Annotated in this window: 54 protein-coding genes, 3 tRNA genes, 2 rRNA genes and 4 pseudogenes (1 of these 63 running past the window's edge); 12 read left to right on the top strand and 51 right to left on the bottom strand. The window is 36.2% G+C overall.

From position 1 onward, the window contains the following. Both KQI49_RS08585 and KQI49_RS08590 read right to left on the bottom strand, forming a co-directional pair. Positions 1–116 carry the 5' portion of a hypothetical protein gene (locus tag KQI49_RS08585; RefSeq protein ID WP_216488045.1) on the bottom strand. 109 nt of this gene lie to the left of the window's left edge, so 116 of the gene's 225 nt are visible here — the first part of the coding sequence; it begins with the start codon at positions 114–116; its stop codon lies beyond the left edge, outside the window. After that, entirely contained in the window at positions 113–448 is a 336-nt protein-coding gene (locus tag KQI49_RS08590; protein ID WP_216488047.1) for a hypothetical protein, read from the bottom strand. Before KQI49_RS08590 ends, KQI49_RS08585 begins: the two co-directional genes overlap by 4 nt. 142 nt (positions 449–590) lie before the next feature. On the opposite strand from KQI49_RS08590, the gene KQI49_RS08595 reads away from it, so the two are divergent. Beyond that, complete coding sequence (locus KQI49_RS08595) at positions 591–1415, top strand: aldo/keto reductase (protein WP_216488049.1); 825 nt, start codon at positions 591–593, stop codon at positions 1413–1415. Between the two features lie 369 nt (positions 1416–1784). Here KQI49_RS08595 and KQI49_RS08600 read toward each other — a convergent pair whose 3' ends face one another. The 3 genes from KQI49_RS08600 to KQI49_RS08610 form a co-directional block, all read right to left on the bottom strand. Further along, positions 1785–1931, bottom strand: a complete 147-nt coding sequence (locus tag KQI49_RS08600) for a YjcZ family sporulation protein (RefSeq protein ID WP_216488050.1) — start codon at positions 1929–1931, stop codon at positions 1785–1787. A 59-nt stretch (positions 1932–1990) separates the two neighbouring features. Then, complete coding sequence (locus KQI49_RS08605; RefSeq protein WP_216488052.1) at positions 1991–2104, bottom strand: YjcZ family sporulation protein; 114 nt, start codon at positions 2102–2104, stop codon at positions 1991–1993. Between the two features lie 119 nt (positions 2105–2223). Then, positions 2224–3003, bottom strand: a complete 780-nt coding sequence (locus tag KQI49_RS08610) for a DUF2268 domain-containing putative Zn-dependent protease (RefSeq protein ID WP_216488054.1) — start codon at positions 3001–3003, stop codon at positions 2224–2226. Between the two features lie 170 nt (positions 3004–3173). Between KQI49_RS08610 and KQI49_RS08615 the strand changes: the two genes are divergently transcribed. From KQI49_RS08615 to kynA, 4 genes are all read left to right on the top strand, one after another. Further along, positions 3174–3434, top strand: a complete 261-nt coding sequence (locus KQI49_RS08615) for a YppG family protein (protein WP_216488056.1) — start codon at positions 3174–3176, stop codon at positions 3432–3434. A gap of 267 nt (positions 3435–3701) precedes the next feature. Next, complete coding sequence (gene kynU, locus KQI49_RS08620; RefSeq protein ID WP_371817539.1) at positions 3702–4976, top strand: kynureninase; 1275 nt, start codon at positions 3702–3704, stop codon at positions 4974–4976. Then, positions 4976–5614: an arylformamidase gene (gene kynB / locus KQI49_RS08625; RefSeq protein WP_216488057.1), complete on the top strand. Its 639-nt coding sequence runs from the start codon at positions 4976–4978 to the stop codon at positions 5612–5614. The genes kynU and kynB overlap by 1 nt, the downstream gene beginning before the upstream one ends. Then, entirely contained in the window at positions 5611–6459 is an 849-nt protein-coding gene (kynA, locus tag KQI49_RS08630) for a tryptophan 2,3-dioxygenase (RefSeq protein ID WP_216488059.1), read from the top strand. The genes kynB and kynA overlap by 4 nt, the downstream gene beginning before the upstream one ends. 107 nt (positions 6460–6566) lie before the next feature. Here the strand turns inward: kynA and KQI49_RS08635 are convergent, their stop codons facing one another. The 9 genes and pseudogenes from KQI49_RS08635 to selB all read right to left on the bottom strand — a co-directional run bounded on the left by KQI49_RS08635 (position 6567) and on the right by selB (position 16843). After that, positions 6567–7367: a transposase gene (locus tag KQI49_RS08635; RefSeq protein WP_216488060.1), complete on the bottom strand. Its 801-nt coding sequence runs from the start codon at positions 7365–7367 to the stop codon at positions 6567–6569. A 205-nt stretch (positions 7368–7572) separates the two neighbouring features. Continuing rightward, complete coding sequence (motB, locus tag KQI49_RS08640) at positions 7573–8343, bottom strand: flagellar motor protein MotB (RefSeq protein WP_216488062.1); 771 nt, start codon at positions 8341–8343, stop codon at positions 7573–7575. Then, entirely contained in the window at positions 8324–9121 is a 798-nt protein-coding gene (gene motA, locus KQI49_RS08645) for a flagellar motor stator protein MotA (RefSeq protein WP_216488064.1), read from the bottom strand. Before motA ends, motB begins: the two co-directional genes overlap by 20 nt. Positions 9122–9253: 132 nt before the next feature. Next, entirely contained in the window at positions 9254–11290 is a 2037-nt protein-coding gene (locus KQI49_RS18565) for a methyl-accepting chemotaxis protein (protein ID WP_253286735.1), read from the bottom strand. 34 nt (positions 11291–11324) lie between these two features. Continuing rightward, positions 11325–11682, bottom strand: a pseudogene (locus KQI49_RS08655) (response regulator). 18 nt (positions 11683–11700) lie between these two features. Next, entirely contained in the window at positions 11701–12162 is a 462-nt protein-coding gene (locus tag KQI49_RS08660) for a chemotaxis protein CheW (protein ID WP_216488066.1), read from the bottom strand. A 17-nt stretch (positions 12163–12179) separates the two neighbouring features. After that, entirely contained in the window at positions 12180–14162 is a 1983-nt protein-coding gene (locus tag KQI49_RS08665; protein ID WP_216488067.1) for a chemotaxis protein CheW, read from the bottom strand. 26 nt (positions 14163–14188) lie between these two features. Then, positions 14189–14650 carry a chemotaxis protein CheX gene (locus tag KQI49_RS08670; RefSeq protein ID WP_216488069.1) on the bottom strand — a complete coding sequence of 154 codons (462 nt, stop codon included), beginning with the start codon at positions 14648–14650 and terminating at the stop codon, positions 14189–14191. 291 nt (positions 14651–14941) lie between these two features. After that, positions 14942–16843 carry a selenocysteine-specific translation elongation factor gene (selB, locus tag KQI49_RS08675; protein ID WP_216488071.1) on the bottom strand — a complete coding sequence of 634 codons (1902 nt, stop codon included), beginning with the start codon at positions 16841–16843 and terminating at the stop codon, positions 14942–14944. Positions 16844–16926: 83 nt separating this feature from the next. On the opposite strand from selB, the gene KQI49_RS08680 reads away from it, so the two are divergent. Next, a tRNA-Sec gene (locus KQI49_RS08680) sits at positions 16927–17023 on the top strand. Positions 17024–17031: 8 nt separating this feature from the next. Here KQI49_RS08680 and selA read toward each other — a convergent pair. Beyond that, the gene (gene selA, locus KQI49_RS08685; protein ID WP_216488076.1) at positions 17032–18441 is read right to left on the bottom strand and encodes an L-seryl-tRNA(Sec) selenium transferase; all 1410 of its coding nucleotides are present in this window, start codon (positions 18439–18441) and stop codon (positions 17032–17034) included. Between the two features lie 68 nt (positions 18442–18509). On the opposite strand from selA, the gene selD reads away from it, so the two are divergent. After that, positions 18510–19595 (top strand): selenide, water dikinase SelD, encoded by a 1086-nt coding sequence (gene selD / locus KQI49_RS08690; protein WP_216488078.1) that lies wholly within the window; start codon positions 18510–18512, stop codon positions 19593–19595. Between the two features lie 1205 nt (positions 19596–20800). Further along, positions 20801–21307: a DoxX family protein gene (locus KQI49_RS08695; RefSeq protein WP_216488079.1), complete on the top strand. Its 507-nt coding sequence runs from the start codon at positions 20801–20803 to the stop codon at positions 21305–21307. A gap of 790 nt (positions 21308–22097) precedes the next feature. On the opposite strand, the gene tatA (KQI49_RS08700) is transcribed toward KQI49_RS08695, so the two are convergent. From tatA (KQI49_RS08700) to KQI49_RS08750, 11 genes are all read right to left on the bottom strand, one after another. Next, on the bottom strand, positions 22098–22286 hold the full coding sequence (tatA, locus tag KQI49_RS08700) for a twin-arginine translocase TatA/TatE family subunit (protein ID WP_216488081.1): 189 nt from the start codon (positions 22284–22286) through the stop codon (positions 22098–22100). Positions 22287–22358: 72 nt separating this feature from the next. Continuing rightward, positions 22359–23042: a formate dehydrogenase subunit gamma gene (locus tag KQI49_RS08705; RefSeq protein ID WP_216488083.1), complete on the bottom strand. Its 684-nt coding sequence runs from the start codon at positions 23040–23042 to the stop codon at positions 22359–22361. After that, entirely contained in the window at positions 23035–23877 is an 843-nt protein-coding gene (locus tag KQI49_RS08710; RefSeq protein WP_216488085.1) for a 4Fe-4S dicluster domain-containing protein, read from the bottom strand. The genes KQI49_RS08705 and KQI49_RS08710 overlap by 8 nt, the downstream gene beginning before the upstream one ends. Before the next feature lie 2 nt (positions 23878–23879). After that, positions 23880–26321, bottom strand: coding sequence for a formate dehydrogenase subunit alpha (locus tag KQI49_RS08715; RefSeq protein ID WP_216488086.1), 2442 nt, complete (start codon positions 26319–26321; stop codon positions 23880–23882). A gap of 48 nt (positions 26322–26369) precedes the next feature. Continuing rightward, positions 26370–26954, bottom strand: a complete 585-nt coding sequence (locus KQI49_RS18980) for a molybdopterin-dependent oxidoreductase (protein ID WP_216488088.1) — start codon at positions 26952–26954, stop codon at positions 26370–26372. Between the two features lie 363 nt (positions 26955–27317). Next, on the bottom strand, positions 27318–27497 hold the full coding sequence (tatA, locus tag KQI49_RS08725; RefSeq protein ID WP_216488090.1) for a twin-arginine translocase TatA/TatE family subunit: 180 nt from the start codon (positions 27495–27497) through the stop codon (positions 27318–27320). Positions 27498–27511: 14 nt separating this feature from the next. Next, positions 27512–28423, bottom strand: coding sequence for a 4Fe-4S binding protein (locus KQI49_RS08730; protein WP_216488091.1), 912 nt, complete (start codon positions 28421–28423; stop codon positions 27512–27514). Between the two features lie 23 nt (positions 28424–28446). Continuing rightward, on the bottom strand, positions 28447–29292 hold the full coding sequence (locus KQI49_RS08735) for a dimethyl sulfoxide reductase anchor subunit family protein (protein ID WP_216488093.1): 846 nt from the start codon (positions 29290–29292) through the stop codon (positions 28447–28449). Between the two features lie 13 nt (positions 29293–29305). Next, the gene (locus KQI49_RS08740; RefSeq protein WP_216488095.1) at positions 29306–29884 is read right to left on the bottom strand and encodes a DMSO/selenate family reductase complex B subunit; all 579 of its coding nucleotides are present in this window, start codon (positions 29882–29884) and stop codon (positions 29306–29308) included. 15 nt (positions 29885–29899) lie between these two features. Further along, on the bottom strand, positions 29900–32287 hold the full coding sequence (locus KQI49_RS08745) for a DMSO/selenate family reductase complex A subunit (protein WP_216488096.1): 2388 nt from the start codon (positions 32285–32287) through the stop codon (positions 29900–29902). 39 nt (positions 32288–32326) lie between these two features. Continuing rightward, the gene (locus KQI49_RS08750) at positions 32327–32974 is read right to left on the bottom strand and encodes a TorD/DmsD family molecular chaperone (RefSeq protein WP_216488098.1); all 648 of its coding nucleotides are present in this window, start codon (positions 32972–32974) and stop codon (positions 32327–32329) included. A 1925-nt stretch (positions 32975–34899) separates the two neighbouring features. Here KQI49_RS08750 and KQI49_RS18570 point away from each other — a divergent pair. Then, a pseudogene (locus KQI49_RS18570) lies at positions 34900–35135 on the top strand (ATP-binding protein); the annotation flags it as partial. A gap of 359 nt (positions 35136–35494) precedes the next feature. Here KQI49_RS18570 and KQI49_RS08755 read toward each other — a convergent pair. From KQI49_RS08755 to KQI49_RS08855, 21 genes and pseudogenes are all read right to left on the bottom strand, one after another. Further along, a pseudogene (locus KQI49_RS08755) lies at positions 35495–35935 on the bottom strand (O-methyltransferase); the annotation flags it as partial. Positions 35936–35948: 13 nt separating this feature from the next. After that, positions 35949–36929 (bottom strand): alpha/beta fold hydrolase, encoded by a 981-nt coding sequence (locus KQI49_RS08760; RefSeq protein ID WP_216488102.1) that lies wholly within the window; start codon positions 36927–36929, stop codon positions 35949–35951. A 40-nt stretch (positions 36930–36969) separates the two neighbouring features. Beyond that, positions 36970–37599: a hypothetical protein gene (locus tag KQI49_RS08765; RefSeq protein ID WP_216488104.1), complete on the bottom strand. Its 630-nt coding sequence runs from the start codon at positions 37597–37599 to the stop codon at positions 36970–36972. A 49-nt stretch (positions 37600–37648) separates the two neighbouring features. Next, positions 37649–38278 carry a class I SAM-dependent methyltransferase gene (locus KQI49_RS08770; RefSeq protein WP_216488105.1) on the bottom strand — a complete coding sequence of 210 codons (630 nt, stop codon included), beginning with the start codon at positions 38276–38278 and terminating at the stop codon, positions 37649–37651. 32 nt (positions 38279–38310) lie between these two features. Continuing rightward, positions 38311–39273, bottom strand: a complete 963-nt coding sequence (locus KQI49_RS08775; protein WP_216488107.1) for an alpha/beta fold hydrolase — start codon at positions 39271–39273, stop codon at positions 38311–38313. A 54-nt stretch (positions 39274–39327) separates the two neighbouring features. Further along, positions 39328–39951: a TetR/AcrR family transcriptional regulator gene (locus KQI49_RS08780; RefSeq protein WP_216488108.1), complete on the bottom strand. Its 624-nt coding sequence runs from the start codon at positions 39949–39951 to the stop codon at positions 39328–39330. 173 nt (positions 39952–40124) lie between these two features. After that, positions 40125–40661 (bottom strand): class I SAM-dependent methyltransferase, encoded by a 537-nt coding sequence (locus KQI49_RS08785; protein WP_371817540.1) that lies wholly within the window; start codon positions 40659–40661, stop codon positions 40125–40127. Positions 40662–40758: 97 nt separating this feature from the next. After that, complete coding sequence (locus KQI49_RS08790; RefSeq protein WP_371817541.1) at positions 40759–41451, bottom strand: hypothetical protein; 693 nt, start codon at positions 41449–41451, stop codon at positions 40759–40761. A 94-nt stretch (positions 41452–41545) separates the two neighbouring features. Then, the gene (locus KQI49_RS08795) at positions 41546–42367 is read right to left on the bottom strand and encodes a CPBP family intramembrane glutamic endopeptidase (protein WP_216488112.1); all 822 of its coding nucleotides are present in this window, start codon (positions 42365–42367) and stop codon (positions 41546–41548) included. A gap of 645 nt (positions 42368–43012) precedes the next feature. Then, complete coding sequence (locus KQI49_RS08800) at positions 43013–43453, bottom strand: carboxymuconolactone decarboxylase family protein (RefSeq protein ID WP_216488139.1); 441 nt, start codon at positions 43451–43453, stop codon at positions 43013–43015. Positions 43454–43670: 217 nt separating this feature from the next. Then, positions 43671–44534 carry a CPBP family intramembrane glutamic endopeptidase gene (locus tag KQI49_RS08805; protein ID WP_216488114.1) on the bottom strand — a complete coding sequence of 288 codons (864 nt, stop codon included), beginning with the start codon at positions 44532–44534 and terminating at the stop codon, positions 43671–43673. 59 nt (positions 44535–44593) lie between these two features. Next, a complete protein-coding gene (locus KQI49_RS08810) occupies positions 44594–45127 on the bottom strand; it encodes a hypothetical protein (protein ID WP_216488115.1) in 534 nt (177 codons plus the stop codon). A 197-nt stretch (positions 45128–45324) separates the two neighbouring features. Then, the gene (locus KQI49_RS08815) at positions 45325–46152 is read right to left on the bottom strand and encodes a DUF2268 domain-containing putative Zn-dependent protease (protein ID WP_216488117.1); all 828 of its coding nucleotides are present in this window, start codon (positions 46150–46152) and stop codon (positions 45325–45327) included. Between the two features lie 157 nt (positions 46153–46309). Next, positions 46310–46432, bottom strand: a complete 123-nt coding sequence (locus KQI49_RS08820; protein ID WP_253286738.1) for an ATP-binding cassette domain-containing protein — start codon at positions 46430–46432, stop codon at positions 46310–46312. Between the two features lie 36 nt (positions 46433–46468). Beyond that, positions 46469–47206 carry a MerR family transcriptional regulator gene (locus KQI49_RS08825; RefSeq protein ID WP_216488121.1) on the bottom strand — a complete coding sequence of 246 codons (738 nt, stop codon included), beginning with the start codon at positions 47204–47206 and terminating at the stop codon, positions 46469–46471. 296 nt (positions 47207–47502) lie between these two features. Further along, positions 47503–47679: a VOC family protein gene (locus KQI49_RS08830; protein WP_216488123.1), complete on the bottom strand. Its 177-nt coding sequence runs from the start codon at positions 47677–47679 to the stop codon at positions 47503–47505. A gap of 254 nt (positions 47680–47933) precedes the next feature. Next, complete coding sequence (locus tag KQI49_RS08835) at positions 47934–48371, bottom strand: putative immunity protein (protein ID WP_216488124.1); 438 nt, start codon at positions 48369–48371, stop codon at positions 47934–47936. Between the two features lie 82 nt (positions 48372–48453). Next, positions 48454–49496: pseudogene (locus tag KQI49_RS08840) on the bottom strand (IS1595 family transposase). 177 nt (positions 49497–49673) lie between these two features. Continuing rightward, a complete protein-coding gene (locus KQI49_RS08845) occupies positions 49674–50975 on the bottom strand; it encodes a sensor histidine kinase (RefSeq protein WP_216488125.1) in 1302 nt (433 codons plus the stop codon). Beyond that, entirely contained in the window at positions 50972–51661 is a 690-nt protein-coding gene (locus KQI49_RS08850; protein ID WP_216488126.1) for a response regulator transcription factor, read from the bottom strand. The genes KQI49_RS08845 and KQI49_RS08850 overlap by 4 nt, the downstream gene beginning before the upstream one ends. A gap of 103 nt (positions 51662–51764) precedes the next feature. Then, positions 51765–52220: a sialidase family protein gene (locus tag KQI49_RS08855; RefSeq protein ID WP_216488127.1), complete on the bottom strand. Its 456-nt coding sequence runs from the start codon at positions 52218–52220 to the stop codon at positions 51765–51767. A gap of 1210 nt (positions 52221–53430) precedes the next feature. On the opposite strand from KQI49_RS08855, the gene KQI49_RS18750 reads away from it, so the two are divergent. The 3 genes from KQI49_RS18750 to KQI49_RS08865 all read left to right on the top strand — a co-directional run bounded on the left by KQI49_RS18750 (position 53431) and on the right by KQI49_RS08865 (position 55476). Continuing rightward, entirely contained in the window at positions 53431–53565 is a 135-nt protein-coding gene (locus tag KQI49_RS18750; RefSeq protein WP_256438999.1) for a hypothetical protein, read from the top strand. Positions 53566–54032: 467 nt separating this feature from the next. Then, positions 54033–54323 (top strand): hypothetical protein, encoded by a 291-nt coding sequence (locus KQI49_RS08860; RefSeq protein ID WP_216488128.1) that lies wholly within the window; start codon positions 54033–54035, stop codon positions 54321–54323. A gap of 85 nt (positions 54324–54408) precedes the next feature. Continuing rightward, the gene (locus KQI49_RS08865; RefSeq protein WP_216488129.1) at positions 54409–55476 is read left to right on the top strand and encodes a tyrosine-type recombinase/integrase; all 1068 of its coding nucleotides are present in this window, start codon (positions 54409–54411) and stop codon (positions 55474–55476) included. A 2-nt stretch (positions 55477–55478) separates the two neighbouring features. Here KQI49_RS08865 and KQI49_RS08870 read toward each other — a convergent pair. From KQI49_RS08870 to KQI49_RS08885, 4 genes are all read right to left on the bottom strand, one after another. Further along, positions 55479–55549: transfer RNA gene (locus KQI49_RS08870), tRNA-Thr, on the bottom strand. A gap of 159 nt (positions 55550–55708) precedes the next feature. Continuing rightward, a tRNA-Asn gene (locus KQI49_RS08875) sits at positions 55709–55783 on the bottom strand. A gap of 248 nt (positions 55784–56031) precedes the next feature. Then, positions 56032–56147 (bottom strand): 5S ribosomal RNA (gene rrf / locus KQI49_RS08880). Between the two features lie 128 nt (positions 56148–56275). Then, positions 56276–56389 (bottom strand): 23S ribosomal RNA (locus KQI49_RS08885); the annotation flags it as partial.

The following is a 56389-nucleotide window of genomic DNA, read 5'->3' on the forward strand; positions in this document are numbered from 1 at the left end:
TTAAAATAACGTTCCAAGTCCTTTTCCGACTTCACACCTTCATCTTTAAGTTCACTTAGTAATTCTTTTATATCATCTTGATTTAACTCAAAACCATCGATGATTAACTTTTTCATTCTTTCATGCCTCCTGCCTGCTTTTGCTTGGCTTGCCTGTATAACCGTTCATTTCCTTCAGCAAGCAGTCGTGCCGTCACTTCCCAATTTGCAGTACTTAGTTGAGTCATTTCATCTTTCGTTAGCTTTAGCGTGTAACCATACGGTACAGTTTTTCCATCGATACCTATTCTTGCAGCATTTTCAGCTATCTCGCTACTTACCTTTTCAAAATGACTGCCCGGTAATGTGTTTTGAAAATACTTCCGAGCTTGGTCACTTTTAAATACGAGAATAAATTTATTTTGTAAAAAATTCGTTTGATGACGAATGTAAAATTGCAACTCAGACAACGACAAGCACCTCCAAAAGTATTATAACAAATCAATAGATGCCTTTGTATAATAATGTGAACAAAAGATGCATTAATGTCTTTCTTCCATGCTTAAGATAAGCTATGATTATAATTAAATATCAAAGAAAGGAAGCGTTAATATGGTTTTCAAAACATTAAATAATAACTTACATATCCCTCAACTTGGTTATGGAGTTTGGAAGGTTCCTAATGAAGAAGCAACAGAAGCAGTTGAACATGCTTTAGATACTGGCTATCGCCTCATTGATACGGCAAAGGTATATGGAAATGAGCAAGGTGTTGGAGAAGCATTAGCGAATAGTAGTATTCCGCGTGAAGAACTTTTCATTACAACTAAAGTCTGGAATGCTGATCAAGGTTACGACAACACATTAAAAGCATTTAACAAAAGTATTGAAAAGTTAGGACTCGACTATGTAGATTTATACCTTATTCATTGGCCTACTCCGGAATACGATGAATATGTCGACACGTATAAAGCTTTGGAAAAGTTATATAAAGATGGCCGTACAAAATCAATTGGGGTTTGTAATTTTGATATTGAGCATCTAGAACGTCTAATGGATGAATGTGATATTGTTCCCGCAGTCAACCAAGTTGAATGTCACCCATATCTCCAACAAAAAGAACTTAAAGATTTTTGCCATAAACACGACATTGTACTTGAAGCGTACAGTCCACTTATGAATGGAACTAAAGTTCTCGAAGATCCTGTTATAAAACAGATTGCCAAACAATACGATAAAACACCCGCACAAGTGATATTGCGCTGGCATCTACAGTCAGATGTTGTCATTATACCGAAAACTGTTACTCCTTCACGCATGAAGGAGAATCTAGATGTGTTTGATTTTGAACTTACTGATTCAGATATGGAAAGAATTGCTGAACTGGATCGTGGCGAACGTCATAATTCTGTACCATCTGAAATGAATATACGTTAGTTCGTTTTCTTCTTTTATCAAGGAAAGTTAAAAATGAAAAACACCTCTCATCGTTAAATAGTATACTAATAACAATGAGAGGTGTTAAAAATATTAGCCATTTTATCGACTCCCTAAATTAATTAGATAGTAGCACTATTATGAATCGACAACAAGCGAACAAAATATGACACTTAATGTACTCGATACTTTAAAAATTATCGTTTATATTGTTGATTTTTATCTTTTCCATAGCCGTTCTTACCATAATTAGTATTTTTCTAGATTTAATGTACATAAAATAACACCTCCGCTTATTATTAGTTTCATAACAAAAGGTGTTGTTGCCGATCAACTAATTAGTTTTGAGAAGAAATAAAACTTATCATATTAACAAATTGCTGCACCGACGATAATGAGCAAAATGAACAATACAACAATCAAAGAAAAACCTCTGCCAAAACCAAACGCTGGTCTAGTAACTGGCTCTGCATAACTATACCCACCACAACAGCATCCAAATTGATTTCCAGACATACAGTAACCTCCCTTATATTACTAGATGTAAAAGCACCTTAAATATTTTACTTCACTGATTAATATCTGAATCCACCCACATAAGATGAACCTACAATAATTAGTAGAATAAACAGTACGACTACAAAAGCAAAACCTCCACTGTAACCCTCTTTCCCTTTTGTTTCACTCATGCAACATGGCACCTCCTTAGGTCCTTTACTCACTATCAATATATGTTAAATGCTCAACTTTGGGAGGATTATTAAACGTTAATTTAACAAATGGGTTGTCACCTATTGATTAACTCAAACTACTCCTTAATTTGAGCTATTTCCTCAGAAGAAATAGCAAGCAGCTCTTTTGATTTCAGATCATTTTTCTCCAGATATTTCTTGACCAAGTAATAACCAACAGCATAACCCGCCATTTTTGGGTAAAAAGACCTCCCATACAATATTATTTGATGTCTATGGTGGTGTTTTGGAAGTCGACTTCCTGGCAAAATAAACCGTTGCCACATTTTCTTGAGTTCATCATTAGAATAATATGTTGTCCATTTCGCTGTGCATTTTTCTCCTAATTGTTCTAGTACTGCAGTTTCAGCTAAGCCCTCAAGAATTATCGTATCTAACAACACATAGTCATCTTCATCTTTTTCATATTTCGTTAAGCGACACGTATGATTGTATTCATGCGTAAATAAAGCATGAATTTCACTTTCCGAGTTGTGTGGCGAAACAAATAGAAATAACTTATCAGCGAAAGCTAACCCCGATTTACCGTTAAAGTTTCGATGGAGACCGCGTTTTTTTGGGTCTGCTGGAAAAATGAAAATAGGTACGTCAGGTCCATCCCACTTTTTCTTTAACTCTAATTCACATTTTCTTACTGTTTTCCATATGTTATTCTCTCGCAATTTTTCTATTAACCTTTCCACTCCCTCTAATGGATTTTCGTACATGCCATGCATTGCTAAGTGTTGATAAATTTCATTTGAAGAAAAGCCCATAAAATTCTTTTCTAATTTCTTACATATTTTCAAAGGGCTATTCCAAGATTCCAGCCATTTATCTGTACGAATAACGCTCATGCCACCACCTCCATACACTCCTATCTATATTGTATGTTTTTTAAAAAGGAGTGGAACAATCCGTTTAAACTTATTTTCAATTAACCCTATTTATAGGGCACCTACCTTTTCATAGAATCAATGCGACGAATAATATATAACAGAGAATAAATGAAGGAGGTTTTATGCGTATGTTTTCTCTCGGTCCGCAGCGATCACCTGGTCTGCCTAAATCATCAAGACCATCCCGGTCATTTAGATCTCATTCTTTAATCCAACCACCAAAACAATTGAATCATCAACAAAAAAATGAAAGTCATCCAAGTTTGTTATCCATGTTCCAAACATCTGAAGGAAAGATTGATTTTGATAAAATTTCTGGCACAGTTGAACAAATACGTGGACTTTATGGAACATTCAGTCCTATGTTATCCAGATTTATAAAGAGATGACATTTAACAGTATGGATGAGTTTACTCAGTATTTTTAACAACTTTAGAGCCAGTAAGCGTAATTGTCATTGGCCTAGTGGCTTTTATTTGAATTGAGTTATTTAGAAATAACTCAATTCATCTTTCTTCACCTACAATATTAGAGGTAATCTTAAACTTGTCTCAACATTGACACACTTCTCCTCGCATATTATCATTTCAATAACTATTAAAAAGATATTTTGATTCAAAGAACTTAATCACATGCCTCCCGAAAGGATGGAAATCATGACATTTAATACTGAACTAAAATATGCACAACAATTAGATTCAGAGGATAAATTAAAAAATTTTAGAAATGAATTTTATCTTAAAGAAGATAGCATTTACATGGACGGGAATTCCCTCGGCCTCCTTAGTAAACGTGCTGAACAATCAACACTTGCTCTACTTGAATCATGGAAAGAACATACCATTGATGGCTGGACTGACGGGGAGCACCCCTGGTTTTTCTTATCAGAAACACTCGGGGGAAGTATGGCGACATTAATTGGAGGGAAGAAGGAAGAAGTTATTGTAACAGGATCCACTACCGTTAACTTACATCATCTTGTCTCAAGCTTTTACCAACCAGAAGGAAAGCGAACAAAAATTTTAGCGGATACACTTAATTTTCCGAGTGATATTTATGCATTAAAGGCACAGCTCAAGTTAAAAGGTTATGACGACAGCCATCTTATCCAAGTCGAAAGTAAGGATGGCCATTTGCTTGATGAAGAAGACATTATTAAAGCCATGACAGAAGACGTTGCACTCATTGTCTTACCAAGTGTCCTTTATCGCAGCGGGCAGATTCTAGATATGGAAAAGTTGACGTCGGCTGCACATGAACGGGGCATAAAAATTGGCTTCGATCTATGCCATTCGATTGGCGCATTACCTCATGATTTGCATGAGTGGGGTGTTGACTTTGCTTTTTGGTGTACATATAAACATTTAAATGGTGGACCTGGTAGTGTTGGGGCATTGTTTTTACATGAGAAACATTTTGGTGTTGAACCTGGTCTTGCGGGTTGGTTCAGTTCAAATAAAGAGGAGCAATTTGATATGGAACATACCTTAACCCATGCTGGAGATGCGGGTGCATTTCAAATTGGCACTCCACATGTTCTCAGTGCAGCACCACTTCTTGGGGCACTTGAGTTATTTAATGAAGCGGGGATTAAAAGTGTCCGGGAAAAGTCCTTGCAATTAACTGATTATATGATGAACTTAATCAAACATGAACTGAGTGAGTTTGATTTTGAAATTCGTAATCCAATTGATCCAAAACAGAGGGGCGGACATGTTTATCTAGAGCATGCTGAAGCTGCCCGAATTTGTAAAGCTCTAAAAATGCATGGCGTCATTCCTGACTTTCGTATGCCTAGTGGTATCCGCCTCGCCCCGGTCGCTTTATATAATTCTTTTGAAGATGTCTATCATTGTGTGCAAGTTTTAAAGACAATTATGGAAAATAAAGAATACGAGCAGTTCGAAAATGAAAGGAACATTGTATCATAATGACAAATTGGATTGATATTTCACAACCACTAAATAATACATTAGCACACTGGCCGGGCGATACTGCTTTCCATTACGATACACCACTTACGAAAGATAAAACTGGTTCGGTCAATATCGGTCGTATTCAGACTAGCACACATGTCGGTACACATGTTGATGCACCTTTTCATTATTTAAATGAAGGTGAAAGAATTATAGATTTAGAACTAGGACGGTTTGTCGGTAGGTGTCAGGTGGTTGATATGGGGCATGCGCAGGCAATCAATGAACAGGCACTTAAAGGCAAGGATATTTCACAAACTGAGCGTTTATTAATTCGCACGTCTTTACCTAATCGGCCGGATCGATTTCCTAGTGAGGTTACACCAATTACACCGGACGGTGCTGCGTATATGGCGTCTCTTGGTGTTAAGCTTGTCGGAATTGATTCACCATCAGTTGACCCTGTGACGAGCAAAGAGCTGCCTGGCCACCACGCACTCAATAGCCATAATATTTATATTTTGGAAAATGTGATGCTTGACGGTGTCACGGAAGGTCATTATGAACTCATCGCCCTGCCATTACCACTTGAAGAAGCAGATGGTAGTTTAGTTCGCGCCATTATTAAACCAATTGAGGGGGACAACAAATGACTGATGAATACGAATATAAAGCTTTTAAAAATGAAAAAACAATCCACACTGATTTCAAGGAGAAAATGACTTACAGTGATTATCTCGGACTCGATACATTACTAACGAGCCAACATCGTCTAAGCGACCATCACGATGAAATGTTATTTATTATCGTTCACCATGTCAGTGAATTATGGATGAAATTAATTTTACACGAGATCCAGTCAGCGATTCATGATATTCAAGGCGGTCACTTTTCTTCATCCTTTAAAAAATTAGCTCGTGTCTCACAAGTACAAACACAATTAAAAGATGTCTGGAACGTGCTTGCCACTTTAACACCGAGTGAGTACATTGAATTTCGTGATTTTCTAGGCCAAGCATCCGGATTTCAATCCTATCAAAATCGCTTGATTGAATTCGCTCTAGGTTATAAAACAAAACATGTCTTGAAAATCTATGAGAAGGATCATGAGCTACATAAGAGAATTGAAAAAGCCTACCACGCACCCAGTATCTATGACGTCTCCATACAAGCCTTGGCAAAAGCAGGACTACCCATTGACGATGCAGTCCTAAATCGTGATGTCACAACACCACATCACCCAAATGAAAGTGTGAAACAAGCTTGGATGACGGTCTATAAAAACGTAGATAAGTACTGGGAGCTATACGAACTAGCAGAAGAACTCGTCGACATTGAAGATTTATTCCAACAATGGCGCTTCAGACACATGAAAACCGTAGAACGAATTATCGGCTTCAAAAAAGGCACAGGAGGCTCAGGCGGCGTACGCTATCTAAAAAAAGTTCTCGACCAATACTTCTTCCCCGAACTCTGGGAACTAAGAACAGAACTATAGTGGGACGTGGGGACAGGCACGCTGTCCCAGTTTGCTCTATTTCTTTGGGGGAAATCAACATACTAGCCGAATTCCACCATTCAAGTTTATACAATCATTTTCTATACTTATCGGGATCGGGACGCCGTGCCTGTCCCTCCGTCCCTTCCTGCTCTTCCTATGACGCTTTTGGATATGCCTGTTACTCGGGCTAGTTGGCGGATGGATACTCCTTCTAGTTCTCTTAAGCTAGCTAGGATTTCGTCTCTTTTTTCTTTTTTCATTTGCTGAATGAGGCTCGCTCTGGGAAACCCTAATTTTGCTAAGTATTTCTTTATTTCCTGGTCGGACTTTTTTATTCGAGTAGTAATTTCTAGGCATTTATCGTTATTTTTCTGTTGCATATAATTGATATAAAGCTCTATAGCCTCTTCTTTAATAGAGGAAAATAATTGGAGACCAAACTCAATATCAACCAAGTCTCTTCCAAAAATATACTCTTGTGCACTTGTCCACTTACATTTAAACACATTACTTTCTATTTTTGCTTTTACCGGGTTCTGATGAATATATCTTAAGACAGTTAAAAAATACCGCTTATCTTCGACATTCTCACTTTTAAATCTCTCTTGAAACAAATGTCCTGTTCGTTCGTATTTTGCGTTGTACCAATGTACATAACTTGAACAAATTCTTTTCATTGACTCAGACACACTTTCCTCTTCAGATTCGCCCCATAGCAAATGAATATGATTATCCATCAAACAATAACTGTATATCTTATATTTGCTAATCTCCTTATACCTCGTTAGCGTATCTAAAAATCTTTGTCTATCATTATCTTCCTCGAATATGGTCTGTTGATTTACACCTCTCATAATAATATGGTATATTCCATTGCGGCTTTTCTTCCTTGCTTTTCTAACCATTGGTAAATACCACCTCAAAAGTATTTTCGCACCATAGAATGTAAGTAATCTAGTAAACAAAAAATACTGAATACTAATGAGGTTGTCAACATGTGAAAAAGCCATAAATGGAATCTAAACCGAGTAGATTTAACGTTTTCCACGCAGTCTTCGTCAATTTTTCAGCGATATTTGTAGTGAAGATTCTAAGAATGATAGTTTCTTATTAAGGGGACAGCGTGCCTGTCCCCTTGTCCCAGTTTGGTAAAATGAGTACTTCTACTCTTCTATTTTTTGCTCGGTTTTTCTTATTGTTATTTTTAGAGACTGGGCGATGTTCACCGAATCCTTTGGAGCTGAATTTGGTTGGGTCTAAATCATCGTTTGCTGCTAGAATAAGAGTCATGAAGTTTATTGCTCGCATGGCACTTAGCTCCCAGTTGGAGGAAAAGTCTGCATTATGAATTGGTTGGTCATCTGTATGCCCACTAACAACAATCTGGCGAGGCGGGTCTGCATAAAGTAGTGTTGACATTTCTTCAGCAATTTGTTTTCCGTTTTTATTCACACTGGCACTGCCGGAGTCAAATGAGATATCATTTAAAATTGTAACGAGTAACCCTTCATCTGTAAGTTTCGTATCCAAAACTTCAGATAGTTTGTTTTCTGTAATATAATTATTAATTTTTTCTTGAAGTGCCTGTAATTCGCTTACCTCAACAACTTCACTATCTACTTCTGATTCAGCCTCTCTTTGTTCACTTTTTATTTCTTCATCTGGGTTATCAATCATGCTGCCACTTTCTCCGGGTATCCCTTCATTATTCCTGAACTCACTCTTAAACACTTGTGACATTTCCTTGTACTTTTGGGCATCTATTTCACTCATGGCAAATAGTACTATAAAAAGAGCAGCTAATAATGTTAATAAATCTGAATAAGGTAGTAGCCATGATTCATTAATCTTTGAACTTTTATTACGCTTCTTTCTTTTCATTGGCCCCCTCCTGTTCCACTTTTAAAATAGAATTAGATGGAAGGTATGAATATAATTTATCTTTAACAACTTGCGGCGATTCTCCGTTCGCAATTGATAATAAACCTTCTGTCATAATCATTTTGACTAGCGCCTCATTCTCAGACTTTTCTTTTAGTTTATTCGCAAACGGATGCCAGAGGACGTAACCTGAAAAAATCCCTAGTAATGTCGCAACAAACGCAGCAGAAATAGCTTTTCCTAAGGCTTCCACATCTTCCATATTACCGAGAGCTGCAATCAATCCAATGACTGCTCCTAATACCCCTAGAGTTGGTGCATATGTACCGGCTTGTGTAAAAATTGAGACCCCTTTTTGATGCCTCTGTTCCATGGCATCAATTTTTTCTAACATGACTTCTTTAACAAAATCAGGTGATTGTCCGTCGACAATTAACTGTAATCCCGAAACTAAAAAAGGATCATTGATGTTATTCAACTGTCCTTCAAGCCATAACAGGCCTTCTTTACGCGTAACGTCAGCCCACTCTTCAAATTGTGTAATAACTTCTTTATAGTCTTGATTCTTTTCTTTCGTAAATATTATTTTAAATAGTGCCGGAATATTTTTAAGTGTGCTCATTGGAAAAGCAATACAAACTGAAGCAGCGGTTCCTAAAAAAATAATAACTAATGCTGCTGGATTAATTATGGCTACTGGGCTGACTCCTTTTAGAAACATCCCAAGACTAATTGTAATCAGTCCCAGTAGTAATCCAATACTTGATCCCTTGTCCATTTTCCAACCTCCAAATCAATAATAATTCATATGTGTCGAACGCTCATTTTTTCAACAACATGAAGAAACTGCAGAAGCTTATTCTTACCATCTGTGTTTCTGCAGTCTCTTCTTATATAAAATTTTTTTAGCTTACAATTTGAACTGATTGACCAACTCAGATAGTCCCTCGGCAAGTTTTGCAAGGTCTTTGGAGCTCGTTGAAACTTCCTCCATGGAAGCACTAATTTGCTGTGCAGAGGCTGATGTTTCTTCAACACCTGCTGCTGACTCTTCTGAAATAGCTGCTATTTCTTGGATAGAGCCATTCATCTGCTGACCGCTTGACGCAATATGGTTTAAACTAGAAGAAATTGACGTTACATTTTTAACCATGTATTTTACAGCTTGATTGATTCCCTCGAGTTTATCGCTTGTTGCTTCTATTTGACTTGTGCCTTGTTCAACTTGTTCGTATCCACTTTGAAGTGATTTTGCAACAATACTAGACTCGTTTTGAATGCTCGTGACGATATCTGTAATATCTGTAACTGAATTTGATACTTGTTCAGCAAGTTTTCTCACTTCATCAGCGACAACTGCAAATCCTTTGCCGTGTTCGCCGGCTCGAGCTGCCTCTATCGCTGCGTTGAGTGCCAGGAGATTTGTTTGATCGTTGATGTCTTGAATAACTGACACTAACTTGGTGATTTTTTGTGAATGATCATCAAGTCCCTGAACTTTTTCAACGGCGTCCTGAACGATGTGATCAATTTTCTTCATTTGTCCTTTGGAAGCATCCATTAATTCGCTGCCTTCATTGGTAATATCTAATACTTTATCCGTACTTTTTTGGATATCTACACCATTACTGTTGGCGTCATCAATATCTTTTGTGAATTGTTGCATGGTTGCTGATAAGTCACTAGCCGTGCTTGCTTCTGTTTCTGACCCTGAAGCAAGTTCTTCCATTGTGAAGGAGACTTGTTCGGCTCCTTCTTTCACTTCATTAGCTGATTGCGTTAGTTCTTCACTCTGGCTAGATACCGTTTCAGAAACGACGCTTATCTGACCGAGCAATTCTCGCATATTATTATTTAAGTTATTTGTTGCTGTAACGAGTTGACCTGTTTCATCTTTTGATGATGTTTCTAACGGTTCCTGACTCAAGTCACCATCTGCAATAGCTTTCATGCGATTCATAACAAATCTAATCGGTTTTGTTATATTCCGTGCAGTGACTACTGAAACAATGATGGCCAAGATTAAGACGATAACAAAAGCAATCAAGATCGGTACAAAAACACCACGCGCTTGTTTTTCAAAGTCTTTTAATTGGGCGGTTCCAGCGACAATCCAGTCTGTCGTCGGATTTTTGACAAATCCTGCGATTCTTTCATCACCGTCCAACTCGTAGTCGATCAGACCCTGTTCTCCTTTATTCATCATCATTTGGTAGAAATCCGCATCTGATTGATCTTCCCCAATTAACTTTTTATCGGGATGGGCAAGGAACTTACCAGTATTATCAATAACGACTGCGAAACCAGAATCACTAATTTTCACGTTGTCAATCATATCGGTCAGTGTATCCACCAGAATATCCGTAGCCACAACACCAGCTAATTTGTTACCTTTGTAATAGGCCTTTGAGGCAGTTACGATGAGATTTCCTGATGTTGCATCGGAATAAGGTTCAGTCCATACAATGTCTCCATCCGCTTCAACGGCATTTTGGTACCAAGTCCTATCCGTGGCATTGTAGTCATTATTCTTTTCAGTTACAGGATAATCAATCATATCTCCATCAACTGTGCCAATATATAGTGATATTGCAGATGGTGTGGTTTCCTGCGTCTCTTTAAAAGCTTGCAGCAATTCGTCTTTATCATCTGCTTCATAATTAATGAGAAGATCATTATTTGAAAAACGTTCCAATACGCCGCTTATATTTGAGAAAAACATTTCAAACGTATCGTTCATGCTAATCATTTGGCTTTCAACATTTTTTGTGAGTTCTTCTGTTGTGTTGCTCACACTAAACTTAAAGCTGACAACGGAAATAATTCCTCCTGTTAAAATAATCAAGATTAAAAAAGGAATTAATATTTTATTTTGCAACGAGTTTTTATAAATGTTGCCTAATTTGAATGATCTCTTTTCTTGTCGTTTTTTATCAGTACTTTTCATTTTATATTCACGCTTTCGTTTTAATGTGATTTCACTAGACTAATTTTCCAACAGCTTCTTTAATTCGCTCTCGTGTAAATGGTTTGACGATAAAGTCTTTTGCTCCTGCTTTAATGGCGTCCAACACCATGCTCTGTTGCCCCATTGCTGAGCACATCACAATATTTGCCTTTGGGTTTATTTCCATAATTCCTTTGACTGCTGCAACGCCGTCCATCTCAGGCATCGTAATATCCATGGTCACAAGGTCTGGTTTTAAATCTTTATATTTTTCTATCGCATCTAATCCATTTTTCTGCTTCTCCGACAATGTCATGTCCTAGTTCCTCAAGATTATGTTTAAGCTGCATACGCATAAATGCTGCATCATCAGTAATAAGTACTCTCGCCATTACCATATCCTCCTTGGATTAATTACCAATTATTTCTTTCACTTCATTTAATTCTTCAGTTTTTAAAATATAGTCTAAATCAAGCAGTATTAATAAACCTTCTTCTAGTTTTGCCAGCCCTTTGAGAAAGGATCGATCAAGTCCTCCTACTACATCTGGTGCGTCATCTACTATAGATGGATTAATATCAATCACGTCTGTAGCTGCGTCGACAATTAAACCGAACTGTGTCTGATGAATATTGACAATCAATAAACGTGTCGTTTCAGTATATGTCGAATTCCCAAGCTGCAACCGTTCCTTTAAATCAATAATTGGGATGACTTCACTATGATGATTCATAACCCCTTTGACTAACTTGGATGTTTTGGGTACTTCAGTAATCGATGACATCTTTTCAATTGACATCACTTGATGGACATCGACTCCGTATGATTGGTCATTTAATTGAAAGACAATATATTTTGATGAGTTTTCCATATTTCGACCTCCTCTAGTTATTTGATTAACTCATTCGGATCGATAATCAAAGCCACGTGACCGTTCCCGAGAATCGTGGCACCTGAAATCGCGTAGACATCCTGTAAATAATTACCTAATGATTTTAAGACGACTTCATGCTGTCCAATGAATGAATTTACGACCAACCCTGTTAATTTATCTCCTTTTTGCACTATAACAATTGAAAAATAATTCTCCTGCACATCAGACAAATCACATGGAACCTGAAATACTTCTTTCAAAAATACAAGTGGCACCACTTTCCCTCTAAAATCCATCACATATCTTCCGCGAGCATGCATAATCTGTTCTTTCGTGAGAATGGCTGTTTCAACAATCGATGAAAGAGGCACGCCATAGATCTCGTCGGCAACGTTAACCATTAACGTTGACAAAATAGATAGAGTTAAAGGTAATTCTATAATGAATTTGCTGCCTTCCCCTTCAGCCGAATGTATTAAAATTTTTCCACCGAGAGATTCGATTTTCGAGCGAACTACATCAAGTCCGACCCCGCGTCCGGAAACGTCGGATATGTGATCTGCCGTGCTAAATCCTGACGATAAGATTAATTGATGAATCTCATGATCTGACATATGTTCCGATTGCTCTGAATCTACCAATCCATTTTCAATAGCTTTATGCAAAACTTTGTCACGATTAATTCCCGCACCATCATCTTCTACTTCAATAAACACATGATTTCCACTATGATAAGCACGTAAAATCAACATACCTTCTCCTGGCTTACCACTATTCAACCGTTCTTCTGGTGATTCAATACCGTGATCTACAGAATTTCGAATTAAATGAACAAGTGGATCTCCAATTTCATCAATCACCGTTCGATCCAGTTCTGTTTCCGCACCAATTATTTCAAGTTTTACTTTTTTATCTAAATCTTTCGCAAGCCCTCTGACCATGCGAGGGAAACGATTGAATACTTGCTCGACCGGCACCATCCGCATCGATAAAATTAAATTTTGCATTTCTGAAGAAGCTCTTGATATTTCTTCAACCGTTTCTGTAAGCTCATGATTTTCTAGTTCGCTTGAAAGTTGTTCCAAACGGCCACGACTAATCACTATTTCTTCAAATAAGTTCATGAGTCCATCAATTCGCTCCATATTGACTCGAATTGTTTTTGAAGGAACACTTTTAGATTGATTACTTTCCGACTCATCACCGGCCTGATGTATTTCTTGACTTGATTTAGACTCAGGCTTTTCTTTAACAGAGTCCGTCACATCAAATGATGAAATAATGACTTGATTAATTTCAGAAATTCGGTTTACATCGGTATCAATTTTTTTCGCGGACTCTTTTGATAACACGATAAGTGAAAAACTTTGTTCGAAGTTTTCAGCCTCTAACTCTTCAACAGATGGGTCGGTTTGAATTATTTCTCCTAGACCTTCTAGAACTTCAAATATCATAAAAACACGAGCCGCTTTTAACATGCAATCTTCTATTAATTCAATTGTGATTTGATAGCTATTGTAACCTTGTTCATTACCTTGCTTAATAACCGTTAATTGGTATTCATCTAATTCTAAATGAACATCGGGTTTGTCTACAGTTTTCATCGTCTCAATGTTTTCCGAACTTCCTATTTGATCTAACCGGGCGACAAGACTCGATATGTCTCTTTCTCCAGCCCCACCCTCTGCTATCGACTTAACCATCTCTTCCAACAATTCAACCGCATCGAACGATATGTCAATCACATCTGTAGTCACATTTAATTCCTGATTACGAATATCATCCAGTACATTCTCCATATGATGAGTCAGTGTTGCAATATCACTATATTCCATTGTGGCAGCCATACCTTTTAGAGTATGAGCGGATCTGAATATCTCATTGACAATATCAAGGTTCGTAGGCTCCTCTTCTAGTTTTAAAAGATTATCATTCACTGCTTGTAAATGTTCATTGCTTTCATCGAGAAATAGCTCTAAATAAGGGTTTGTTTCCACTTAAAACACCTCTTCTAACCTTTTAGTTAATCCATCAATAAAAATAATTTCATTTCCTTATCAGCTTCAAATATAGTAGTTACTTCAACACCTTTTCTATAACCTGATAATGTCGTATCACCTGTCATGATTGTTGGTGCGGTAATATTTATATTGATATCTTTTTCCGCAATATTCGTTGAAAGACCGCCGGCTATCATATTACCTAGTTCACCACTAAAAGAATTCAGCATTTCCCCTTCTAAAGGCATGCCAAACATAAGTTCACCAATTGAACTAAAGAGTTCTGTAGAGCTTGATAAAACCAACTTTCCTTTAATATCACCTGTAATCCCTATAAAAACCCCAAAGGTTAGACGAAAATTCTTTTCAATTAGTTGAGGCTTCATAACTTCAAATCGCATTGGAACGACTGTTTTCAAAGACAATAACGTTCCATTTAAAAGATGTGTGATAGAACCACTTCTTTGTTTTGTTGAAATAACCATTCAAAAAACACTCCTCTAAAATTTATAATCATTCAAGCGTATCACTTTAAAATTTAGGGAAAACGCTGTTTATCGTCCTGATGTCATAGTTCTTATTTCCTACTTTTTTTATATATCGTCACTTTATTTCTTCTTTCAATAGATATATCCAGTCTGTAATAAAAATATCTATTATTAATTTTGCAAAAAATAATAATAGATATTAATAAACGCATTATAAAAACCCCACATCCTTATAACTACTTGGATGCAGGGTTGGGACAAAGGGGACAGGCACCGCGTCCCAATGCACTAATGGGACGCGGTGCCTGTCCCTCCGTCCCACTTCCTTTTGTTATCTACTCTTTTTGTGTAACCTAACCGATCAAAAAGTTCGAGTAGGGGGACTAGGTTTTTTCTTGTTAATTGTAGAGCGTCTCTCGCTATTTGAAGGGTGAAATCTTCTAAATTAGTATGTGCTTCGAGCTTGCTACAAGCCTCGTCAACCGCATATTTCGTGATTAATCTTCCATCATCCAAAATATATGCTCTATTTGTTTCAATTAAATAATTATAAAACTCACTCTGTAAGTCTTGTGGGATGTGGTGCTGTTTGATAAGCTCATTCCAATAACCTACTTCTAATCCCTGTTCTCGTAACTCTTTCACCACGTTTTCGAGTCTCACTTTATATTGAGGTGGTAATGAAGGCGTCTCATCAACTAAAGAAATATACTGGTCCATCACTTTGACCTCGTCAGCCTTATGTAATGATTTAATGGCATCTTCAAGCATGATAACTGGATATCTATGTTTTAACTCTGATATAATCTCAGCTTTATTGATTCCAATCCGCATTGGAAGTCGCAAATGAAAACCTTCCAGTAATTCAATAATGTCCTCTTTCGTTTGATTAAAAGTCGAAGGTAAGACAAAGAAACCATTCTCTATTTTCAGTAAATCAGCACTAACTTCATTCCATTCCTCCTCGGATATAGATGCTTGTTTTAAAATGTCCTCGCGAGTTAACGCTAATTTTTCTTTTAAAAGCGACTCGACTCGGTCTGTTGACGACCCTTCTTTTTTCAACATTAATTCATCAATCGTTGCTTGTCCAAATCGATGTTTATTCGCTTCAGGTTCAATTACCCAGCCTCCTCCCATCGTTTCAATCGGAGTCGGCTTTCTCAAAATATATCGATCACCACGAGTGACCACAACTTCTTCTTCCAATTGAATTTGACAAAGAATTTCTTGCCCATCATTTACTTTAACTTCATTTCGATCATAGAAGATTAACTTCCCCATAACTTCAGAAGTACCAATAAAAAGCTTAATTGGTTGGCGTTGCTTAATTTTATACTTTACGTCTTTTAATGGATAAAACGCGACATCAATTCGATTTGACACGGAATAAAAATCATCAGCTACTAAAACTTCCCCTCTGGATACGCTGTTATGCGACACACCGCTAATATTGATGGCCGTACGCTGTCCTGCTGAGACGAAAGTTTTTTGTTCATGATGACGTTGAATTTGCCGCACGCGTACCTCTTTATCAAGTGGTAATATCTTCAGGCTTTCACCTTGCTTTAACGCTCCATCGTAGACAGTCCCCCGTACGACAACACCTTGGCCTTTCACTGTGAATACTTGATCAATCGGAAGACGGAATGAGCTTTTTTGATCTTTTTTAATTAACTGATGCAACGTGTTTATTAAAGCTTCTCGCAACTCAGAAACACCCTTATTTGACAGGCTATCCACCATATAAATTGGAGCATCTTCAAGAAAGGTTCCTTTCATTGTTTCTTTTGTATCGTCGATAACTATATCTCGTAATTCTTCGTCCGTTCGATCTATTTTTGTCATTACAATGAATCCATCTTCTATTCCTAATAAAGATAAAATATCAAGATGTTCTTTTGTCTGCGGCATGACACCTTCATCCGCCGCAATCACGAGAATAACCATATCAATCCCAGCTACACCTGCTATCATCTGCCTGATGAATCGTTCATGGCCTGGCACATCAATAATAGAGACTTCCATATGTTCATTATTAATAAACGGTGCAAACCCTGGTTCGATTGAGATATTTCTTTCTTTTTCCTCTTTGAGTCGATCTGTGTCTACTCCGGTTAACGCTTTTGTTAAAGTCGTTTTTCCATGATCAATATGTCCTGCCATACCAATTGTAAAATACTGACTCATTTCGTTCACCTGGCCTTTTCAGTAAGTATTTTCTTGGCTTAGAAATTAAAATAGATATATAATAGATATATATAAATCTTCACGGGGTCGGATGAGGTACTGGTGTTCTCCTTGGTCTTCAAAACCATTTGGGAGGCGCGTGACGTCTCCGGTGGGTTCGATTCCCACACGATCCCGCCAAAGAAATATTATAGATTCTCCATATCAATTTGCAAAAATGCCTTAATCACCTGCTCCAATTCTTCATCGTTAACTGTCCTGAAATCCAAAAGTACTGCTTCACTTTTTACTCTCACAATAATTGGATTCTTAAAACAACGGAGCTTTACTGATAACTCCTCACTGCTATAAAAATCATGTTTCACATAAACGACATACGTATCAATTTTTTCGTCAGGCATTGTTCCACCACCGACTTTTGACTTGCCGGGTTTGATATCACAAATAAAAGAAGTACTCGCTCTGTTTAACTTTTCCACAAACTTCGTCGCCTTTTCCCAAACGGATTGGCTTGATGCTATAATGTCATGAATGGTCGGAATGTCGTTTCTTTCCTGTCCCCTTATATAGGATTTCAAAGTTGCTTCCAGACCCGCTAAAGTGAATTTATCAACTCGTAAAACTCTGGCCAGTTGGTGCCTTTTCAATTTATCAATAAACATCTTTTTGCCTACAATGATGCCTGCTTGTGGCCCTCCTAACAATTTATCGCCACTAAACGACAAAAGATCAATCCCTGATTTCACCTTAGCTTGGACAGTTGGTTCTGCACCTACATTTTCTTTTTGAAAATCAAACAAAGTTCCACTGCCCAGGTCTTCATATATTGGAATATCGTGTTGCCTTGATACGTGGACAAGATCATCCGTGTCAACTTCTTCAGTAAATCCAATGACTTTAAAATTGCTTTTATGTACTTTCATGAGTAATGCAGTCTGTTCTGTAATAGCTTTTTCGTAGTCGCTGACATGTGTTTTATTCGTTGTCCCAACATCGATTAACGTAGCTTGGCTTTCTTCCATAATTTCAGAAATCCTAAACGAACCACCGATCTCGACAAGTTCACCACGAGATACAATGACCTCTCCCCCTGAAGCGATCGCTTTTAATACTAAATAGACTGCTGCAGCGTTATTATTCACGACCATAGCACTTTCAGCATGAGTTAATTGTTTAAAATATTCCTCAACAATATCATGCCTAGAACCGCGTGTGCCTGTTTGTATATTATACTCTAGGGTTGAGTAAGAGGAAGCTGTCTTGTGAATATGCTCAATAGCTTGCTTACTCAACCTAGCCCTGCCTAAATTTGTATGCAACACAACGCCAGTCGCATTGATGACTCCTTGTAGATTATTTCGATAAAATGAATGTATTTTTTCATTAAGTTGATCAAAAATAAGCACGATTAGCTTCTCTCGATTTAGAGCTTCATGATTTAGTTCATTGTTAATCACTCTGTTTCGAACCACATCAATTTGTTCAGACAGCCAATCTGTCAATACTTGTTCTGAAACATCTAAGACCGTGATGAGTTCCAAAAAACGGTCGTGCTTTTTTAATTGATGAACAGCGGGTATTTGAGAAAGTACATTCATTTTTAACACCTTCTATTGTTTTATATAGTTTGTTCGCTTTTTTTAAGTATTCGATTTATACTCTTATTATGACACATCTATTTCATTATCAAAAGGAGGATGAAACTGTGGACAATCAACTAAAACTCACATCTTTATCAACAAAAGCTGGATGAGGATGTAAAATCGGTCCCAAAGACCTGACGCAAGTTTTGCGTCATTTACCAACTGAAAATGATGATCCTAACCTCCTAGTTGGCCTAGAACATTCAGATGATGGTGGTGTGTACAAGCTAACGGATGATATTGCACTCATTCAATCACTTGACTTTTTCACTCCAATAGTGGACGACCCTTATATGTTTGGGCAAATTGCCGCCGCGAATGCTTTAAGTGACATATATGCCATGGGAGGTTCACCTAAAACAGCCTTAAATATTGTCGCCTATCCGATTAAGGACCTTGGCCCAGAGATTCTAGCAAAGATATTACAAGGATCCGGGGATAAAGTAAAAGAAGCAGGGGCCCATATTATCGGTGGACATTCCATTGATGATCGTGAACCTAAATTCGGTTTGTCTGTGACAGGAACGGTCCATCCTGATGAATTCTATAAAAACATCGGTGCTCGTCCCGGTGATGTGCTCGTGTTGACTAAGCCAATTGGAATCGGCATCCAAACGACAGCAATAAAGAAAGACCGCTTACCACAAGAGGAAATTGCTTATGTTTCAAATATTATGGCCACGCTGAACAAGTATGCTGCTGAAACGGTGAAGAACTTTAACCCACATGCCGTAACTGATATTACAGGGTTCGGCTTACTGGGACACGCTTATGAAATGGCTAATGGAAGTGATGTCAGTTTTGTCATAAACAATAAAGATGTGCCGCTTTTACCGGAAACTAAAGAACTGGCTGAAGAAAATATTATTCCAGGTGGCTCAAAAGCGAATCATCGTTGGTTAGAACAAGCTGTTGAATATTCACAGAACATCCAGACGTATGAGCAGTATATTTTATGCGACGCTGTGACTTCTGGTGGCTTATTAATTAGTATGCCTGAAGAAGAAGCAATGCCATTTATTGATGCTCTAAAAACTAATCATTCTAGCCAAGCGCACGTCATCGGTGAAGTAACAGTAAAAAAAGATAAAACAATTTATGTAAAATAGTACCTGCAGAACAAAAGCGCGGGTCGCCCGTTTAGCAACGTACGGACTGCGCCTCGCCAAGCAAGGTGGGTCAATGTTGATGCCCAGGAGCATCGGTTTTAATTGACCATTCATTACATAGGAGATAAAGGAAACATGCCCCTGCAAAAGGGGTATGCCGACGTTAGCCGCAAAGGCTGAACTTAGTCGGCCTTCCTTATTGTTTTGAGCCGATGTTGACTTATCGTGTCATGAGGTGAAGGAAGTCTCGCAAGTTTTTTAATGCCAAAACTTGCCTGCTAGTTTGCTGGGCACCCGAAGCTGGACGATCAAAAGCTGAAGCGGCCGGTGAGGAACGTACAAGCTGGAAAAGACCTGACAAGATAAAGGAGAACCGAAGAGCGGAGCGATTCGAGTTCGACTTATCGTAGGAAGGTATTCGAAGCTTGGTAGTTGCTGGGCGCTGACGCTGGACGTGGCCAATTTTCAGTATAAAGTTATCCACAGGAGTTTTTATGTTATAGTTACAAGAGAGGGAGAATACTTATTTCTTCCTCTTTTTTTCTTGTTTTCTTAGGACATAACATTAATAAGAAACTCATTTATTGATAATAGACCTAGCACTTGTTAATATACCCTTATAGGTATTATACAATATAACAAAGGAGGTGGGGTGCAAATGGAGCAAAACAAAAAGAATTGTTCGGGTAGTGGATGAGGCATCCAGCAAAAAGAGTCCAAACATAGGAAAAGGCCCCCGATATGACCGGCTGTTTGGATTTGGCTCCTGGTAGGAGTCTTTATATTAATTCAAAGTTTATTTTCATTATAACAGTTATTAACAAAAGAATGTTATCGCAAATGGAATATAACGTTACTTATAAAGTAAATTAGGTGAATATATTCCATTTGCCGAACTTCTATACACAAATATTTAACATATTACTCTTTCTGGATGAGTGTAGATGATAATTTCCATATAAATTGAAGCTTGATTGCTTTATAATGTAGACAAAAATCTTGTTATAAAAAGATTTTAGTTACCAACATACTTATACAGTTTACTTAATTTAACCTATGGTATGCCGTTTACTTGCGACTCTTTCACATATTAGCCATGACATTTCGGATTAATTGTGAATTATTGAACATAAATCTTCCCCCAATCCCTTAAAACTGCTATTATGAAAGCGTATACAAAATATAATTTAAAGGAGATGAGATTTGTGATAGTCGATTTTATCCGTAATAATAAGGTCATGGCGGCAATCTTAGCATTTATTCGAATTTATATTGGGTACGCTTGGTTAACTGCAGGTATAGGGAAAATAAGCGGATTTGACGCAAGCGGATACCTACAGGGTGCCATAGCAAGTGCAGCGGGAGAAGATCCGGCTGTACAAGGTTGGTGGGCAGTATTTCTGGAATATGTTGCTTTGCCAAACGCAGGACTCTTCAGCACTTTAGTTGCTTGGGGAGAAGTTTTGGTAGGGGTCGCACTTATCTTAGGAATCTTTACTAACTTCGCAGCTCTCATGGGCATCACAATGAATTTCGCCTTCTTATTCAGTGGCACAGTAAGTACGAATGCGCAAATGGTTTTACTAACAACCTTCTTACTTGTTGCAGGGTTTAACGCTGGAAGATACGGACTTGACCGTTGGGTGATTCCATATCTTAAAAGTAAACTTACAACCAAAGGCCCGAAACCCTTACAGAAATCAGCCGCATAAAAATTGGTCAATCTGTCTTTTATAAAAGTGCCGGTCAATTAAATGAATCATCATCCTGTTGATCGCTTTCTTATACAAGACATCGCACCTATGACTATCATACTCATTTCAATGAATCCTATAAAAACAAAACGCATCGGCATTGTAAGATGTAATCAAATTGAATATAAATAAGTATTTAGAAAACGATTCCCTTAGATGAGGAATCGTTTTATTTTGAGAATAATCCAGATATACGTGCTCAATGTTTTAAGCGTTGACCTCAATTACTAACTATGAGCTAGCCCCTGCTGTAATCAGCCTTTTGACTATGCTATATGATTCTAAAAAGGAAATACATGAGCGCTTATCAAGATGCGTGAGGGGAAAATTGAAGAATCATACATCTTGAATAATCAGTTCAGTTATGGAATATAAAAACGAAGTCTCGCAAGTTTTTTAATACCAAAACTTGCCTGCTAGTTGCTGGGCGCTAAAACTGGACGTAACAAAAGCGCGGGGCGGCCGGTTAGGAACGTACAAGCTGGAGAAGACCTGACGAGATAAAGGAGAGCCGAAGAGCGGAGCGATTCGAGTTCGACTTATCGTAGGAAGGCATTCGAAGCTTGGTAGTTGCTGGGCGCTGAAGCTGGACGCGGCCAATTTTCAGTATAAAGTTATCCACAGGAATTTTAATCTTATAGTTTCCTTAACTATAAGAAAAAGACACTCGAACTTTTAATTGTTCTAAGTGTCTTCCAACAAATATTCAAAACATAATAATCGAGAAATCTTAGTTTGTTAACTAGTTCTATTTTTTGTTATCTTCAGCCTTCGTGTCGTTTTCTTCTTCATCTTCCATAATACCCTTGGTGGAAAGCTTAAATTCTCTTAAAGTTTTACCGACAGCCTGACCGAGTTCGGGTAACTTATTAGGGCCAAATATAATCAACGCAAGGACAAGGATTAAAATTAGACTGGGTATACCTATGTTCGCCATTAGAAATCCTCCTTTTTATAGTGACATGATGTACACTTAAAGCGACGACTCTTATATTCTTTTGTAAAAGCTTCAGCTTATTTTGTGGGTTACTTTTTCTTCTGGTTCTTTTTCTTCATGCTCTGTAACATCATTATACCACAGTTCGTGATGATCTTTTGCATATTCACGATCCATGTAACCTGTTGTCATTGCATTAAAGGATGTTCGTTCATTTGGATGAAATGCAACCAAATAAACGTGAACAAAGAAAAATAAAGTTAACATAACAGCTGACAGATCATGGAGAAATAGCATGATAAGTCCAACTGTTGGTGAAAACAAATTGAACCAAAGAATTAGACCAGATACGGCTAACAAGAAACCAAAGACAACAGCGAACAGGTAAAACATCTTCTGACCGGTATTGTATTTCTCTTGAGGAGGCATGTCACCTCCTCCTACAAAGTAATGTTTAGGAGCCGCTAGCAACCAGCCGAAGTCACTTTTATTCCATTTAAAAGCTTTTAAAAACCCAAATCGCTTTTTAGAAAAGATGAAGTAAAGAATCGGAGCTATTATAAATATAACACCACCAATTCTATGAATAAGCCTAATAACATAACCTGCCTCGGTTACTAATAGTTTTGACGACCCTTCAAAGAAAACTGCATACCCTGTAAGCAAAGCAAGGATAAATCCGATAGCCACTGTCCAATGCAATACCATATCTACTCGATTATATCTCTTCACTAACGTCTTCTGCTTTTTACTCATTTTCTTCGCCTCCATCGTCCGGGGGTTCCTCTTGTGACTCTTCATTTCCGAACGTTGCCGATGACACAATAAAGTTAGTCAATAAACCAACTGCTGTGGCGCCCATTAGAAGTTGTGTTGCTGGTTTTAAAACATCACGGCGATAAGAGATTAATTCATTTGTTTCTGGCTCTACAGGTAAACCGTACGTTTCAGGTCCTTCCGTTAAAATGTAAATATAGTGTGTTCCCCCCATTTCAGTATCTCCGTAGACATTTGCATTCGGAAATCTATCTTTAATGCTGTCTACACGAGCATGGGCTTTCTCTACTGCGGATTCCCACGTGTCAAATTCAAGAGCATTTGTAGGACAAGTTCGTACACAGGCCGGCAATTCACCATTTGTCACTCTATCCTGACAAAAATCACATTTATTCATCCGCTTATTCCCAGTTAATGTATCTGTTTCATAACGAGGAATATCAAATGGACAAGCCTTTGAGCAGTACGTACAGCCAATACATTTATCATTGTCAAAACCAACAAACCCATCCTCGTGAGTAAATAACGCCTCTGATGGACAGACCTCTACACACGGTGCATCAGTACAGTGCATACACTGATCTTTTCTTATTAACCAATCCATCGTGCCAGTGTCTTCATCATATTGCTCGATAAAGTTCATCAACATAAGCGTATTTACAGAACGATCAGCTGGGTTTTGATACGTTCCAGGAACCTTCTCGAATTCCGTGGCTGGGAGGTTGTGCCATTCTTTACAGGCTATTTGACAAGCCTTACATCCAGTACAAAGGGTAGTATCCACCAAAATAGCTTTATCATTTTTCTCAGCCATGATTATTTCCCTCCCTTTGTCACATTACATGCGCAAGACTTATACTCAGGAGTCCCTGTATTTGGGTCATAACCTGCATTAGTCACTGTGTTAATAGTTTCTCCCTGTACTAAACCTTTGAATCCCCAACCCCAAGGTACACCAATCACTTCAACATCTTTACCATCCACTTTTAATGTTTGCATACGATCTGTAACCATTGCATCAATTGTAACTTCACCACGAGGCGTTGAGATTGTAACTGAGTCACCCGATTTGACACCTAGCTTTCTCGCTAGGTTTTTACTAATTTCTGCAAAGTTAGATGGCATCAATTCATTTAACTGTGGTGTATTTCGTGTTACACCACCGGATAAGAACTGTTCTGTTACCATATATGTCGTTAAGACATGCGGGTAATCATTTCCTCCATCATTAACTTGGAACTCAGGTAATCCTTCATGCGTCGAAGTCGGATTTGATTGCTGACTAAACATCGGATTCTTAACAGGTGATTCCAGTGATTCATAGTGAGCTGGGATTGGCCCATCACCAATGCCACCTTCTTTACTAATAGGGGCTGCTTTAAATACATTCGGATCATACCCCTTTTTAAGTTCGATATTAGGCGCATCTATCTGTGGCATGGTGAACGCTCCACGGAATAATGCTCCTTTTCCTTCTCCATTTGAGAAGACTTTACCTCCTTCTGGCGTATCTGGAGCTTTGTCTTTCGCAGCGATGTGTAGGACATCATCTCCCACCCATTTTTTTCCATCCCAAGATACTAGAGCTCTATCTTTATCACGAGGTTGCCCTTTTTTATCCACAGAGCCTCGGTTCCAAAGTACTCTTGTATTGTCCGGCCAAGCAAATGTCCATTGAGCATGAATTCCAAGTCCACTTGGATCTGAGTTATCATGTCGTAATGAATTATTTCCTTTTTCGGTAATAACGCCTGAATAAAGTCCACCTAAACCGGAAGATACCTTTCCAGGTTCTATACTTTGAATCTGTGAACCGGATTCTAGCAATTTACCAGTCTTTAAATCATAACCATTTATTTCTTTCAGTACAGCCTCCATGTTGATACCATGGCTCTCAACCGGGTAGTCCCAAGTCGAGTCAAGTATACCCTTGTCCTTTGAATCCTTACTTTTAGCGTAAAGCTTTTTAATTTTCCACATTAATTCATAGATAATGTCAGCATCTGGCTTTGCCTCTCCTGGTGGAGGAACAATTGCCTTTTTGCCTTGAATCCAACGAGAAGAATTGGTCATAGTTCCGTCCTTTTCAAAAGTGACTGCTGCTGGCAAAAGTATAACTTCTGTTTTAATATCTTTAGGATTATAGTCTGGATGTAACCAAAAAGAACTTGTTTCTGTTTCAAAAACTTCAGATACCACTAGTAAATCTAATTTACTTAAACCTTCTAAAGCCATATCTAAATTTGGTGTACTTACTGCTGGATTTTGTCCAAAAATAAAGCCCAACTTAAACATATCTTGGTTTAACTTCTCAAAAATAGGAACATAAGCAGCATTCGATATTTTAGAATTACGTTTCGGTATATTTTGATATCCGAATTCATTTTCAGGTGTTGCTTTATCACCAAACCAAGCTTTTAAGAGCGATATCATTTTTTTACCTGTTGATGTTCCAACAGCTTGGATATAATCATTCAATGTCGGATGTGCGTCAGTAGGGATAGGTATATAACCTGGTAAAATATGTGCCATACAAGCAAGGTCTGTTGTCCCTTGAACATTAGGCTCTCCACGGTTTGCGTTAATTCCGCCACCTGCCATTCCCATATTACCAAGTAATAGTTGAATAATGGCATACATTCTGATTCCTTGCGTTCCTACTGATTTTTGAGTCATGCCTAGTGCATATAAAATGGTTCCAGGACGATTATTAACAAATGTTTCAGCCACCAATTTCATTTTATCGACTGGCATGCCGGTAATGTCACTAGACTTTTCAAAAGTATAGTCCTTAAAATGTTCTTTTAACTTCATCAATACGCAATCAGGATCATCTAAGGAGTCTGCTTTTAGAGGTAAACCCTCTGAATCGAGTTGATATGTCCAGCTATCTTTCTCATAAGAGTTATTCTCTTTTATATAACCTGAGAACAGACCATCATGAAAACTAAAGTCTGGATTGACTTTATACAATGCATTGGTATGCTCTCGAATATAAGTTTCATCATACAATTTATTATCAATAATATATTTGACGATAGCACCTAAATAACCAATGTCTGTACCAGGCCGGACAGGAGCATATATATCAGCAACTTTTGCAGTTCGGTTGAAGCGTGGATCTACAACAATCAATGTTGCGCCACGTTTCTGTGCTTCTAGTATCCAGCGCATGGCTAAAGGATGGCATTCCGCTGTATTGTTTCCGCCAATTAAAATAACTTTTGAATTCTTCATATCTGTAAAACTATTTGTCATTGCACCGCTACCAAATGAAGGGGCTAAACTAGCCACCGTAGGAGCGTGTCATATCTCGGCCTGGTGTGAATAATTATGAACGCCCAAGGCACGATTAAACTTTGTATAAAGGTAAGCTTCTTCGTTATCTATTTCAGCACTACCAAGGCTAAAGATACCATCTAACCGATTAACAGTGACGTCTTCTCCGTCAATATTATCCGTTTCAACAAATGTATCTTCGCGTACTTCTTTTACTTTATTTGCAATTGTATCAAGAGCTTCTTCCCAAGAAATAGGTTCCCATTTATCACTGCCAGGCTTTCTAACGAGAGGATGTGTTAAACGCTCCTCTGAATTAGTTAATTCTTTCATGGAACGACCTTTTGGACATAAGGCACCCTCATTAATTGGGTGATCAGGTAGACCTTCTGTGGAAATAATTTTGCCGTCTTTCACTTTTACTTCAAGACCACAACCCACAGAGCAAAAATGACAAAGACCAAGTGCCGTTGCCGCTCCTGCCGTCATTAATGGAAACGCTTTTTCTCCAGCTAAAGTTGTAGCCTGAACAGTTTCCTTATCTGCTAGTGCCGCAGCTGCAACAGAAGCTGCTGTAAACTTCATAAAGTTTCTTCGTGAAATTTTTGGCATGATACCGCCTCCAATTTTAACTTTTTATTACTATCTAGAATCTAGGAACTTACTAAGACCAAAGGGTTATAATCCGTGTTCTTAGCTTGTTTTAGACCTGTATCGTGATTCCTTTGGTTATCTAAATTATATCACCTGGATGCAGTGCCAAATGTGAGTGTTTTTTAACTTTACTAGAGTTAGTACTGTAGACGTAGTTAAAACTTTAATTGGAAATCCGGAGTTAATAACTGATGAAAATAGTAGTCAAATGAGACCGTTTGCGTTGAGTTCATTGTAACGAAAGCAGAGGGATAAACCTCATCCCAGTGCTGGCTAATTATGTTTAAGAATTTAACCTTTATCACTCACCCACTGATTTTACTATTTCGAGTCATCTTTCCCTTGCCCATGATCATCTTCCATAATGCCTTTAGTTGATTGCTTGAACTCCCTTAATGTTTTTCCAACGGCTTGTCCAAGTTCTGGTAATTTATTGGGACCGAATATTAATAAGCCAAGGACAAGAATTAAAATTAGACTAGGTACACCGATATTCGCCATTAGACTTCCTCCTTTTATTTAATAGATAAAAGATCCTTCTTCTTCTTGCAACCAACACAGATATTCTGCGATTCATTTAGAGTACTAAATGGTTCATGACATTCAGAGCAAGTTTGACTATAAATTTGGTGATTCACCAGTGTTGCTCTTGAAATAACTTGTTTAAGAGTTATAGCATTCTCTGGACAAATGTCCTGGCATAAAGAGCAATTGGAGCAATGCTGGGCAGAAATTGAAAAGCCTTTCTCACCAATTTGCAAAACATCTTTTTCACACAAGATCTCACATGCCGTACATAATGTACATTTCGTTGTATCTATAGATATATCAACAAACTGATAATCCAAATAATATTTTGATAGATCTAAACTTTCATGATTAAAGCGCCACTTAGCTGGGGTCATCTTCTTAGCAATTTTCTTAAGATCTTTTTCCCATGAGAAAAATAATTCTCTTCGAGTCATAACATGGCCGTCTTCTAATAACTCTTGTCTGTTGTTGATTTCAAAAGGCTGTTCTCCCAACTCACCTAATATATTGTTTGTATCTTCAATTGTATTTTTCCATGAAAGACTAAGTTCCTGCTTGTCACATACAAGAGTAGTAATACCTTTCTTATAGTAAATAAGTAATTCTTTTATAGTTGGTACAGATTGAGAATCCATGATAAACTGTTTATTCACAATAGAGCGTTTAGGTAAGAAACCCTCGACTGCTTGAACAGGGCAAATAGCAACACAGTTGCCACACTGCGTACATTTAGTTGTATCTATCAATGGTTCTGCATCCTTTATTTCAATAGCATTTTCAGGACATTTATCTATGCATTTTGTACAACTCGAGCGAGGGCTTTGATAAAGTGAACAATGTGGTAAAATTTTATAATCATAATCCAAACTTTCCAACCAAGAACTTATAAGTCCCATTTTAAAGCCCCCTTATTTTTTTATTATGAACCTAATAAGTAAAATACATAACGACTCATACCTTCTGATAGCACAAAAACTAATAAAGTAACAATTGTTAAGATCGTATATGACTTTCTATAAGACGATAATGTTAAATAACCTAACAATGAAACACCTAAAATTGAAATAACCCATCGTATCCCAGTTATAACTTTATACGTAGCCATCACACTTGCTGAAATTGAACTGCTTACAATGATGATTTCTGTTGCTTCTGGTGTGTATAATGCCGTACCAAGTATATGCAAGCCAAAACCTGCCAAGGCAGTGCTTAAACCTATTTTCAAAAACTGTTTTGCCTCAATTTCTATGCCTTTTTTATATAAGCTCGTGGTCAGTAATGTGACAGCAAGCACAGCGCCTAGGATAAGAGTTGTTCCGTAAAATGATAAAAATGTGTTCACGGAATGCCAAGGTCCAATTAAGGAATGGGTATAGATGGCTGCCATACAATAAACATCTACAAAACCAACGAGTGCTGTGACAATTAACAACCATGGAAGGACTTTTTTATGATAGAATAGCCAAGTCACATTCAATACTGCTAATCCTATAAAAGTTCCAGTCACTAAAATTTCTCGGCTCATCCAAGAGGAGCCGACATGTCTGATCGTATTTAATGCATTCGTAGGTGTACCAAGATGCGCAAATGAGGCAGCTAAGCCGACAACAGATAGAATACCAATAACAATAAGTGGCAGCTTGAACAGAGAAAATAAATTTAAATCTTTGCGTCTATTAATAAATTGAAAAACCCATAGCATAAAAGTTCCACCGATAGCTGCTTGTATTGATATAGTGAATATTAATAATGGCCATTCATTCATTATTTATTCCTCCTTAATTGCTAGCATGTTTATGTGCATTGATTACTAAGTTTGGTTTTGTAATCTTTGAACTTGGTAATCCTTTTACATCAGCATTGTCTCCATATTTTTTTCTCAATTCATCAATAGGCCCTATCTCAATAGCTCTAACGGGACATGCCCCTTCACAAGCTGGTCTTTGTCCCTCAGCTAAAAGATCTACACATAAATCACACTTCGTCATTTTTCCTAGTTCTTCATTATATTGAGGAGCTCCATAGGGACAATTCCATTCACAATATTTACAACCCACACATTTATCATGATCTATCACAACAACACCATCTTTTTCTCGCTTGTACATTGCGGTTGTTGGACAGTTCTCAACACACTTAGGCACGTCACAATGATTACATGAAATAGATAAGAAGTAGGATTGCACGTTTTGAATAAAGCTACCATTGTTATCCTTTGTAAACTTTCCTTCTTCAAATGAATAAACTCTTCTAAAGTTTACACCCTCCGGATTATCATTTTTATCTTTACAAGCAATTACACAAGCTTTGCATCCAATACAACGGGCTTGATCAATATAAAATCCCAGTTGAGTCACATCATTCTCCTCCTTTTATTGGGCTTTCTCTACTTCCACTAGATTTGTATGTTGAGGATTACCTTTAGCCAATGGGGATGGCTTCTGTGTTGTTAAAACGTTAATAGAACCCCTTGTATCTATTCCTTCTTTGTTTGGTGTATACCAAGCACCCTGCGGAATAGCCACTACACCTGGAACAATTCTATTAGTTACTTTAACTGGAATATGGACAATCCCTCTGTCATTAAATACCTTTGTAATGTCCCCATCATTTATATTTCGTTCAGTAGCGTCTATTTCATTCATCCACATTTCTTGTTTTCCTGCTTCTTCCATCCATGGATTGTTGTCATGTGTTGAGTGACAACGGCGTTTATAATGCCAACCAATTAATTGAAGAGGATATTTTTTAGTTAACTCACTTTCAGGACCTTCATCAACTGGTACATGCTTTGGTATAGCAGGAATTTCCTCATGTTTATTCATATCCCATAAATCTTTAGAAAAAATTTCAATTTTACCTGATGGAGTTGGAAATGGATTATTTTCTGGATCTTTTATTTCTTTTTCAAATCCTATTGTTGGTTTTTCAAATTTCCATTTATGAATGCCTTGTTTTTGCATTTGCTTCCAAGAGGGGAATTCAGGATCTTCTTTTCTAGTTTCTTCAATTACCCAGCGGGCCCAGTCCTTTTCCGTTTTTCCTTCAGTAAATTCTTTTTCCACACCCATTTTCTTAGCTAGAAGTGTTAACCATTCATAATCAGACTTCGACTCATACAAGCTTTCCGACACTTTCTGTGATAGTATTGCATAATCACCATAACCCCAAGGTAAACCAATATCATACCTTTCAAAAAAGGTGTTAGAAGGTAATAATATATCCGCAAATTTTGCGGAAGGAGTCATAAATACATCGCTTACCACGATGAATTCTACTAGGTTCTCATCTTCTAGAATTTCCTTAGTTTTATTAATATCTCCATGCTGATTAACTAAAGCATTTCCCGCTAAATTAAATAACAATTTTATATTAGTTGGTAAACCCTCACCTTCTTTTAAACCGATAATACCATCTTCAGCAGTCATATCTGTTCCATGAGTTATGGCATCAGTATACAGAAAACATGGAATGGTAATACCTAGAGGGTTTTCAACATTTGGAACAGATGCCACAGACGTACGCCCAAAGCCTCCCGACCCTGAGGCCCAACCGCCATTTTTCCCTACATTACCAGTGATTGAAGCCAATACTGTTGAGCCTCTTACTATTTGTTCTCCGTTCATATGCCGTTGTGGACCCCAACCTTGAATAAGTGCTGCTGGTTTAGCCATTGCATATTCTCTTGCGAGCTGTCGAATTTTATTTGCAGGTAATCCACATATTTTTTCTGCCCATTCCGGACTCTTTTCAACACCATCTTTTTTTCCTAATATATAACTTTCTAGTGATTCTCCTTCAGGAATATCCTTAGGCATATGTTTTTCATCATGTCCAATGCAATATTTATTTAGAAATTTTTTGTCATGAAGATTTTCAGTGATTATGACATAAGTCATTGCATCCATTAAGGCATTATCTGTTGTCGGGCGAATTGGAAACCATTCATCAGCAAGTCCAACTCCTGTATCTGAATAACGTGGATCAACTACATAAATTTTAGCACCAGCTTCTTTTGCCTTCTTCAAATAAAAGTTTGATGTGCCAAAGATTGTTTCGGCTGGATTATGTCCCCATAAAATAATTAACTTTGAATTTACCAAAGAATCCAAGCTACTACCCGAAGCTCCAGTGCCATAGGTATAAGGTGTGGCTATAGAGGTTTGAGCACTACTATACGTGTTGTGGTAACCTAAATAGCCACCTGTTAATCCCATCAATTTATTAAACATCGTTCTGCCACTTGTTATACCCCCCCAGTTACCGGAAGCATAGACGCTATATCGAGATGCTGGTCCATATTTATCCGTAATTCTTTCTGTTTCTTTATGAATAGTGTTAATTGCCTCTTCCCATGTTATGCGCTCAAACTTACCTTCACCACGCTTACCAACACGCTTCATTGGATACTTTAACCGGTTAGGGTTATAGATAAATTTTCTATAACTACGCCCTCGAATGCATGCACGGATTTGTGGACAGATTAACGAATCCTCTTCAGCGTCATCAGTTGAAATTCGAATGATTTTACCATCCTTAACATGAGCTTTAACTAAACATCTTCCTCCGCAGTTTGTTGTTCCGCATGTAGGAATTACTTTTACCTGATCTTCCATCTTTTCAGCTCTTACTTCCTTTGGTTTGAGATATTTCTTAGTAGATATACCCCCAAGCACTAAAGGAGCGGTAGAAGCACCTGACCATTTTAAAAAGGTTCGTCTTGATATTGAATTTTCTTTGATTTGTTTAAATATACTCATTAAATAGTACCTCCCTTGTGTAATACTTTATCTAATTTCCTATAATGAAAATTCTTTAATATATGCCGTATCAAACGAAATGAAATCATTAAGTAAAAGAGCGAAACCCCTGTAAAGGGTTGACTCTGTATTATCAAGTACATCTTTTGTAAAGTCAGGAATCCATTTAGAAAGATGCTGTGACAGCATTAAATCTTGTCCATCTATAAAGCGAGAACCAATTTCATTTTCTTTTGAACTACTTTCAATTAAATGAATCATAAATTCGAGTTCAATTACTAAGTGGTCTTCCGCCTCTATATTTCTTTCTACGAGCTCAAGTCCAAAACTGTCATATATTTTTGCCACTTCTAATGAGGGATAATCATATAGTATCCTATCTTTTCCGCGATAGATCGACTCCCAAGGGGGAGCCAATAAAGTACCTGGTCCAATAAAAAGCTTGTAATATTCTTGTTCATGAACAGACGAGTTTGTTCCATTGTCCACCTTGAAAAAATTGTAAATTATTTCACCACCTTCACCAAATCCTTTAATCACATCTAGATTTCCGTTATTCTTAATCTGAATATAATCATTTTTAGATAATGGTTGTGAAAGTAATTTTTGCAATAAAATATACATGTTCTTTCTCAATTCCAACAAAGGGAAATAATCAACTTTAGGGTTAGCTACATTACTTCGCATAATGTCACTCCTGTAATTTATTTTACTTATAACATCTGTTACTATTAGATGATCCCCCAATCTTTTATAATCTATTGATTTGGATATCCTAATGAAGTTTAATATATATGTGAGTAATTTCACATAAACTTGCAAAAAAAATTTATATGATTCCCGTACCTACTATTAAATAGACTAGGATATCTTTATTTACTTTTATCATAAATATTGCCTAGCAGTCAATACCCTGATTTTTGTCTCTATTTTACACTACGGCAAACTTACAAAGGAAGTTAACTCTTAAAATAATAAAGTACTTTGTATATTACAAATTAGATAACTAATTTGGTCTTTAATATAAATACTCACCGATGTTAATTTATTATTTTACGCTTTTTATATGTATGTTTATTCGCTTCATAAAGCCTTTTTAGAATAAACATAAATAAAGAAAATATAATTTATAGCATGAAATTTAGGATTTATATTTAACGAACTTATGATAAACCCTTATACCATAGTTTTCCATTTTGTCGCAGTTTGCACTATAATAAGTAATTTAAATTAAATTTTGTCGAAAAAAAGAAATTTAAACTATGAACTATAATGAAAGAGTGTTTTATTTTTATAGTTACAGTAATGTTACTAAATAAATAACCCTAAGCCCAATCAATAGATTTATGTCTGTCTTTTTGACTACCCAAATTAAGCAAATAACTTTTCTTTTCATACCTTATAGGGTATGATTCTTAAAAGGATATAATGCAACGATTGATTTTATAAAGGAGTGTGGAATAATGTTAAAAGCCACTCAAGCAGCAATTGAGAGTATCAAAGAAGAGTTAGATGATATGAATGAAGATATTGACACGTCATATATTCGTCTATTTATGAGTCCTGGCTGAGGTGGGCCTAGATTAAAATTGGCTCTGGAAGAGTCATCTAGCGAAAGGGATACAATAACAGAAATAGAAAACATTAAATTTCTTATTGATGAATATCAATACCACTTCTTTAAGGATGTAAAACTAGATTACGTCAAAAACACCTTTGGCTTTGGTGAATTCACTTTATTAACTGTCTAAGAAAACAAACAATCCTAAGTACCAAATACACATTCCTTAGGATTGTGTAGTATAGGGGTATCCGGTGAATTGGTTCCATCTTATAAGGCTGAGCAACCGGATTGATATTTAATAATTTCACATTAAACACAATGAAAAGTACCAAAAAAGGTTTATTACCGCCAATATGTCGGCATTTCTATGTAAATATAAAAATAGCACTTGCCGACAATGTGCCGATAAGCGCTATGTATCAAGGTTTATGCCGAGAGCTTCCAACAGGATTTGAACCTGCGACCTCTTCCTTACCATGGTAAATCGATAAAAATATAAGCAACTTATACGATAAAGACCTTGTAAAATCAACGTTCTTAGAAAAGCAATTGAACATAAACGACTTATATAACCATGAAGTCGTCACTGTTTCGTCACTGAAAAAAATAAAATGAAGAACAGTTGCATACAAAAATTATTAATTTGCGGGCCCAAAGTTCTACAAGATTTCATTTGACAATATTTCATCGTCAATGGCTTTTTTGTTTTTTATTGATGATTGACTTTAGTAAGGATGTATGGATGATAAATATTTAAATATGGGTTTAAAAATAGGTAAGACTGAAGGAAACTATAAGTATTTAGTTGAAGTAATCAATGAATACGATAAAAATCAATAGGTTCTCCATCAAGATTGGGAGGAAGAAGGATATTGCGTAAAGGCAGTATCTATTTTTTATATTTCAGATTAATGATTTATTCAAAGTTTTGAAAGCGTGACTGTTCCTTTACTTATTATCCCAGGAATGTGAACGTTGAATGGAATTATAAGAGAGCTGGACAGGCTTTAGGACACAAAATCTTTTTCAAGCTGATAGTACATTTTAGGAAAGTGACTTCTTTCTAATCCTTGTCTGTCAATAGCCAGACGCAAAGTGGCCTAGGGATGGCATTCAAGATCAGTTTAATTTTCGGGTTACTTTAGGTCGTATGAGTGAACTTGGGTATGGAACTATGCTCAGATTGGACGTACAAATACAATTTCCTTAAAGCAGATTAAATGTTATTTCATTTCGGAATTTTATACACCATTTATCCCGAAGGAACATGATTTTTTTAAGTGAAATTGCTAAACAGCCCAATAAAGGCTGCCCAGTACAGCGGCGTGCGAAGCGAAAGCCGCTGTGCTGGGCTAAGCCTGCGTGGCGATAGCCACGCCTTAACCCTCCGTTTCTAACAGGGGGGTAGAAAAACAATAAGAAACTGTTTCAAAAGTCTTAAAGCGCTGTTGCATCAAGGATTCAGGGCATGTTACGAAGAAGTCAGTTTTTAGCCTTTAGTTGACATCTTTTTTCTGTTGTGAGAAATGCACATGAATCACGTTGGTATCAAAATTCTTCCTTCATTAGCTTAGTTATATCATTTACATGCGTTCTAAATTATTTCTTGCGTAGACTTCTTTGCTCATACATTCAAGTGAATGTTACTTTTCTTTTACTCTAGCAATGACAAAACCGTCAATCCCCGGAAGTAATGTTGATTCTAAGCGACTATCAGAAGAAACCATTTGGTTAAAAGTCCTAATCGCCTCTGTATTTTCGGATTTATCGTTATAGTCAATTACTCTTTCACGATTCAAAGTATTGTCAGCCGCAATAATTGTACCTGGTTTTGATAAGGCTAGTGATCTTTCTAAAAATGCTGGATAGTTACTTTTATTTGCATCAATAAAAATTAAATCAAACTGCTGCTTTTGCTCTTGTAAAACACTCATCGTAGATAAAGCATCTCCAACAATTACCTCAATTTTCTCCCCAAAATTACAACTCTGAATCGTTTCTCTTGCTACTAGTGCGTGTTTTTCTTCAACCTCTAAGGATGTTACCTTTCCTCCATTACTCAATCCTCTTGCAAGATATATACTTCCAACTCCCCCTTCACATCATAGTATTTTTAACATACAAGCAAACCTCCGAAAACCGTTTGGATTCACTAATATGCGGCGAGTGGCCTGAATGCTCAAACCAAAAGATTTGCTTTAATGGAGTTCTTAATTGTTCAATGTACTGTTCTGCCAGTTCAAATGGTGCTTGATAATCGTGGTAACCTTCGCATAAATAGACAGGCACGTCTAATGCAGGAACCTTCTCAAAAAGATCAACCGCCATAAATTCGTTCCAAAGCGCCCTATTTGATGACAGAACATTTTTGGCGAAGAAAAACCAGTCCTTCAACGTATATTCTTTTGATGAAGGAATTGCTCGCAATAAATAGGAAGATGACAGTTCCATCGGTAAAAATTTGAGCAGCCACTTTCGCTGTTTCATCATCGCTTTAAAATTTTGGTAAGGTGGAGCACCGATTTTAGATAGGGCTGCAATGGCATTCTGATGATTGGCTTCCTTTGCTCGTTCAAGAGCAAAAGCATAACTTATTTGTTCGTTCAACTCGATATTAACCAATTGAGAAATGCCGATATAGGCATGAATGCTTTCAGGATACTGTTGAGCTGTTAGTACACCCAATATACTGCCCCATGAATGCCCTGTGAGAAACAGTTGTTCCTGCCCAAACCGTGATAACAAGTATGTGATTAATTCGTGGGTATCCTCTACAAACTGTGCTAGGTTCATGGTCGATGGATCGATCTTCCTTCCTGATTTACCTGCTCCACGCTGATCCCAGTTGACTACAATAAAGTGCTTTTCTAACTCCTGTTCATATTTGCGAATAAAACCGATTTGAGCAGAACCTGGTCCTCCATGAAGAAAAAGAAGTAAAGGATTGTTTTTGTCGGCTCCACGAATTAAAACCCATTGTTTGATTCCGCCAATTCGAACAGGCTCAAGTGAGGCAATACTATTTTTCAAAATTCTCCCCTTATTATCTCGGATTGGGGGAGTTCTGCTTTTAAACATAATTGTTCCTCCCGTAAAGAGTAATAAAAAAATATGATTTTTAGTTCTTTTTGAAAAAAACGAAGCGTGGCAACGAATATAAGGAGTCAACGAGAATTACTAAAGTCCAAATTCCGCTAATCTTGCTGGCTAATTCGTTGTTAAAAAAACCATTTCCAATTAGATATACAATCTTATCAACAACGTTATTCTCTGTTGAAAGTTCCAATGGTTTAAAACCATATAGCAACATAAATTTTCCCATTACTAAATAGATGATAAGATGGAGACCTAATCTTTTAATCTCTTTTTTTCTGTTTTTAAATACATCTACCGTTTTATTATGGGAATTGATTTCATCATTAAGAGGTGGCTCTTCCCTCTTTTCAAATTTTCGCTTTATCATCCTATCAAGTTTCTGAAGATCACTTTTTCCTGCAGTAAATGCATATATCAAAACAACAACAATAACAATCTGAAACGCGTCAATTGTACCTGATTCAATATAGTCAAGAACACCAAGAGCCAGCAGCCAAAGATCACTTAGCAACCATATGATTATTAAATATTTGCTTAATTTATCTAACCCTAATCCGTATCTAAGGAGGAGAAAACCGATAATACTTCCCCAAAAAATAATCTCCCCAAAAATAAAGAATAACCACTTGTATTCAAGTATAAAATATATCATCTAATCTATCCATTTCATAAAGGTTAATCACTTAATACATAACAATAATTTATTTCATTTTCTTATAACAGCAATCAAATTTAGAATTAGCCCATATCAGATATAAATAGCCTCCATAGTAACGTTCTTCCCGAATAAGTTTTAAATTAGACTTTTTTACTATTTCAGTCATATTTCTGTCTTGGTGGCACCCCGCTAGTCTTAAAGCTAAAGGATTGGAGAGTTTTTGCAACCATCCAACGGTTCTGTTCGTACAAAGTCCATGCTCTAACAAAAGAATTTTCCCTTCTGGCTTACACCACTTTTGAAAACGATTTAGAACATGGATAGGGTCTTGATAAGCACATAAACTTGCGGAGGATATAATCGTATCAAAGCTGTTTGGGCTTAATTCAACAGTTTCAACATCTTCTTGAATAAATTTTGTTTTAAAAGGGTAATTTTTTGCAGCATGCCGTGCTGTTTTTAACATTTCATGGCTAAAGTCTATTCCAGTCAATTCAATATTTCTGTTATAGTAGGGGAAATTAAGTCCAGAACCAATTGAAACTTCTAATACTTTTCCTTCAGCTTCTTGAAAAATTCGTTGACGAAACTTAGAAGCATGATTATTTTTTCTTCGTTCATTATATTTCTTTGCTTGCTTGTCAAATTTTTGAATTAATGATTGGCGATCCATATCATCCCTCTATTCCATTATTCGGATCTGTTTTAAGATCTGGCTGATCTTTCTTCTTGCGTATTAATTAGATTAATTAAATTCCTGATCGCTTCAACCACTTCATTTGGACAGTCAGTATGGATTGTGGTATGACCTGCACTTTTGAGTATACGATGTTCTCCACGCGGAACGGAATTTGCTAATTTTGTGTAAACAGTATTTTTAATATTGTTGAATCGATCAAGTGTATCACGCAGAAATGCTTTACTCGTGATCGGAATCATGAATGGGTCGATTCCCATCCCTGTAAATACAATTAATGGGATGTCAGGTAAGCTTCCTCCTTTACGTATCTCTTTATAAAGTTCGCTGTTTAAGTTTTTTCTTTCTTTCACTGTTTTTGATAATGTCTTAAGATGATATTCAATTAGTGGCTCACGGATTTCATCTGGCCAATTTGCAAACATTTGATTAAACAACATACGAAAGGAATTCTTGTAAGTTAAGAGTGCCCGAAGGATAGTAACCCCCTGCTGGAAAAGGTAACGCTTTTTAAATTTTGGTGTATTAGTGAGAAAGTCCTCGTGAGGCGGTTCTAGCAAAACCATACCAGCTACCTCTTCTGGAAATCGTTGTGCATACCGCTGGGCATATATTCCGCCTAAAGAGTGACCGACAAACAGATAGGGAGCTGGAACACCAGCAGCATGCAGTACATTCCGCAATTCATCAGTTACCTCAAGGGCACTTCGTGGAAGCATAATATGATCGCTCCAGCCTGTTCCTAATCGATCATAAATTACTGACGTTGCACACTGACTAATTTTATGATGAATATTTAGGTAATCCAGTCCGACCATCCCAGCAGCTGGGATGAATACTACTGAAGGACTTCCAGACCCAGAACGATCGAGCAACAAACGATGTCCCTTTACATCGTAGAAACTTCCAATCAGTGACTCACTGTCTAAAGAACCAGACTTATCAACTTGCTGTTTCTCTGTATGAATCATTATTTGAGACCTCCTCTAGTTATTATTTTTCATGTCATAAGAGCCTGTTACAATTCATTTATAAAATATTTGCTTGAGTTCATTCAGATAACCATCTAGATCTGCAAGTACTTTATCATAATCTAATTCGGTAATTTTTGAGTTACGAATATCTTCCAATATCTCATTTGTAAAACCCACATTCGCCCAAAAAATAAACTGCTTGCATCTTTCAAGGTTCAGTCCTTCTCTGAATTTAGTTTCATCAACAATTTCAAACATTTCCTCTTGGCATCGTGATAACTTTTCATTCACTCTTTCTTCTAGCTTTTTATTGACTTCATCGGAGTTTGTAATGTCAGTAATCATAATAAAGTCAAATATCCAAGGATATTGTTGTAGTAACTCGATCTGGAGTATATAGGATTGTCGAAGCCTTTCAAAAATATCTTTTTCATTAAAATTCATCAAATCAATATATTCTTTATTAATCCTATCAGCGCAGTAATCATAAAGGAATAGAAAAAGATCCTCCTTACTATTTATATAGTGGAACATCAGCCCTTTTGAAATCCCAGCCTCTTTTGCAATAACATTTGTCGAGGCATCATCGAATCCCTTCGTGGAAAATTCTTTTAGAGCGGCATTTAAAATAGCATCTTTTCTTTTAGGTTCCAACTTCGAAATTTTTAATTGCATGATAACCACCTTTGCTGTTTTATATTATTTACCTAACAGGTAAATAATATTATAACTGCGTTTACCTTAAAGGTCAATAAAAATATGAGATGAGAATGATTTAGTAACGTTTTTATAAACAGTGATAACTTGATATGATCTATTTGTTGAACACTTCATTTTCACCAAATTACTTATTTTACGGCCTTCCAAACTGTCCATCTATCTTTTTCAATTATGCTTTTCTCAACTGAAATCGCACCATCAATGTGGTTAATTAATAATTGCAATTCACTGTCATCTAATTCGTGCAGAATGCTTCTCCCTGTTCTTTCACTTAAATCCTTAAGCAACTGTTTTTTATTTTCATACTCTTTCCTTACCTCCCACAGTTTTACCTCTTCTATATCTTTAAATCCTGCTACTTTAAGGTTTTTAATGACAAATTGACTATTATATCTGCGATTCTTCTCCTTTTCGGCTAACCTCGGGCAGCGTTCAAAAATATACCCTCTTATATGATAATCATTACCTGCTAACAAACAATCATCTGGAGTACGATCTTGAATGATATATATGCCATTCTCTTGCAATACCCGATAAGCTTCGTTAAAACAAGCCTGTATATCATTAATATGATGTATCAAGGCCCGCTCAAGCACTAAGTTGAACCTTTCACTTCCCATACCCGTTTCATATGCGTCAGTTATCCAAGATTTGTTAATAAGTATTTCAAAAAAGGAAAAACTTTTACGAAGTCCTTCCCAAGTAGCTAGATAAAATTATGGAACCTTTATTTCAGCCCAATAATGCGTCTGTGCAGTTCTATTATTGACTTCGAGCAATATGAAGTAATTTTCTACCCATAGTCAAAATCACAATACTGGTTATCCATAAAATCGACATAGAACCAAAACCAACCAAGGTCCACCATGCGTCAATGGAATGTCCTCTAACATTGATTTCTGACGGTACAAAAAGTAACGTCACTATCGCTAGCAAGCAAAGAAGCATTCCCGTCACATAATACGCACTTGCTTGAAAGAGATGAGCTAGCGGAAAGAAATGCACGCCAATAATAATAGCCATAATCGGAAAAAACCAATCGAAATGCCCTATTACATTAGTTACAATAGCAGCAATACCAATTAGCACAAATTCTACCGCAAAAACAATATTAAACCATTTTTCTACATTCTTAGCGTTACGAAACTTATTTGTATTAGGTAGATGCCGTGACTGTCTTATCATCATAATTCCTGAGAAAAATAATGCAGCCCCGATTAATATGGCTAAAATCATTAACCAGATTGCAACCGATACCCGTAATCCTCCAATACCAATGTCCGCCCATACCGTTCCAAAAAAAGCCATAAACATTACGCCTGAAGCCGTACCACGTACATCTGCTTTTGTAACAACATTTTCTGTCACACTCACCCCAATTTCGATTATCGTGTGGAAAACCCGAACAACTTCATACAGAAAAGAACTATATATCGCAATATCATCGTAATACACAATAATCAAAAAATTGGATCTTCATGGTAACGCTACCATTACATCCATGACACTATCTTACATAAATAGTAGTATACTCCGGTTGGATTATCTTTTATGACACTAAAGGTTCAGTTTTACGCCAATTGTGGTTGGAATAAATGAATGACAATACAGTCGCTCCAACAACACATGGCAGTAAAATAAAAGCAAAAAGTTTAAGTGTCATGATCCCGCTCACATCAAAATGTCCGTGAATAGGTCCTAAAATTTGAAATGCGGTCATGATTGCAACATGAAATCCAATGGATGTCCACACACTTCCCGATATTGCCCTAAACACACCTAAAATGATTGCAAAACTTGGAATAAATTGAAGTTGTTCTACAGAATATATTGCCCCTATAAAATAAGCAAATAATGAGAATAATAGTGTTTGTAAAATGAGTGTGCCCCAATGAGGGAAAACTACATTTAAGTACCGATATATGTACCCTCTAAAAATAAATTCTTCAGGTAATGCTTCTATTAAAAATACAGTTATGAATAGAATTAAAATACTCATCAATAGGTAATTTAAATTTGTATGGATTTTTATTTCAACCCATCCAAATATTACACAAATAAATAAACCAATAGATGCGGGAATCGCCCAGAGAAGTAAGCCTAGAAAAAATGAAAAGATATTCTTTTTAAAAGCCCCTTGCCCGAGTTGTTTCCACGGAATCTTGTCAATTTTAAGTGCTGATTGAATGAGAATAAAGGTTAATATGGTAGTAATTATAGCAATGAAGAAATGATTAATTCGGCTATATTCTTCACTTATAAATATATCATTGAGGTAAGTTATAAAGTGCCAAATGACGATGCCTAGTACCAATACAACTAAAATTCTCATCCATATATTTTTCATGTTAAATGATGCCCTTTCACCCAATATAATCCACTCCCATTTATAGACTTGAATTTATAAATCCCTTCCTTCTTCTTGCTTAAATTTAATTTTAATTTAACAAGAAGCTGTAACCTTTTCAACATGATCATTCAAATTTCTCTTTAGGCTGTATCCAAAACCCCTTTAGTACAAAATTCTCTGAAATTTAAGGGTGATCAGAAAAAAGTATGGGTTCTTCTATGTGTATCACCTAATTATTCCACCACATTCTAACTAATAAATGGAAAGAAACAAAGCGTAAAAACGTCATCTTTATACCAAGTTATCAATTAAAGTTCTAGTAATAAACTTTTTTGCTAATGGATAACAAATCAATCCCAATATGGCAAAACAAAATAGAGACATGCCAGAGACTATCCCAGTGATTACACTGTTGGCAACACTATTTTTCGGGGCTGACCATGGTTATAATATTGCAATTACCCTCATAATTACAGCTAATATATACAAACTGAAATCTTTAAAGACGTTAACTACCCAAAAAAATGAGCACCTGCGATAAAGGAAATCCCTCATTTCATTGATTTTTAATAATCTTTCTAGTTAAAAAATTGTCTCCCACTTTTATATCCAATTTAAAATGCCAATTATTATTAGATACCTTCACCCATTAATTATTGTTTCGATTTATTCACTAGATTGATTGCCCATGGAAATAGCAAGCCTATTCCACATATTAATTTGATTAATTATTATGACTAAATCCACATACTCTTTTTCATTGTAATGTTCTCTCACTTGGTTATATAACTTATCACTAACACCTTTTTCTGAAATTAAAGTTATGTTTTCTGCTAACTGCAGTGCGACTTTCTCCTTTGAACTGTAAATCCCCGTTTCATTCCAAGATTTTAAATGATCAAGTTGCTCTTTCGATACCTTTAACTTTTTAGCTGCTTTTGTATGCATGTTTATACAATAGGAGCAACCATTAATTTGTGAAACTCTTAACTTGATTAGTTCCGCCAGATCTTTATTAATAAGCAATTTTTTTACGTATTTCTCCAACCCCATTACTTTTTCTAGAGCATCAGGGGCTACTTTAAAGTAATTGATTCTATTTTTCATGTTCATAAATCCCGCCGCCTTGACAATACCCTTATTAACCAGTTTGCTCATAAGATCTCTCCTCTTATCATTTTAAACTTTACAGTCAAGGATTAAATATTTTTTGTTATTAGGATATAATGTCGATTTTTCGATACATCAATACATTGGTATTAAACCCTTAAACAATGTGCCCCGATTGTAAGTTTGTAATTATAAAGTTTTTATGAAATGCTAATCACATAGAACGGTTATGGCTAATTTTCCTTCTATCATTTAATATTAAAAACGATAACACTACAATACTAAATATGACAATAAACAAAAATGATAAATATAGCGACATGAAGCCTTCAAACGTCTCATCAAACTCTAAAAGCGCAATGCCTGATTCATATGCGCCGCCTAGAGAAATATATCTAACGACTTCAAGGTAAACGATATGAAATATTATATTCATCCATAATGAACCGGTATATATTCTATAAAGCTGTAGAGCAATTCCAAATGCAAAGAGTAATATAAAATAATCTATCGTTATTGCAAATGGCCTATCAAAGAATATTGATTCCATCGCTATCACCGTTATCGGTACACAAATAAATATTAACGGTTGCAATAATAACGATACAAAAAAGCGGAACTTTTTTTGTAATTCTTCAAATATTAAACCACGTATAAAAACTTCTTCTGGAAATGCTTCGTACATAAATGCTGTTATTGTATTGATTAAAACGGAAATAATAACGCTTGTTGTCAAGTTCATACTGGGGTTTTCAATTCCACCGAATAAATAGGCTGTTAAAATACCTACTCCAAGTAATATAAAAGGCAAAGCAATTCCAATCGCCATCTTGGATGATGAGTTTACACCTTTAAGGCCGATACTTTTAAAAGATTCAGGGCTTTTTCTTTTCAGTACATATAGTACAATGAGCGTTAGCCCAGTAAAAATCATCCCTTGTAGAAGTACAGCTACTTTTCGGTCCATATCTTGAGTTTCTATTAAATATCGTCCAACATTACCCGCTACAAAGAGAAATAACGATACGAGTATAAAATACAAAAACAATCGACTAATCCTAAAATTCGACGAGGCCAATTGAATGCTCCTTTGTATTAGATTTTAAGATTAAGGCTAAGTACATCGTTAAATCTGCACTAATCAAATAATATGTTTTCAATAAATTCGGACTCTTTCTTATAAATTTTATACATAAAGTACATCAAAATAATAACAGCAAAAAGTAAAGATGATTCGTTAATATTGTCTTCGATAGATATAGTTGTTTTAAAAGTAAACTCATTTGCCTTAATAGTCGAGACATGTATGTTATCTATTTTCACTTCTATCTCACTACGCCAATTTTCTTCTGTACGTATATCCTGTCCATCGATATTTCCTACAACACAAAAATAGAGAAGGCTATTCCCTGGCTTATCTTTCAAAAAATAAGTCTCTTCTTCTGTTTCAATGATATATGTAGCAACAAGTAAGTTTTTGATCTTGCGCTTCTTAATCCCGATCTTAATTTTGGATCCATTGTGAGCAGTAAAGGATACGACATTTCCTTTTTCACATCCCGATATATCAGCTTTTTCAATGTTTCCAACACTTTCTTTCGCCATGTTTTCCACTTGAATAACATTCTTTTTCCCCATGTATAACACATCTTTGAATTGATATTGTTTCATTTGTATCCCACCTTTCTTAATCGTTTATTCGTGGTTATACATTTTGTATATTCCTCTTTCTATGATTTATTCAAATGTTTTTCTACTGTCTCCTATCATCCTAAACATGAAAAACAAATATTTTTTTGAATTCAAAAGTCTTCAGGATACTGATAATAAGACTAACCTTTAACAATCGAGCCGTTTATGGTACAATCTTATTTAAGATTATTTTTCACATAATCAGGAATATCCTTTGGTTTTATTGATGCCAATTGTTTAAACGAGACACCTTTTTTTAACTCTGAATCAACGAACTCCCAACCAGCATAATACGCTTCTCTTTTATGGCCAGATGCTCCCGTACCAAATATGAATTTCTCAATCACTTCTCCTTTTGATTTCGATAAATAAGGGGTGATCCCATTTAAGATCTTTGTTCTATGCTCATGACATGATTGTAACCAACCTTGTTCTACTCCCATTTCAATATATACCTCATCCCTTTCTCCGGGTACGAGGTGTTTACTAACATGTAATGCCAACCCTTCTTGTAAAACAATTTCAGCAATTGGACGTTCCCAGTTCATTTCTAATGAAGCTGTTTCTGCATGTACAATATGAGTTAGCTCATGAACAACAATAATGTCAGAAAGCTGATTTTCAATAGGCAAACAAAGCATAGATCTTTGTTCATCGTATGGAGCAACAAAAGCACTGTTGTCAAACGAGCTTACAAAAAACACAATGACAAGAGGGATATCCTCATCGCTTCCTAATAAAGTTTTTACTTCTGCAAAACTCTTCTCGAATTTAATTTGATCTGGCTTCCAGTTTCGAATCTGATTAATGTTGGATTGATACTTCATCCATGTTTGATTTAATTGTTTTTTTGCCTGTTGATCATAACCAGGTGGCAATGCTGCAAAATTATAATGTTCTTTCCATAAGTTCCATCTTTCTGATTCGTTAACATCCTCATGATTCGCAAGCTCAAAAAAATTTAGGAATTTAGGCACAAGATTAACAACTTCTATATTTACCAACTACAAAACCTCCTTCTGATTAACCTTATGAGTTCATCTATTTCTAAAACCTTAATCAGCAAAATGACCCCGTTTGTTGAGAGAAACGATGGAAGTTAATCATTCTTCTTTTCTTCTATATCAAATATACGCCCAATATGGCTTAAATACACATCTTCTAACGATGGTCGAGAACAACTCCCTGATTTGGTCTTGACAATGTGGTCATCACCTTCACCGCAGTCGATTTCCCAGCACCATTTGGACCAAGAAGTACAAAAACCTCTCCTTTTTTGCTCATTCTTTCTTCATCTTCCAGAATCATGATCTGAAAACATTAATCCTCTTTTCGTTCATACATAATACGTACAGCACGCTCCATAAACTGAACGATTTCCTCGTCCATAGGGTAAAAAGCAACTTCTCCCGAATGATCTCTAATTACGTTCCACATCTTTTCTTTTAAAACGTGATTGTCGCCGAACATGTCATGTACTTTTTCCATCCATTGTTTAGCTAGACGTTGAACTTTTTCCGATCCAGGATCTTCGTTTAGAACACTACGCACATCTCGAATAATATGTGTCCATTCTTGAATGTCATCTTTGTTCCTTTCAGACTGCAAATCCATAATCGTCTTTTGGTCTTTTTTATTAAGGTAACCATCATAAAGATGTTTAACAACATCTTTATCTCGCTGGAACAGTTGAATAATTTCAAAAACGAGAGGCCATTTAATCTCTTCTTCGAACTGAATGGAATGCAATACTCCGTTTAAAGCCTGTTCTAGAATCTGTAACTGTTTTTGTTGCTGCTTTACCATATCCAACTGCTGTCCAAGGGACTGTTCCCAGGTTGTTTCAGGCTCATCCAATTTTTCCTTGATTTGCTCCAGTGAAAACCCCATATATTTCAAAGCCAATATTTGCTGTAATCGTAGTACATCATTTTCATCATATAGACGATGACCTCCTTCCGTTGAAGAGGACGGTTTGAGTAACTTGATCTCGTCATAGTAGTCCAATGTCCGTATTGTTACGCTAGTCTTTTTTGATAATTGACCAATAGAATACACACTATCTTCTCCTTTTCGTTTTTATTACATTTCTAGTATAAAACAATACGCCACGTGTGATTCAAGAGGAAAATTAAAAAGCTTTAAAACAATAGGATAGTACTTATTTAATTGTTAGTAAGCACTATCCCATCTGTTAAACAAATGCATCCGCTAATTAAACAGATAAATATATTTTTATTATATCTGCTTTTTAAAAAGTTAGTGATAGACGATCCGTTATTTACGCTGCGTTTGTTCATAATTTGTTCATTACTATTTTCTAGCTTCCGCCTGCTCATGAGAGGTCATATCTTTCATTGTTTGTGTAATTTGCCATGCTTGTCTGGATTATTCATATATTCTTTGAAACCTATACCTCGATAAAAGTGGATTGCTTCTTCAACATTTTGCACTCGAATCCCTATTATAAGTGGCACATCAGGCAATTTTTCATTATTGATAGGTGTTTTTTGATTTTGGTCTTCTCTCAAACAAATCCCTCACTTCAGTGATTTTTAATATCCTTCCTTATTTTCCAACATTAAATGTAATGCTTACAATTTCCAAAAAATTACAGATAAAGGCTGTCCCCTTGCTCTTTCAGGCTTATCCTCCCGTTACTTGAAAAGGATTCAAGTTAATTTACATTATAAGCCCCTTCAATCCAATAAATTGTCAATTATCTTTAATTGTCTTCTTCTTTCCTTTGTTGAAGCATCTAAAGAATTACTCGTTAAAGAATTTACTACTTGTATTGCATAGTCGCTGCTAACCATGCATGTCCTCTCATGTGTCCAGTTGCAATTGCTTGAGCAAATGAACGTGAAACATACTTACTAACTTCGGTTTCGGACTCTTTGGCTAATTCATTTACAATAAACCCAATTTTGCGTAAATCATATGCTCTTATACTACCTTGTATTCGCTTTTCCAAAGTTTCTATTCCTAACTCTATACGTGAATCATTTTTTAAATGGTTATCGAGATAATCCAAAAATGGGGTCGCTACTTTTAAAGCCCATTGAGCAAGTATTTTTTGTGGTAATTTTTCAAGATTTTCTTCAATTTTATTCCTTAATTCTTTGTTGTCTATTATTTTAATTTTTGGGTTGCTGTGTGTCAACTCTGTCTGTTCTTTCATTTTCTGTTCGTGTTTATTCCATGCGTAATCTTCTATATCCAATATTTCTACTCCTTTCATTTTTGTTGAAAAGACTCTTTACTTTCTCTATATTTCTGCACCGTAATTGAATGTGAAAGAATATTTATATTGTGAATTCAGATAATCTTGTCGTATCATAAGTTTCTGAATTCTGTATCAGATTTCCTTTAATAATCAAGTCATTCATTGTTACTTCATTTCTTTGGTGTTGGATACTTTCCAAAACCTGAAACCAAGCAAGGTAATTGTTTAAATACTTGGTTGCAACACCATTAAATCGTTGTATCCATCCTTTTAGTCTTCTATGATAATTATTCACGTTCTGGATGTGGTAAAGCCCCTTAGTACGAATTTTGCCATCGGACTTGAATTGGTAAATATCCATTTCCTTTTCAGCAGCATATGTTTTAAATGCACGCCAAGAATCTGTACATAGTATATTTTCATTTGAAAGCCTATGCCCGATGACTTTGTCTAATTGGTCTTTCGTTAATCTACCCATACCTAATATCTGCGAAAAAGTGGTCTTGTCACGGTCCCTTGCAACCAATACACATACTTGTTCATTGCTTATACCACGTTTCTTTGCAGAACCACCACGCTTGCGTGGCTTTCTACCTTTAATTTTTCTTTGTCCTTTTTCTGAGTACAAGAAATAGGTCTCGTCCATTTCAACGATACCTTCGAAATTAGGTATTTCCATTTGCTTTAACGATGATAATAGTTTGTGTCTCCAATAAAATAGAGTGACGTGGGTGATGTTACCTATTAAGTCAGCAGACTTCCGTAGAGAATAACCTTCAATCATACACTCAACAAATTTAATCCACTGGTTAAGGTGACGAGTTCGATAAAGAATTGTATTTGTGAGGTCAGTAATGTCTTTTTACAAGCCTTACAGCGATAGCGTTGTTTTTTAACCTCTTCGCCATCAACCATTGTTGTATATTTACCGAATCGAACAATATGTTCTGATGCACAATCAGGACATTCATACCCATTCTTATTCTTACGTTCAGTTATTTCGTGAAGAACGGTTCCAGTCGAACTTGATGCAGTAAGAGCATCAATTAAGTATTCACATAATCTGTGCTTCTCTACGGGATTTAGTTTTTGAATGGCTATAAGGATTTCAGTCGCTCTCACAATCATCACCAACCCTATTGTAGTTAGTCTAACTATAGAATTCTTGTTCCTGTAAATCAATTATCAACAACTAACTTTAACAGAGCCAATTTTTATTATCCTTTAAGAAATCATTTTTGCGTTCCCAAACTTCATTATAAACTTTAAAATAAACGTAAAGGAAAATGAAAGGTTATTCTAAACTCGCGGGAGCATAACAGTAAATGTCGTCCAATTATTTTCTTTACTTGAAGCATGGATTTCTCCCCCTAATTCACTTGTGATTGATTTTGCAATAGATAACCCTAAACCAAAACTGTTCTGTTCAATATGGCGGGAACGATCACCTCGATAAAATCGGTTAAATATCTTCGATAAATCTTCCTCGGCTATTCCTTTGCCAGTGTTTCTGACCCGAAAAACAATCATTTTTTTATCTTTTTCTAACGTGATATCTATCTTTCCTTTTTCATTTGTATATTTATGGGCATTATCAAGCAGGATCATCACTAACTGTTTTATTTTATCGGAATTGCTATTCAACATTATTTCTGGCTCAATTGAATGGGTGATATGAATCTCTTTTTCTTTCATAGCAGCTTCCATGGTTAAAACCATTTCTTCTACCATACTGCTTATATGTATCTCCTTCATTTCTAGTCGGGTGGTTGGCTGATCTAGTTGTGCCAACTCTAACAAATTCATTATCATTTTTGTCATTCGATCGGTCGCCATTTTCATATAACCAAGCCATTTCATCTGATGATTAATGGTTTCATCTCGGTTATCCATTAGGACATCGTAATTTGCCTGAATAATCGAAAGTGGTGTTTTTAGCTCATGCGATGCATCGGCAATAAATTGTTTCTGATTTTCCCATGCTTTAGCAATAGGTTGTACTGCACTATTTGCAAAATACATACTAATAAAGAAAATAATCACTAGCAAAATGAATCCAACAACAAATAATGTAACCAACAGGCTCTGTAACGTTTGATCCATCTCTGTCACATCTAAAAAGGTCATTTGGTACAGGCGATCCGTGACCTCGAATTTCTCGCCATTATCTTGTATTACATTCACTGATAAAGGTGTAATCTCAAATTTCCACTGTTTATCGTTAAAGGTGATATTGCTTTTTTCCTTCATCTTCCATGCAGTTTCGGCAATTTTTATATATTTTTCCTCAGGTAACTCCATGGATGAATCAATTTCTACAACTTCTCCTTGATCATTAACTATTAAAACAAAAGAGGAAAATCCACTGGTTGAAAGTGCCTGACTAAGGGAAAAAGCTGCATCCTTTCCACCGTTGTTAAATAGATCATCTCCATAAACAGTCATTTCAGTTGCAGCACCTTCACTTAGTTTTTCTTCAATGTCCGAAGAAATATTATGATAAATAACCGAATAGATGATTACAAAAGCTACTATAATGACCAAAGAGGTGATCGACATATTTAAGAAAAGGAATTTATTACGAAGCTCAGTAAACATCATGATGATTCATCCTTTTCTGTTTGCAACAAATAACCTGCACCACGAATTGTTCGTATCGTAACAGAGGAACCTAATTTTGTTAACTTTTTTCGCAACAAAGAAATATGTATTTCCACACGGCTTTCATCGGCATCGGTGTCAAATCCCCACACTTTTTCAATCATCATTTCTTTTGAGATAATCATATTTTTCCGTTTCATTAACAATTCTAGTAATTGTGCTTCCTTTAGTGTGAGGGATACCTCCATTTTGTCATAACAGAGTGTAAGCGTATGCTGATTAAATTCAATATCTCCATAAATAAAAGTATTATTATGGGCCAAATCAGTAAATCTCCGTCCCAATGCGCGTAATCGTGCTAGCAATTCCTCTGTTTCAAATGGTTTTGCTAAATAATCATCTGCTCCACTATCTAGTCCTGTTACCCTATCTTCGGTATCACCTCTTGCGGTTAGCAAAATGACTGGTGTATGGACCTCGTTTTGGCGTAGCCTTTTAAGTACACTGAAACCATCCATTTCTGGAAGCATAATATCCAAAATAATGACATCATAAATGCCAGACAGTCCGTAATCTAAACCATCTGTCCCATTATCGACAAGATCAACTGTATAATGATGTTTTTTTAGAATGTGAACGATGGCCTCTGCCATATACGTTTCATCTTCCACCATGAGAATTCTCATATTGAATCATCCTTTTTTACTATTAATCACCCGCCGCAAGACATCTGCCTATACTTTTTCGCGGCGAGTGTTTATGTTTTGTGACTCGCATGATTGTTACATGTTAGTCTTTTTGAGCAGGATCAGTGATCCAAGTATCTCCTCCATCAGTAGAATACTTAAGGACACCATCTACTATTTTCGTTTCAATGCTGCCAGTATTTTGTTCCGGGTTAGACTTAGTCACAATCCATGTCTCTCCGCCATCTAATGAATAGCGAATTTCACCTTCCTCTAAAGGTGCCATTTCATCATTTCCAGAAACATCAAAAAGGTCGCCATCCGTAATAACTTGTTGATTCCCCTCCTCAATGACAGTCAGACCTTCTGGAATTTCTTCGCTCCATGTTTGTCCGTCATCTACAGAGAATCCAACCACACCATCTTCCTCTTCTATCGATATGGAACGATTCGATTCTGCTGCTAGAACGGTGCTTACACTGAGAATTCCAATCATTAATCCAACTCCTAAAAACACTCCAAACTTCTTTTTTGATAAATGTACAAAATTTGCATTCATGTTTTCATACCTCCTATATTTCTAATGAGCAGATGCCTTATATTAATTATTATAGGAGGGATACCTTTAGTGAACCTTTAATAAATTATAAAAGTAGTCTTACATTTTCATGATCTTTACATCATTACTTCGTATCGGAGTTTTCCCTATTATTACAACACATTTTGATTAAAAGAAAAAGTTAGTTCACACTACACAATTTAACATACTTAAACTTGATCATCCGATTACCCATTTTTTAAAGTACGCCATGGTCAAAAACAGTGATGGAAACAAATCAGTTTGCATGAATCATTAAGTAATGCTATTTGGGTTGGGTTAGTTCATATATTGATTAATTAGTCAATCTGATTCTCGTCTGAGCTGTATCGCCAAAAGATGATTCGAACCCTATATTATTCTCTACTTTAATTTCATCCCCATTTCTAAAGAAACTGGATTTATCAATTCTGAAAGCAAACTTGTTTAGGCTAGAATGACATTTAAGTTATTCGGGTCTTTATTCATTTTTTCAAAGAAAACGTTTCATTCCTTTTGACAAAATATATAGTCCCACTTGGAATAATAGTAGAAAATAACAAAATATCGTAGCTACCTGAATCTATATAATTAAAAACTTTTATTAACTTTTTTATAAATCATGCAACAAATCGACCTTTTGTGTAGGGACTAAGTATAAGGAGAGATGAAAAGCCTTTTTCTTCTGATGTCCATCCCAATTCATCTGCTTGCTTACGTACAGCACTTTTTTGCAATTCAAGAAATTAAGGATGTCATTTGGCATTTCATAAAAAAATTTGTTGAAGGTTATGAAAGGGAAATCCATCACCCAACTTTGCAGTTGCGAAGGGAGAGGAGATACATGATAGAACCAGATCGAACTAATTCGCCAATTCGTTGTACCTTTAAAGCTTTTTGTAAACGAGTTTTGAAAAGTGAAGCAATCAACATTTAAAACAAAAGGCAATAACAAGCAAAGAAGAAGAAATTGAAAGCTTTCAAGTGACTGGAAATAAAATCACTCCGAAATTACTTGCTGAAGCGATGTGTACCCTGCCAAGGAAAAACGTAATACTGTCTTATTATACTATTTTTTCAACTATCTGATGTGAAAATTGGTCAATTACACCATATTTCACGCACCACAGTACAGTATTAGACGGACACAGATCTTTTGAACGGTAAAAACGATTTTTGGAGGAGCATTCGGATGAATATGATGGTTAATTCCAATACAGAAAATAACGAACGTCGTTTATTGCCAGATTCAAATATTTTAGCTACAGATACGGGTGAAACTAAAACAAGGAAATACTTACTGGGGCATCTGTATAGGTACGCATAGCCATTTACGGTAGACGCTTATACATCTGTATTAGATTTCAAGATTTGATAAAGTAATAACTAAGTTTTCTCCTTCATTAATCATATATTTGTTCTTTGACAAAGAAAACACGGAAGATAGATCCGTGAATTATAAACAAAAAATCAGATATGTTCTACTGATGACGAGCTACTTGATTCGTATGCACCATGACTTTCGTTAGAAACGAGCGATCATATATGAGTCTAATACAATCATGGTGGATTGCTGGCGATAACTCATCAGTATGGATAATGATACTACCCTACCGTCATGGTTCGAGCGTTCAAAGCGTCGCAGGCTATGAGTAGGGCTGGAAGAAATACTTGCAGGGGTGAAATTCTCGTGGAGCTGTACCAACAGCCGTCTGATTTTAAATAATCAATTTATCTACGTAAAAAATACCTTTATATCTGAATGCAAAAATAAACAAAGAAAGGTGAAATGTAATGGTTGATACATCTTTTGTAAAAATACAAATTGATGATGATGCTTTAGAACAACAGATTCTTAAACAGATTGATGAAAAAATGAAGGAATTAGGAATGGATAAATTATTTTATAGCCTTGATGACTTAATGCAAATCACTTCATTTTCAAAAGGTCATATCATGAACACTTTTTTTGATGATTTTCGATTTAAACAAATCAGACGAAAAGTAGGCAGAAAATGGGTGTTTCCAGTCGCAGAGACAAACAAATTTTTAAAAAAGTGGGTTACAGAGCAACCCAATAAATAAAAATTTGCATCTGGGAGAACAGTTCGCTATTTTAATAGTATGTATGTAACTGTTCTTCTTTAATTTGAAAGGATTGAAGGAGAACATGGCAGTAGAAAAAATCAAGGAAAAAGGAATTGTTGTCGCATATCGCTCTAATGTGCACTATAAAGGTAAACGATATATCGGAAAACGTAGGCAATTAAAGGAGGAGGCCGAACTAGATGAACTAGAACAAAAAAGAGATTTACTTACAGGTAATTATTTGGAAGAATCCAGAAAAACTTTAGAGGATGGATTCAATGATTACATGACGCTCGTTGCTCCAAAACAATTGAGTCCGAGTTCTTATCGAACTGCTAATTCCTATTATAAAACACATATTAAACCAGCTTTTGGATTCCGGGAAATGACGAGTATCAAATCCATTGAGATTCAAAAGTTTCTTGTACAAAAAGAAAATGAATTAGCTAATTCATCTATTATAAAGTTATATACACTCATGAATCAAATATACAAGGCAATGATTCAATGGAATGAAATAAAAGATAATCCATTAGATGGCGTAAAGAAACCGCCACCTAATTATAAAGAAAAAAGCACCTGGTCAAAAGAAGAGTGCCATAAATTTTTGTCAGTTGCAAAGGAATATCAAAGTTACCCAGCGTTTTGGCTTGCTTTACAGTTTGGTTTGCGATTCTCTGAAGTTATTGGCTTACAATGGGAAGATATCGATTTTAAGAATAAAATCCTACACGTTAACCAAGCATATCATGAACGTGAAAAAAAGCTAGGTCGTTTAAAAACCAAAACATCAAGACGGTCTATTCCTATATCAGATAAACAGCTAATTTTTTTAGAAAAACACAAAGAGAAGCAAACACCTAGAAGTAAGTTGGTTGCTTCAAATTCAAATGGCAGTTTCTTAATAAAAGGGAATGTAAGGCATGCGATGAGACGTATTTGTAAACGTGCGGAAGTAAAGTTAATCACCTTCCATGAATTAAGGCATACCCATGCAACCCTAATGCTTGAGTTAAACGAACACGTTAAAATTGTTCAGCAAAGATTAGGACATGCTAAAGCTGAAACAACAATTAATATTTATTCGCATGTTCGTCCGCAAGTTCATCAAGATTCTGCACAACGTTTTTCGGATTTTTTCGAGGTATAATAAGCCAGTAGCGAGAATCGAACTCGCATCACCAGCTTACCATGCTGGTGTTTTACCATTAAACTATACCGGCAAATAAAAAGTCGTCACTGTTTCGTCACTGGAAACAGGAAATATAAAATGAACAGTAGCCTAAAACGTTGATATGACAAGGTTTATATGTTGAAATATTTAGATGGTATTTGCCTTACCATGGAAGCGCTCTACCTGCTGAGCTATGGAAGCATAAAAATGGCTCCACAGGTAGGGTTCGAACCTACGACCGATCGGTTAACAGCCGATTGCTCTACCACTGAGCTACTGTGGAATAATAAAGAGTATTTTTATACTTGTGTGAATCTTCTTATAAGTGACGCCTGCATCTTCTAGCTTATTCAGAGATGTTTAGTGCTTCGGCGTTACTCGTAGCTTAATCGTCGGAGATTTTGCACGTTGCTCTACCACTGAACTACTGTGGACTGTGGAATCATGTAAATGAAGATTAATTATATTACTTCATTCACTATTGTATGTATTATACCATAACTTTATTCAAAAATCATATGAAAAAAGTAAGCCTGGCGGCGTCCTACTCTCGCAGAGACAAAGTCTCAACTACCATCAGCGCTGAAGAGCTTAACTTCTGTGTTCGGTATGGGAACAGGTGTGACCTCTTCGCTATTGCTACCAGACCTACATTCTGTAGGTCGTTCTCTATTGTTCATTTTAAATGAACCCTATGAACTTCCTTAACTAGGTATAATATTTATACCTTAAAAACTAAATAAGAGTATATGTCTACACATCTGCGATAAAAAAGTTAGTTAAGTCCTCGATCAATTAGTATCCGTCAGCTTCACGTGTCACCACGCTTCTACCTCGGACCTATCAACCTCATCGTCTCTGAGGGATCTTACTCATTTAAAATGATGGG

It is taken from the genome of Virgibacillus sp. MSJ-26 (assembly GCF_018918075.1).
Classification (GTDB): Bacteria; Bacillota; Bacilli; order Bacillales; family Amphibacillaceae; genus MSJ-26.

Excerpts from the sequence above, each read along its gene's own strand:
- KQI49_RS08595 (WP_216488049.1), top strand. The coding sequence starts at position 591 with ATGGTTTTCAAAACATTAAATAATAACTTACATATCCCTCAACTTGGT.
- KQI49_RS08600 (WP_216488050.1), bottom strand. The coding sequence starts at position 1,931 with ATGTCTGGAAATCAATTTGGATGCTGTTGTGGTGGGTATAGTTATGCA.
- KQI49_RS08605 (WP_216488052.1), bottom strand. The coding sequence starts at position 2,104 with ATGAGTGAAACAAAAGGGAAAGAGGGTTACAGTGGAGGTTTTGCTTTT.
- KQI49_RS08610 (WP_216488054.1), bottom strand. The coding sequence starts at position 3,003 with ATGAGCGTTATTCGTACAGATAAATGGCTGGAATCTTGGAATAGCCCT.
- KQI49_RS08615 (WP_216488056.1), top strand. The coding sequence starts at position 3,174 with ATGTTTTCTCTCGGTCCGCAGCGATCACCTGGTCTGCCTAAATCATCA.
- kynU (WP_371817539.1), top strand. The coding sequence starts at position 3,702 with ATGACATTTAATACTGAACTAAAATATGCACAACAATTAGATTCAGAG.
- kynB (WP_216488057.1), top strand. The coding sequence starts at position 4,976 with ATGACAAATTGGATTGATATTTCACAACCACTAAATAATACATTAGCA.
- kynA (WP_216488059.1), top strand. The coding sequence starts at position 5,611 with ATGACTGATGAATACGAATATAAAGCTTTTAAAAATGAAAAAACAATC.
- KQI49_RS08635 (WP_216488060.1), bottom strand. The coding sequence starts at position 7,367 with ATGGTTAGAAAAGCAAGGAAGAAAAGCCGCAATGGAATATACCATATT.
- motB (WP_216488062.1), bottom strand. The coding sequence starts at position 8,343 with ATGAAAAGAAAGAAGCGTAATAAAAGTTCAAAGATTAATGAATCATGG.
- motA (WP_216488064.1), bottom strand. The coding sequence starts at position 9,121 with ATGGACAAGGGATCAAGTATTGGATTACTACTGGGACTGATTACAATT.
- KQI49_RS18565 (WP_253286735.1), bottom strand. The coding sequence starts at position 11,290 with ATGAAAAGTACTGATAAAAAACGACAAGAAAAGAGATCATTCAAATTA.
- KQI49_RS08660 (WP_216488066.1), bottom strand. The coding sequence starts at position 12,162 with ATGGAAAACTCATCAAAATATATTGTCTTTCAATTAAATGACCAATCA.
- KQI49_RS08670 (WP_216488069.1), bottom strand. The coding sequence starts at position 14,650 with ATGGTTATTTCAACAAAACAAAGAAGTGGTTCTATCACACATCTTTTA.
- selB (WP_216488071.1), bottom strand. The coding sequence starts at position 16,843 with ATGAGTCAGTATTTTACAATTGGTATGGCAGGACATATTGATCATGGA.
- selA (WP_216488076.1), bottom strand. The coding sequence starts at position 18,441 with ATGAATGTACTTTCTCAAATACCCGCTGTTCATCAATTAAAAAAGCAC.
- tatA (WP_216488081.1), bottom strand. The coding sequence starts at position 22,286 with ATGGCGAACATAGGTATACCCAGTCTAATTTTAATCCTTGTCCTTGCG.
- KQI49_RS08705 (WP_216488083.1), bottom strand. The coding sequence starts at position 23,042 with ATGAGTAAAAAGCAGAAGACGTTAGTGAAGAGATATAATCGAGTAGAT.
- KQI49_RS08710 (WP_216488085.1), bottom strand. The coding sequence starts at position 23,877 with ATGGCTGAGAAAAATGATAAAGCTATTTTGGTGGATACTACCCTTTGT.
- KQI49_RS08715 (WP_216488086.1), bottom strand. The coding sequence starts at position 26,321 with ATGACAAATAGTTTTACAGATATGAAGAATTCAAAAGTTATTTTAATT.
- KQI49_RS18980 (WP_216488088.1), bottom strand. The coding sequence starts at position 26,954 with ATGCCAAAAATTTCACGAAGAAACTTTATGAAGTTTACAGCAGCTTCT.
- tatA (WP_216488090.1), bottom strand. The coding sequence starts at position 27,497 with ATGGCGAATATCGGTGTACCTAGTCTAATTTTAATTCTTGTCCTTGGC.
- KQI49_RS08730 (WP_216488091.1), bottom strand. The coding sequence starts at position 28,423 with ATGGGACTTATAAGTTCTTGGTTGGAAAGTTTGGATTATGATTATAAA.
- KQI49_RS08735 (WP_216488093.1), bottom strand. The coding sequence starts at position 29,292 with ATGAATGAATGGCCATTATTAATATTCACTATATCAATACAAGCAGCT.
- KQI49_RS08745 (WP_216488096.1), bottom strand. The coding sequence starts at position 32,287 with ATGAGTATATTTAAACAAATCAAAGAAAATTCAATATCAAGACGAACC.
- KQI49_RS08750 (WP_216488098.1), bottom strand. The coding sequence starts at position 32,974 with ATGCGAAGTAATGTAGCTAACCCTAAAGTTGATTATTTCCCTTTGTTG.
- KQI49_RS08760 (WP_216488102.1), bottom strand. The coding sequence starts at position 36,929 with ATGTTTAAAAGCAGAACTCCCCCAATCCGAGATAATAAGGGGAGAATT.
- KQI49_RS08765 (WP_216488104.1), bottom strand. The coding sequence starts at position 37,599 with ATGATATATTTTATACTTGAATACAAGTGGTTATTCTTTATTTTTGGG.
- KQI49_RS08770 (WP_216488105.1), bottom strand. The coding sequence starts at position 38,278 with ATGGATCGCCAATCATTAATTCAAAAATTTGACAAGCAAGCAAAGAAA.
- KQI49_RS08775 (WP_216488107.1), bottom strand. The coding sequence starts at position 39,273 with ATGATTCATACAGAGAAACAGCAAGTTGATAAGTCTGGTTCTTTAGAC.
- KQI49_RS08780 (WP_216488108.1), bottom strand. The coding sequence starts at position 39,951 with ATGCAATTAAAAATTTCGAAGTTGGAACCTAAAAGAAAAGATGCTATT.
- KQI49_RS08800 (WP_216488139.1), bottom strand. The coding sequence starts at position 43,453 with ATGAAAAATAGAATCAATTACTTTAAAGTAGCCCCTGATGCTCTAGAA.
- KQI49_RS08810 (WP_216488115.1), bottom strand. The coding sequence starts at position 45,127 with ATGAAACAATATCAATTCAAAGATGTGTTATACATGGGGAAAAAGAAT.
- KQI49_RS08820 (WP_253286738.1), bottom strand. The coding sequence starts at position 46,432 with ATGAGCAAAAAAGGAGAGGTTTTTGTACTTCTTGGTCCAAATGGTGCT.
- KQI49_RS08845 (WP_216488125.1), bottom strand. The coding sequence starts at position 50,975 with ATGATGTTTACTGAGCTTCGTAATAAATTCCTTTTCTTAAATATGTCG.
- KQI49_RS08850 (WP_216488126.1), bottom strand. The coding sequence starts at position 51,661 with ATGAGAATTCTCATGGTGGAAGATGAAACGTATATGGCAGAGGCCATC.
- KQI49_RS08855 (WP_216488127.1), bottom strand. The coding sequence starts at position 52,220 with ATGAATGCAAATTTTGTACATTTATCAAAAAAGAAGTTTGGAGTGTTT.
- KQI49_RS18750 (WP_256438999.1), top strand. The coding sequence starts at position 53,431 with ATGAATATGATGGTTAATTCCAATACAGAAAATAACGAACGTCGTTTA.
- KQI49_RS08860 (WP_216488128.1), top strand. The coding sequence starts at position 54,033 with ATGGTTGATACATCTTTTGTAAAAATACAAATTGATGATGATGCTTTA.
- KQI49_RS08865 (WP_216488129.1), top strand. The coding sequence starts at position 54,409 with ATGGCAGTAGAAAAAATCAAGGAAAAAGGAATTGTTGTCGCATATCGC.